Origin of the sequence: Spongisporangium articulatum (assembly GCF_044465595.1) — a bacterium.
Taxonomy (GTDB): domain Bacteria; phylum Actinomycetota; class Actinomycetes; order Actinomycetales; family Kineosporiaceae; genus Spongisporangium; species Spongisporangium articulatum.
The window spans coordinates 57672-113011 of record NZ_JBITLV010000002.1; the positions used below are offsets into that span (position 1 = coordinate 57672).

60 protein-coding genes, 1 other RNA gene and 1 pseudogene (2 of these 62 cut by a window edge) are annotated in these 55340 nt (G+C 72.5%); 44 read left to right on the forward strand and 18 right to left on the reverse strand.

All coding sequences use genetic code 11. The features are described from left to right. The 5 genes and pseudogenes from ACIB24_RS06415 to ACIB24_RS06435 form a co-directional block, all read left to right on the forward strand. Positions 1-503 carry the 3' portion of a type II secretion system F family protein gene (locus tag ACIB24_RS06415; RefSeq protein WP_398276941.1) on the forward strand. 448 nt of this gene lie to the left of the window's left edge, so the window shows 503 of its 951 coding nt (coding positions 449-951); its start codon lies beyond the left edge, outside the window; it ends in the stop codon at positions 501-503. 33 nt (positions 504-536) lie between these two features. Then, a complete protein-coding gene (locus ACIB24_RS06420; protein ID WP_398276944.1) occupies positions 537-725 on the forward strand; it encodes a hypothetical protein in 189 nt (62 codons plus the stop codon). 31 nt (positions 726-756) lie between these two features. Further along, a pseudogene (locus ACIB24_RS06425) lies at positions 757-1110 on the forward strand (TadE/TadG family type IV pilus assembly protein); the annotation flags it as partial. Then, a complete protein-coding gene (locus ACIB24_RS06430; protein ID WP_398276946.1) occupies positions 1107-1535 on the forward strand; it encodes a pilus assembly protein in 429 nt (142 codons plus the stop codon). The pseudogene ACIB24_RS06425 and the gene ACIB24_RS06430, both read left to right, overlap by 4 nt. Continuing rightward, positions 1532-1984: a pilus assembly protein TadG-related protein gene (locus ACIB24_RS06435; RefSeq protein WP_398276949.1), complete on the forward strand. Its 453-nt coding sequence runs from the start codon at positions 1532-1534 to the stop codon at positions 1982-1984. The genes ACIB24_RS06430 and ACIB24_RS06435 overlap by 4 nt, the downstream gene beginning before the upstream one ends. A 23-nt stretch (positions 1985-2007) precedes the next feature. Here the strand turns inward: ACIB24_RS06435 and cdd are convergent, their stop codons facing one another. Both cdd and ACIB24_RS06445 read right to left on the reverse strand, forming a co-directional pair. Next, positions 2008-2424, reverse strand: a complete 417-nt coding sequence (cdd, locus tag ACIB24_RS06440) for a cytidine deaminase (protein ID WP_398276952.1) — start codon at positions 2422-2424, stop codon at positions 2008-2010. Between the two features lie 59 nt (positions 2425-2483). Then, the gene (locus ACIB24_RS06445; RefSeq protein WP_398276955.1) at positions 2484-2756 is read right to left on the reverse strand and encodes a hypothetical protein; all 273 of its coding nucleotides are present in this window, start codon (positions 2754-2756) and stop codon (positions 2484-2486) included. A gap of 464 nt (positions 2757-3220) precedes the next feature. Here ACIB24_RS06445 and prfB point away from each other — a divergent pair, with 464 nt between their 5' ends. The 3 genes from prfB to ACIB24_RS06460 are packed head-to-tail and all read left to right on the forward strand — an operon-like array spanning position 3221 to position 6178. Beyond that, on the forward strand, positions 3221-4339 hold the full coding sequence (prfB, locus tag ACIB24_RS06450; protein ID WP_398276958.1) for a peptide chain release factor 2: 1119 nt from the start codon (positions 3221-3223) through the stop codon (positions 4337-4339). 40 nt (positions 4340-4379) lie between these two features. Next, positions 4380-5432 (forward strand): alpha/beta hydrolase, encoded by a 1053-nt coding sequence (locus ACIB24_RS06455; protein ID WP_398276961.1) that lies wholly within the window; start codon positions 4380-4382, stop codon positions 5430-5432. A gap of 44 nt (positions 5433-5476) precedes the next feature. Next, positions 5477-6178, forward strand: a complete 702-nt coding sequence (locus ACIB24_RS06460) for an AIM24 family protein (protein ID WP_398276964.1) — start codon at positions 5477-5479, stop codon at positions 6176-6178. Between the two features lie 17 nt (positions 6179-6195). Here ACIB24_RS06460 and ACIB24_RS06465 read toward each other — a convergent pair whose 3' ends face one another. Further along, entirely contained in the window at positions 6196-7479 is a 1284-nt protein-coding gene (locus ACIB24_RS06465) for a hypothetical protein (RefSeq protein WP_398276967.1), read from the reverse strand. Between the two features lie 188 nt (positions 7480-7667). Between ACIB24_RS06465 and ftsE the strand changes: the two genes are divergently transcribed. The 6 genes from ftsE (at position 7668) to ssrA (ending at position 13862) form a co-directional block, all read left to right on the forward strand. Then, a complete protein-coding gene (gene ftsE / locus ACIB24_RS06470; RefSeq protein ID WP_398276970.1) occupies positions 7668-8438 on the forward strand; it encodes a cell division ATP-binding protein FtsE in 771 nt (256 codons plus the stop codon). Between the two features lie 4 nt (positions 8439-8442). Then, complete coding sequence (gene ftsX / locus ACIB24_RS06475; RefSeq protein WP_398276973.1) at positions 8443-9357, forward strand: permease-like cell division protein FtsX; 915 nt, start codon at positions 8443-8445, stop codon at positions 9355-9357. 52 nt (positions 9358-9409) lie between these two features. After that, positions 9410-10663 (forward strand): peptidoglycan DD-metalloendopeptidase family protein, encoded by a 1254-nt coding sequence (locus ACIB24_RS06480; protein WP_398276976.1) that lies wholly within the window; start codon positions 9410-9412, stop codon positions 10661-10663. Between the two features lie 156 nt (positions 10664-10819). Then, positions 10820-11290 carry an SsrA-binding protein SmpB gene (gene smpB, locus ACIB24_RS06485; protein WP_398276978.1) on the forward strand — a complete coding sequence of 157 codons (471 nt, stop codon included), beginning with the start codon at positions 10820-10822 and terminating at the stop codon, positions 11288-11290. Positions 11291-11323: 33 nt separating this feature from the next. Further along, the gene (locus ACIB24_RS06490) at positions 11324-13258 is read left to right on the forward strand and encodes a DUF2207 domain-containing protein (RefSeq protein WP_398276981.1); all 1935 of its coding nucleotides are present in this window, start codon (positions 11324-11326) and stop codon (positions 13256-13258) included. 230 nt (positions 13259-13488) lie between these two features. Then, positions 13489-13862: a transfer-messenger RNA gene (gene ssrA / locus ACIB24_RS06495) on the forward strand. A 156-nt stretch (positions 13863-14018) separates the two neighbouring features. Here ssrA and ACIB24_RS06500 read toward each other — a convergent pair. Both ACIB24_RS06500 and ACIB24_RS06505 read right to left on the reverse strand, forming a co-directional pair. Beyond that, positions 14019-14270, reverse strand: coding sequence for a Txe/YoeB family addiction module toxin (locus ACIB24_RS06500; protein WP_398276984.1), 252 nt, complete (start codon positions 14268-14270; stop codon positions 14019-14021). Continuing rightward, complete coding sequence (locus ACIB24_RS06505) at positions 14267-14419, reverse strand: type II toxin-antitoxin system Phd/YefM family antitoxin (RefSeq protein WP_398276987.1); 153 nt, start codon at positions 14417-14419, stop codon at positions 14267-14269. The genes ACIB24_RS06500 and ACIB24_RS06505 overlap by 4 nt, the downstream gene beginning before the upstream one ends. A gap of 30 nt (positions 14420-14449) precedes the next feature. On the opposite strand from ACIB24_RS06505, the gene ACIB24_RS06510 reads away from it, so the two are divergent. From ACIB24_RS06510 to ACIB24_RS06550, 9 genes are all read left to right on the forward strand, one after another. Next, positions 14450-16093, forward strand: coding sequence for an FAD-dependent oxidoreductase (locus ACIB24_RS06510; RefSeq protein ID WP_398276990.1), 1644 nt, complete (start codon positions 14450-14452; stop codon positions 16091-16093). Positions 16094-16225: 132 nt separating this feature from the next. Further along, a complete protein-coding gene (locus ACIB24_RS06515; protein WP_398276993.1) occupies positions 16226-16711 on the forward strand; it encodes a hypothetical protein in 486 nt (161 codons plus the stop codon). A 55-nt stretch (positions 16712-16766) separates the two neighbouring features. Beyond that, positions 16767-17204 (forward strand): methyltransferase family protein, encoded by a 438-nt coding sequence (locus ACIB24_RS06520; protein ID WP_398276996.1) that lies wholly within the window; start codon positions 16767-16769, stop codon positions 17202-17204. 74 nt (positions 17205-17278) lie between these two features. Next, a complete protein-coding gene (locus tag ACIB24_RS06525; protein ID WP_398276999.1) occupies positions 17279-17722 on the forward strand; it encodes a VOC family protein in 444 nt (147 codons plus the stop codon). 198 nt (positions 17723-17920) lie between these two features. Continuing rightward, on the forward strand, positions 17921-18457 hold the full coding sequence (locus ACIB24_RS06530; protein WP_398277002.1) for a pyridoxamine 5'-phosphate oxidase family protein: 537 nt from the start codon (positions 17921-17923) through the stop codon (positions 18455-18457). Positions 18458-18629: 172 nt separating this feature from the next. After that, complete coding sequence (locus ACIB24_RS06535; RefSeq protein ID WP_398277005.1) at positions 18630-20576, forward strand: glycosyltransferase family 2 protein; 1947 nt, start codon at positions 18630-18632, stop codon at positions 20574-20576. Further along, on the forward strand, positions 20573-21010 hold the full coding sequence (locus tag ACIB24_RS06540) for an STAS domain-containing protein (protein WP_398277008.1): 438 nt from the start codon (positions 20573-20575) through the stop codon (positions 21008-21010). The genes ACIB24_RS06535 and ACIB24_RS06540 overlap by 4 nt, the downstream gene beginning before the upstream one ends. A gap of 8 nt (positions 21011-21018) precedes the next feature. After that, positions 21019-22263 carry a glycoside hydrolase family 26 protein gene (locus ACIB24_RS06545; RefSeq protein ID WP_398277011.1) on the forward strand — a complete coding sequence of 415 codons (1245 nt, stop codon included), beginning with the start codon at positions 21019-21021 and terminating at the stop codon, positions 22261-22263. Positions 22264-22354: 91 nt separating this feature from the next. Next, positions 22355-22639, forward strand: coding sequence for a hypothetical protein (locus ACIB24_RS06550; protein WP_398277014.1), 285 nt, complete (start codon positions 22355-22357; stop codon positions 22637-22639). Here ACIB24_RS06550 and ACIB24_RS06555 read toward each other — a convergent pair. Both ACIB24_RS06555 and ACIB24_RS06560 read right to left on the reverse strand, forming a co-directional pair. Further along, the gene (locus ACIB24_RS06555; RefSeq protein WP_398277017.1) at positions 22600-23061 is read right to left on the reverse strand and encodes a GNAT family N-acetyltransferase; all 462 of its coding nucleotides are present in this window, start codon (positions 23059-23061) and stop codon (positions 22600-22602) included. The genes ACIB24_RS06550 and ACIB24_RS06555 overlap by 40 nt on opposite strands. A gap of 14 nt (positions 23062-23075) precedes the next feature. Next, complete coding sequence (locus tag ACIB24_RS06560; protein WP_398277020.1) at positions 23076-23696, reverse strand: CG0192-related protein; 621 nt, start codon at positions 23694-23696, stop codon at positions 23076-23078. Between the two features lie 179 nt (positions 23697-23875). On the opposite strand from ACIB24_RS06560, the gene ACIB24_RS06565 reads away from it, so the two are divergent. After that, on the forward strand, positions 23876-24028 hold the full coding sequence (locus tag ACIB24_RS06565; RefSeq protein WP_398277023.1) for a hypothetical protein: 153 nt from the start codon (positions 23876-23878) through the stop codon (positions 24026-24028). A 370-nt stretch (positions 24029-24398) separates the two neighbouring features. Here the strand turns inward: ACIB24_RS06565 and ACIB24_RS06570 are convergent, their stop codons facing one another. The 7 genes from ACIB24_RS06570 to ACIB24_RS06600 form a co-directional block, all read right to left on the reverse strand. Next, positions 24399-25052 (reverse strand): RNA polymerase sigma factor, encoded by a 654-nt coding sequence (locus ACIB24_RS06570; protein WP_398277026.1) that lies wholly within the window; start codon positions 25050-25052, stop codon positions 24399-24401. Between the two features lie 120 nt (positions 25053-25172). Further along, positions 25173-25883, reverse strand: coding sequence for a hypothetical protein (locus ACIB24_RS06575; RefSeq protein ID WP_398277029.1), 711 nt, complete (start codon positions 25881-25883; stop codon positions 25173-25175). Between the two features lie 163 nt (positions 25884-26046). Then, complete coding sequence (locus ACIB24_RS06580) at positions 26047-26649, reverse strand: hypothetical protein (RefSeq protein WP_398277032.1); 603 nt, start codon at positions 26647-26649, stop codon at positions 26047-26049. A gap of 3 nt (positions 26650-26652) precedes the next feature. After that, on the reverse strand, positions 26653-27294 hold the full coding sequence (locus tag ACIB24_RS06585) for an RNA polymerase sigma factor (protein ID WP_398277035.1): 642 nt from the start codon (positions 27292-27294) through the stop codon (positions 26653-26655). Positions 27295-27391: 97 nt separating this feature from the next. Beyond that, complete coding sequence (locus ACIB24_RS06590) at positions 27392-27862, reverse strand: hypothetical protein (RefSeq protein ID WP_398277038.1); 471 nt, start codon at positions 27860-27862, stop codon at positions 27392-27394. 122 nt (positions 27863-27984) lie between these two features. Then, on the reverse strand, positions 27985-29019 hold the full coding sequence (locus tag ACIB24_RS06595; protein ID WP_398277040.1) for an NADPH:quinone reductase: 1035 nt from the start codon (positions 29017-29019) through the stop codon (positions 27985-27987). 142 nt (positions 29020-29161) lie between these two features. Further along, the gene (locus tag ACIB24_RS06600; RefSeq protein ID WP_398277043.1) at positions 29162-30034 is read right to left on the reverse strand and encodes an NmrA family NAD(P)-binding protein; all 873 of its coding nucleotides are present in this window, start codon (positions 30032-30034) and stop codon (positions 29162-29164) included. A 102-nt stretch (positions 30035-30136) separates the two neighbouring features. Between ACIB24_RS06600 and ACIB24_RS06605 the strand changes: the two genes are divergently transcribed. Further along, the gene (locus ACIB24_RS06605) at positions 30137-30517 is read left to right on the forward strand and encodes a winged helix-turn-helix transcriptional regulator (protein WP_398277046.1); all 381 of its coding nucleotides are present in this window, start codon (positions 30137-30139) and stop codon (positions 30515-30517) included. 9 nt (positions 30518-30526) lie between these two features. Here the strand turns inward: ACIB24_RS06605 and ACIB24_RS06610 are convergent, their stop codons facing one another. Further along, on the reverse strand, positions 30527-31492 hold the full coding sequence (locus ACIB24_RS06610) for an asparaginase (protein ID WP_398277049.1): 966 nt from the start codon (positions 31490-31492) through the stop codon (positions 30527-30529). Between the two features lie 84 nt (positions 31493-31576). On the opposite strand from ACIB24_RS06610, the gene ACIB24_RS06615 reads away from it, so the two are divergent. Both ACIB24_RS06615 and ACIB24_RS06620 read left to right on the forward strand, forming a co-directional pair. Then, the gene (locus ACIB24_RS06615) at positions 31577-33295 is read left to right on the forward strand and encodes a TIGR03767 family metallophosphoesterase (RefSeq protein WP_398277052.1); all 1719 of its coding nucleotides are present in this window, start codon (positions 31577-31579) and stop codon (positions 33293-33295) included. Between the two features lie 208 nt (positions 33296-33503). Beyond that, positions 33504-35150 carry a DEAD/DEAH box helicase gene (locus ACIB24_RS06620; RefSeq protein WP_398277055.1) on the forward strand — a complete coding sequence of 549 codons (1647 nt, stop codon included), beginning with the start codon at positions 33504-33506 and terminating at the stop codon, positions 35148-35150. A gap of 72 nt (positions 35151-35222) precedes the next feature. On the opposite strand, the gene ACIB24_RS06625 is transcribed toward ACIB24_RS06620, so the two are convergent. After that, complete coding sequence (locus ACIB24_RS06625; RefSeq protein WP_398277058.1) at positions 35223-36617, reverse strand: dihydrolipoyl dehydrogenase family protein; 1395 nt, start codon at positions 36615-36617, stop codon at positions 35223-35225. Between the two features lie 237 nt (positions 36618-36854). On the opposite strand from ACIB24_RS06625, the gene ACIB24_RS06630 reads away from it, so the two are divergent. From ACIB24_RS06630 to ACIB24_RS06685, 12 genes are all read left to right on the forward strand, one after another. Beyond that, positions 36855-38336 carry an NAD-dependent malic enzyme gene (locus tag ACIB24_RS06630; RefSeq protein WP_398277061.1) on the forward strand — a complete coding sequence of 494 codons (1482 nt, stop codon included), beginning with the start codon at positions 36855-36857 and terminating at the stop codon, positions 38334-38336. A gap of 49 nt (positions 38337-38385) precedes the next feature. Continuing rightward, positions 38386-38739, forward strand: coding sequence for a VanZ family protein (locus ACIB24_RS06635; protein ID WP_398277064.1), 354 nt, complete (start codon positions 38386-38388; stop codon positions 38737-38739). Positions 38740-38771: 32 nt separating this feature from the next. Then, on the forward strand, positions 38772-39338 hold the full coding sequence (locus ACIB24_RS06640) for a YqgE/AlgH family protein (protein WP_398277066.1): 567 nt from the start codon (positions 38772-38774) through the stop codon (positions 39336-39338). Positions 39339-39362: 24 nt separating this feature from the next. Beyond that, positions 39363-39692: a DUF3039 domain-containing protein gene (locus tag ACIB24_RS06645; RefSeq protein ID WP_398277069.1), complete on the forward strand. Its 330-nt coding sequence runs from the start codon at positions 39363-39365 to the stop codon at positions 39690-39692. Between the two features lie 89 nt (positions 39693-39781). Next, complete coding sequence (locus ACIB24_RS06650; RefSeq protein WP_398278736.1) at positions 39782-41068, forward strand: MFS transporter; 1287 nt, start codon at positions 39782-39784, stop codon at positions 41066-41068. A 292-nt stretch (positions 41069-41360) separates the two neighbouring features. Then, positions 41361-42044: a slipin family protein gene (locus ACIB24_RS06655; RefSeq protein ID WP_398277072.1), complete on the forward strand. Its 684-nt coding sequence runs from the start codon at positions 41361-41363 to the stop codon at positions 42042-42044. A gap of 152 nt (positions 42045-42196) precedes the next feature. Next, complete coding sequence (locus tag ACIB24_RS06660) at positions 42197-42769, forward strand: Uma2 family endonuclease (protein ID WP_398277075.1); 573 nt, start codon at positions 42197-42199, stop codon at positions 42767-42769. A gap of 144 nt (positions 42770-42913) precedes the next feature. Further along, the gene (locus ACIB24_RS06665) at positions 42914-44704 is read left to right on the forward strand and encodes a DEAD/DEAH box helicase (protein WP_398277078.1); all 1791 of its coding nucleotides are present in this window, start codon (positions 42914-42916) and stop codon (positions 44702-44704) included. Between the two features lie 42 nt (positions 44705-44746). Beyond that, positions 44747-45541, forward strand: a complete 795-nt coding sequence (locus ACIB24_RS06670) for an ABC transporter ATP-binding protein (protein WP_398277081.1) — start codon at positions 44747-44749, stop codon at positions 45539-45541. Then, entirely contained in the window at positions 45538-47157 is a 1620-nt protein-coding gene (locus ACIB24_RS06675; protein WP_398277084.1) for a hypothetical protein, read from the forward strand. Before ACIB24_RS06670 ends, ACIB24_RS06675 begins: the two co-directional genes overlap by 4 nt. Positions 47158-47240: 83 nt before the next feature. Next, positions 47241-47798 (forward strand): hypothetical protein, encoded by a 558-nt coding sequence (locus ACIB24_RS06680; protein WP_398277087.1) that lies wholly within the window; start codon positions 47241-47243, stop codon positions 47796-47798. 73 nt (positions 47799-47871) lie between these two features. Beyond that, positions 47872-48348: a VOC family protein gene (locus ACIB24_RS06685; RefSeq protein ID WP_398277090.1), complete on the forward strand. Its 477-nt coding sequence runs from the start codon at positions 47872-47874 to the stop codon at positions 48346-48348. A gap of 4 nt (positions 48349-48352) precedes the next feature. Here the strand turns inward: ACIB24_RS06685 and ACIB24_RS06690 are convergent, their stop codons facing one another. After that, positions 48353-48919: a TetR/AcrR family transcriptional regulator gene (locus ACIB24_RS06690; protein WP_398277093.1), complete on the reverse strand. Its 567-nt coding sequence runs from the start codon at positions 48917-48919 to the stop codon at positions 48353-48355. A 73-nt stretch (positions 48920-48992) separates the two neighbouring features. Here ACIB24_RS06690 and ACIB24_RS06695 point away from each other — a divergent pair, with 73 nt between their 5' ends. Beyond that, positions 48993-49412, forward strand: a complete 420-nt coding sequence (locus tag ACIB24_RS06695; RefSeq protein ID WP_398277096.1) for a 4-oxalocrotonate tautomerase family protein — start codon at positions 48993-48995, stop codon at positions 49410-49412. A 172-nt stretch (positions 49413-49584) separates the two neighbouring features. Next, positions 49585-50559 carry a hypothetical protein gene (locus tag ACIB24_RS06700; RefSeq protein WP_398277099.1) on the forward strand — a complete coding sequence of 325 codons (975 nt, stop codon included), beginning with the start codon at positions 49585-49587 and terminating at the stop codon, positions 50557-50559. Positions 50560-50642: 83 nt separating this feature from the next. Here the strand turns inward: ACIB24_RS06700 and ACIB24_RS06705 are convergent, their stop codons facing one another. Beyond that, the gene (locus ACIB24_RS06705) at positions 50643-51617 is read right to left on the reverse strand and encodes a threonine dehydratase (protein WP_398278739.1); all 975 of its coding nucleotides are present in this window, start codon (positions 51615-51617) and stop codon (positions 50643-50645) included. Positions 51618-51711: 94 nt separating this feature from the next. On the opposite strand from ACIB24_RS06705, the gene ACIB24_RS06710 reads away from it, so the two are divergent. The 3 genes from ACIB24_RS06710 to ACIB24_RS06720 form a co-directional block, all read left to right on the forward strand. Continuing rightward, positions 51712-52656: an endonuclease/exonuclease/phosphatase family protein gene (locus ACIB24_RS06710; protein WP_398277102.1), complete on the forward strand. Its 945-nt coding sequence runs from the start codon at positions 51712-51714 to the stop codon at positions 52654-52656. 140 nt (positions 52657-52796) lie between these two features. Then, positions 52797-54380 (forward strand): FMN-binding glutamate synthase family protein, encoded by a 1584-nt coding sequence (locus ACIB24_RS06715; protein ID WP_398277105.1) that lies wholly within the window; start codon positions 52797-52799, stop codon positions 54378-54380. A 110-nt stretch (positions 54381-54490) separates the two neighbouring features. After that, on the forward strand, positions 54491-55340 hold the 5' portion of the coding sequence (locus tag ACIB24_RS06720) for an FAD-binding oxidoreductase (protein ID WP_398277108.1). Its footprint extends 518 nt past the window's final position; only the first 850 of its 1368 coding nucleotides appear in the window; it begins with the start codon at positions 54491-54493; its stop codon lies beyond the right edge, outside the window.

Sequence of the window (55340 nt, forward strand, 5' to 3'; positions counted from 1 at the left end):
TCCTGGTCGGGGTGGTCGCCCGGGACCAGGTGCTGAGCTGGCGGGCCCGGGCCCGGGTGAACCGGATCCTCGGCGAGTTCCCGGCCGTGGCCGAACTTCTCGCGCTTTCGGTGGCCGCCGGGGAGGGGCTGGCGGGCGCCCTGGAACGGGTCGCCCGGACGTCGTCGGGCGAGTTGGCGGACGAGTTGCGGCAGGCCCTCGGCGACACCCGCACGGGCGCCCCGCTGCCCGACGCGCTGGAGGCGATGGCCGACCGGGTGCAGACCACCGGGCTCGGCACGTTCGTCGACGGGCTGGTGGTGGCCCTGGAGCGCGGCACCCCGCTGGCCGACGTCCTGCGGGCTCAGGCGCAGGATGCCCGAGTGCTCGCCCGGCGCCGGTTGATGGAGGCCGGGGGGCGCCGGGAGATCGTGATGATGGTCCCGGTGGTGTTCCTCATCCTGCCCGTGACCGTCCTCTTCGCCGTCTACCCGGGCCTGGCCGTGCTCGACCTGGGGACGTGACGTGTTGGTGCCGGCGACGATTCGAGGAGACACATGCTGACCTGGCTGCGCGAACGCCTGGCGGGCCGCTGGGCCGACCGTGGTGACCGGGGCGACGTGCCCGGTTGGGTGCTGGTCACCCTGATGACCGCGGGCCTGGTCCTCACCCTGTGGGCCGTGGCCGGCCCCCGCCTGGAGGGGGTGTTCAACGACGCGATCGACAGCGTGTCGACGGGCCCCTGAGAACGGTTGTCCCGACCGGGGTTCCGCCGTCGTCGACTTCGCCCTGGTCGGTGCCCTGCTGACCGTGCTGTTCGTCGGGCTCGTGCAGCTGGGGGTGGCGCTGCACGTGCGCAACGTGCTGACCGACTGCGCGGCCCGGGGCGCGGGGTACGGGGCCCTGGTCGACCGCTCGCCGGCCGACGGGGCGGCCCGCACCCGGGACCTGATCGCCGCCGAGCTCGGCCCCGGGTACGCGCGTGACGTGACGGCGCGACTGACCACGGTCGACGGCCTGCAGACCGTCGAGATCACCGTGCGCGCACCTTTGCCGGTGGCTGGGCTGCTCGGCACCGGGCACGCCCTGACCGTACGCGGGCACGCCCTGACCCAACCCGCCGTCGGATGAGACGCGATGACGCGGGCAACGCGGCGCTCGAATTCCTGACCCTCGGCGTCCTGCTGCTCGTACCCCTGCTCTACCTCGTGGTGACGGTGGGCCGGGTGCAGGCGGCGAGCATGGCCGCCGACGGAGCCGCCTCCCTCGGGGCCCGCGCGTTGAGCAGTGCGGACGACGAGCGCACGGGGCGGCGAGCGGCCGCCGGGGCGCTGGAACTCGGCCTGCGTGACCACGGGCTGACCGACGTCCGGCACGAGCTCGACGTCACCTGCTCCGCCGCAGCCTGTCTCACGCCCGGTGCCCGCGTGCAGGTGACGGTCACGCTTGAGGTGCCGCTGCCCGTCGTCCCGCAGTTCCTCGGCCCGCCCGCAGTGACGGTGCGCGCACACCAGACCGCCGTCGTCGACCAGTACCGGGCGGCGGGGGCCCGATGAGGCGGGGCGACGACGGGCAGACGGTGCCGTTGCTGATCGGCTACGTCCTCGTCGTCCTGCTGCTCGTGGTCGTCGTGGTCGACGTGACCGCCGTCCACCTGGCGCGGGGCCGGCTCTACGCCCTGGCCGACGCCGCGGCGCTCGATGCGTCGGATGCTCTGGACAGCCAGGGTTTCTACCGGCAGGGCTCGGTCGGAGAGGTGCTGCCGGTGACCGACGAGGGCGTCCGGGCCAGCGTGCGCACCTACCTGGAGCAGGCGGGCGTCGAGGACCTGACGTCGCTGCGGGACGTCGACGTCGGTGAACCGACGACGGGCGGCGCGGCCGGCGTGCAGGTGACGCTCACCGCGACGGCCCGGTTGCCGCTGGTCGACGCGATCGTGCGGCGTTGGGCCGACGGCGTCCCGCTGACCGCGACGTCGCACGCCCGGGCCGTCACCGGCGGCTGAACGCCCTCACGGACGGGTGCCGCTCAGTCCAGCCGGAAGCCGTTCGGCAGGAGCTCGGCGGCCGTGAACCGGGCCGGTTCGGCGGCGGGGCGGGCGATCAGCACCGGCAGGTCGGGGGCGAACTCCAGGAACCACTGCCGGCACGCGCCGCACGGGGTCAGACCCGCCAGCCCGGTGCCCGGCTGCGCGTCGATGCAGGCCACCGCCAACGCGACGAACTCGCGGTGCCCGCCGGCCACCGCGTGCGCGATGGCCACCCGCTCCGCACAGATGCCCAGGCCGTAGCTGGCGTTCTCCACGTTGGCGCCGGTCAGCGTGCCCTCGGGGGTGAGCAGGGCCGCGCCGACGCGGAAGTTCGAGTAGGGGGCGTAGGCGCCGAGGGCGGCCTCGCGGGCCTGCTCGACCAGGGCGGTCAGGGCGATCTCGTCGGGCGCGGTCACGGGACGACGGTACTCGGCGTCGTGCGCATCAACGATCGTTGATCCGCGCCTCGGGTGGCTCAGGGGTACCGGGCGGCGGCGATCGCCTCGACGGTCTGGGCCTCGTCGAAGTCCTCGGAGCCCTCGATGTGCGGGACGAACCCGACGAGGACGCCGTTGGCCATGATCTGGGCCTCCAGGCCGGCGGCGCCGTCCACGTCCCAGAGCGCCTCGCGGCCGTCGCCGAGCGGGATGCGGACGCCGAACCGGAAGGCGGCCGGGCGGGCGACCCGGGCCATCACGCCCCGGGTGCGCAGGGCCTCGACGACGCGCTCTGCCTCTTTCTCCTGCATGGGGAAGAGGGCACCAGCCGAACCTGGGAATTGGCTGCGAGGCTGGTGGAAGTTGGTGACCCAGCCGCGCGCCCCGGGTCGAGTCGGAATTCTGCAGAGCCCGGGAGTCTGTGCCCGAGGTGATTGGTGACCCAGCCGCGCGCCCCGGGTCGAGTCGGAATTCTGCAGAGCCCGGGAGTCTGTGCCCGAGGTGATTGGTGACCCAGCCGCGCGCCCCGGGTCGAGTCGGAACGCGCGGCCGGGAGTCTGTGGACTCCGCGGGCCTGGTGTCGCTGGGCCCTGCGTGCTGCCTGAATCCATAGTTACTCAGAGGTAACGTGATGGAAGGGCTATCTCGTGTGACCCACGTCACATTTGACCCAGCAAATCCAGTCTTGCAACTGTTGGTCACCATCGCGTTACGCACTGATGACTGCTGGGAGACACCTGACGGTCCGGACGGGTGCGCAAACCGCGTAACCTCCATGAACGTGGCGACCGACTTCCCGCACGAACTCCGTGAGCTCCGCACGACCCTCGAATCGATCCTCGAGGTGAGCGACCTGCCGACCCTGCGCAAGCAGATCGACGAGCTCTCCGAGAAGGCCGCCGCCCCCGACCTCTGGGACGACGTGGAGGCGGCCCAGGCCGTCACCAGCAAGCTGAGTCACCTGCAGAGCGAGCTCGACCGGCTGGAGAAGATGTCGGGTCGCGTCGACGACCTCGAGACGCTCGTCGAGCTGGCCCAGGAGGAGGACGACGCCGACACTCTCGCCGAGGCCGAGCAGGAGCTGACGTCGGTTCGCAAGGCACTCGGCGAGCTCGAGGTCCGCACGCTGCTGTCCGGCGACTACGACTCCCGCGAGGCCCTGATCACCATCCGCGCCGAGGCGGGCGGCGTCGACGCCGCCGACTTCGCCGAGATGCTGCTGCGGATGTACCTGCGCTGGGCCGAGCGTCACCAGTACAAGACCGAGGTCTACGACACCTCGTACGCGGAGGAGGCGGGCCTGAAGTCGGCGACCTTCCGCGTCGACGCGCCCTACGCCTACGGCACCCTCAGCGTCGAGCAGGGCACGCACCGCCTGGTCCGGATCAGCCCGTTCGACAACCAGGGCCGCCGGCAGACGAGCTTCGCCGGGGTCGAGGTGCTGCCGGTCGTGGCCGAGACCGACCACATCGAGATCCCGGAGAACGACATCCGGGTCGACGTCTACCGCTCCAGCGGCCCGGGCGGGCAGTCCGTCAACACCACCGACTCGGCGGTGCGGCTCACGCACATCCCGACCGGCATCGTCGTCACCTGCCAGAACGAGAAGTCGCAGCTGCAGAACAAGGCCAGCGCGCTGCGCGTCCTGCAGGCCAAGCTGCTGGAGCGGGCCCGGCAGGAGCGCCAGGCCGAGCTCGACGCGCTGAAGGGGGACGGCGGCAGCAGCTGGGGCAACCAGATGCGCTCCTACGTGCTGCACCCGTACCAGATGGTCAAGGACCTGCGGACCGAGTACGAGACCGGCAACACCACGGCGGTGTTTGACGGCGAGATCGACGACTTCCTGGAGTCGGGCATCCGCTGGCGCCGGACCACCGAGAAGGCCGCCGGCTGACGCCTGCGTGAAGCTCCGCTGAGCGAACGCTTACCCAGGCGTGTCCGCGCTGGGTAAGGTCGCAGCCGTGAAGCTGTCCCTGCCCGAGTGGCTCGTCGCGACCTTCCTCCGGCTGTGCCTGAAGCCGGTGCTCGGCCCGCCCTTCCCGATCGCCTTCCAGCGGTTCTGGATGGAGTTCTGCGCGCTGCTGAACCCGCCGCCGCTGGGCAACACCGTGCGTCGGGTGACGCTCGGCGGCGTGCCCGACGTGCTGGTCACCCCGGCCGGTGTCGAACCGGACGGCGAGGTCTCGGGCCCGCCCCCCGGCTCGACGAAGGGGCCCACCGGGCCGCGTCCCGTCGTCCTGTACCTGCACGGCGGCGCCTTCATCACCGGCTCGTACCGCAGCCATGCGGGGCTGGTCGGCTACCTCGCGCGCGGCCTGCGCGCGCCGGTGCACGCGATCGAGTACCGGCTCGGGCCCGAGCACACGTGGCCGGCCGGGCACGACGACGCCCTGGCCGCCTACCGGGCGCTGCTGGCCCGCGTTCCCGCCCACCGGCTGGTCGTCGCGGGCGACTCCGCGGGCGGCGTCATGGTCGCGGATCTGCTTCTGGCCCTGAGGGACTCGGGCGAACCGCAGCCGGCGGCCGCGGTCATGCTCTCGCCCGCCGTGGGCCTGGACGCCGAGCGCCGGCCGGGCGCCGGGGAGCGCGACACCGTCGTGCGCCGGGGCTGGATCGCCCAGGTGACCGCCGCGATGCAGCGCCCCACCGACGACCCGCACGAGGTGCTGCTCGGCCGCGATCTGACCGGGCTGGCGCCGATCCACCTGCAGTACTCGACCGAGGAACTGTTCGCCGACGAGTGCGCCGAGTTCGCCGCCCAGCTGCGGGCCGCCGCGCAGTCGGTGGGCTCGCCCGACCGCAACGAGGTGCGGGTCTTCGCGGGCCCGTTCCACGTGCTCGCGGTGCTGCCGGGCGTGCTGAAGCGTTCCCGGGCGGCGCTCGCGGAGGTCGTGCAGTTCGCCGCCGGCCGGGTGCATGCGGCCACGGCCGCGGCCGACGCCGCCCAGGAGTCGGCGCAGGCCGGGGGAACCGCGCAGGCCGGCTGATCGTCTGCTCGGGTGCGGCGCACGGTGCGCCCGGGGAGGAAAGCATGCGCAGCGCACTGTTCGACGCCGCCACCGCCGAGGTCAGCACCACCCAGCGGTGGGTGAAGCAGAACGACCGGATGGTCAAGGTGACGCTGGGCGGCGACGTCCTGGCGGTCAAGGGTGCGATGGTCGCCTACCAGGGCCAGGTCACGTTCAACCACGAGGGCTCGGGGTCGGTCGGGAAGTTCATCCGGCGGGCGCTGACCAGCGAGGACACCCCGCTGATGCGGGTCGCCGGTCAGGGTGAGGTGTTCTTCGCGCGGCTCGCGCAGGACGTCTTCTTCGTGCAGCTCGAGGGCGACGGGATGAGCATCGGGGGGCAGAACCTGCTCGCCTTCGACGCCGAGCTGGGCTGGGACGTGCACCGCGTGCAGGGGGCCGGGATCGTCGGCGGCGGGCTGTTCAACACCCTGGTTCAGGGGCACGGCACCGTGGCCATCACCTCCGACGGGCCGCCCGTGCTGCTCGACTGCTCACAGCAGCCGACGTTCGTCGACATCCAGGCCGCGGTGGCCTGGTCGGCGAGCCTGCAGCCGCAGATCGTCTCGAGCATGAACATGCGATCACTGCTGCGCGGCGGGTCGGGAGAATCGGTCCAGTACGCCTTCCACGGGCCGGGTTTCGTCGTCGTCCAGCCCAGCGAGGGGTTGCCGCCGGGCGCCGCGGCCGCGCCGGGCGGCGGGGGCGGCGGCCTGTTCGGCTGACCGTCGCGAACAGGGAATCAGGGCAGTGCGAAGCGGACCAGGCCCTGCTGCGGCTTGCCGCCGACGGACGGGAACTCGCCGCCGACCACGAGGTACTTCCCGTTGCCGGTGACCGTCCACGGCCCCTGGTTCTGGCCCGTGTAGCTGCCGGCGGCGAAGTCGGGCAGCCACTTCGGGAGCATCCGCGGGGCGGGCCGGCCGAAGAACGTGTTGTCCAGCGAGCTGAACCCGTTCGTGCCCGCGGTCGAGGCCGTGAACGCGACGCCGCGGTGGTAGTACCGCGGGGTGGTGGTCGGCTGGCTGAAACCGCCCGGGACGGAGGTGCAGTCGTGCGCGTGGCCGACCGTGTAGACGACGCCGCCGCTGGAGTAGGCGCCGTAGGTGTCACCGCGGCAGCCCGACACCCACAGCAGCTTCCCGTCGAGGTCCATCCGGGCGACGGACTCGAAGTTGCCGCCGCTGTCGTACGTCCAGCCGGTGGCGTACACGCTCTTGCTCGTCGCCACCAGGCTGCCGATCGCGGCCTGCCGGCCCGAATTGCGGACCACCCGGTTGGTGGGCCAGGCGCGCGACGTCCCGCTCCCGTCGTCCCGCACCGCCCCCAGGCCCGGCTGGGTCGTGCCGTTCAGCGTCGCGAACTTGCCCCCGATCACCACGGTGCCCTTCGACGGGATCAGCGCGAGCGCGTAGACCTGGGCGTCCGCGCGCGGTTTCCAGGCCCGGACGGCGCCGCTCGCCGTGGAGAACGCGGCCAGCCGCGCGCGGGCCTCGCCGCGCGCAGTGCTGAACAGCCCGCCGACGTAGACGGTGCTCTTCCCGACCGCGAGGGCGTTCACGCCGCCGTTCAGCGACCCCTTGAACGACGTGACGACGCCTCCGGTCTTCGCGCTCAGGGCGACGATCCGGTTGTGCGTGGCGCCGTTCGCCTCGGTGAAGTCGCCGCCGACGTAGATGCGCTTCCCGTCGGTGGACGCGGCGATGGCCCGGCCCTGCGCGTTCAGCCTCGGCTTCCACGCGGTGACGAGCTTGCCGGTGCTGATGCTGTAGGCGAGGAGGTTGGAGCGCGTCGTCTCGGAAGTCCCGGGGGCGGCGCCGGCCGGGCGGGCCCGGGTGAACGAGCCGGTGGCGTACACCGTGCCGCCGACCACCACCTGCGACCAGACGACGCCGTTGACCTGCACCGTGGCCAGCGGTTTGACGCTCGCGGTCTCGGGCCGGGTCGCCGCGCGGGACGACGGGGGCGCGGCGAGCAGGCTCGCCGCCAGGAGAGTGGTGGTCGCCACCGCCCGGATGCCACGCATGGAGATTGCTCCGATCCACGTCGATCGTCCCGTGCTCGAAAGCCTAGGGTCCCGCCACTCCACGGGCCGGCCATTCCGGGGCATCCCCAGGTTTCGTGCTTACACTCGGTCCGGCCGCAACCAGCCCGTAGTCAGCCCGCACGCAACACAAGTCCCTCCGTTCCCGAGGCGGCCGAGGTGTTTCCCCCGTGATCCGATTCGACGACGTCACCAAGGTCTACCCGGGCAGCAAGCGGCCCGCGCTGAGCAAGATCTCCCTGGAGATCGCCAAGGGTGAGTTCGTCTTCCTGGTGGGCGCCTCCGGGTCGGGGAAGTCGACCTTCCTGCGGCTCGTGCTCAAGGAGGAGAAGGCCACCCGCGGGGTGGTGCGCGTCGCGGGCAAGGACGTCGCCAAGCTCTCCAGCTGGAAGGTGCCGCACCTGCGCCGCACGATCGGCGTGGTGTTCCAGGACTTCCGGCTGCTGCCCAACAAGACCGTGTTCGAGAACGTGGCCTTCGCGCTGCAGGTGATCGGCAAGCCGCGGCACACCATCTCGCACACGGTGCCCGAGGTGCTGGACCTGGTCGGGCTGTCCGGCAAGGAGAAGCGGTTCCCGCACGAGCTGTCCGGTGGTGAGCAGCAGCGGGTGGCCATCGCCCGCGCGTTCGTCAACCGGCCGGCCATCCTGCTCGCCGACGAGCCGACCGGGAACCTCGACCCGACGACGAGTCTCGGCATCATGCGGCTGCTCGACCGGATCAACAAGACCGGCACCACGGTGGTCATGGCCACGCACGACGACGACATCGTCGACCAGATGCGCAAGCGCGTGGTCGAACTCACCGACGGCAGGAAGATCCGCGACGAGGACCGCGGCGGGTACGCGACCGGCGTCATCCCGCCGGTGCCCGGCCCCGGCACGGGTTCGCACCCGGTCCAGCCGACGGTGCCGACGGTGCCGCGCGGGCAGAGGGGCTGAAACCATGCGTCTGCAGTTCATTCTCGACGAGATCTCGGTCGCGCTGCGGCGCAACCTGGCGATGGCCATCTCGGTCGTCCTGGTCACCCTCGTGTCGCTGTTCCTGCTCGGTATGGGCTTCCTGGCCCAGCGCCAGGTGCAGGTGATGAAGACCTACTGGTACGACCGGGTCCAGGTCTCGATCTTCCTGTGCGGCACCGACTCCACGGCCGCCAGCTGTGCCGGGGGAGCGGCGTCCGAGGCCCAGAAGGACGAGATCCGCACCGACCTGGCGTCCCCGCAGCTGGCCCCCTACGTCGAGCGGGTCTACTTCGAGGACAAGCAGGAGGCGTACAAGCACTTCAAGGAGCAGCTGGGCGACAGCGTGCTGTCCGACAACGTGACGGCCGACCAGATGCCCGAGTCGTTCCGGGTGAAGCTGAAGAACCCGGAGCAGTACGAGATCGTCGCCCAGGTGTTCGCCGACCGGCCCGGTGTCGAGTCGGTGGAGGACCAGAACCAGATCCTGGACCGGCTTTTCGCGCTCCTGAACCGGTTGAAGCTGTACTCGTGGTGCCTGGCCGCGGTGACCCTGCTGTGCTCGGTGCTGCTGGTCTCGACGACCATCCGCCTGACGGCCTACACCCGCCGGCGCGAGACCGGCATCATGCGTCTGGTCGGGGCGTCGAACTTCTTCATCCAGCTGCCGTTCATCCTGGAGAGCATGATCGCGGCGGCGGTCGGGGCGTTGCTGGCCTCGGGGGCGCTCGTGGCGATCACGCACTTCGAGATCCAGGGCCGGTTGTCGCGCTCGTTGCGGTTCGTGAACTACGTGGGCACCGGCGATGCGGTGATGATCGTGCCCTGGCTGTTCCTCATCGGTTTGGGCATCGCCGGTGTGTCGTCCTTCCTCGCGCTGTCCCGATACCTGAAGGTGTAACCCTGCGGTTCATCTTGAGGGTGCTGCGGTGTCAGCTCGAGGGTGGTGTGTCATGTCCGGTGGTCGACGACTGGCGCGCGCCCGGGTCGCCGGAGTGTTGGTCGCCGGGCTGAGCCTCTCGCTCGTCGGCGGCCTGCTGGTCGCCCCCACGGCGCAGGCGGCCAGCACGTCCGACCTGAAGGCCAAGAAGAAGGCCCTCGACAAGAAGCTGGCCGGCATCCAGGAGGACCTGGAGGGCGCCAACAAGGACCTGGTCGCGGCCGCGCTCACGCTCGAGAAGGCCAAGTCGCAGCTCGCCGATGCCGAGGCGGAACTCAGCGCCGCGCAGGCCGCGCTGGCCACCGCCAAGAAGCGTGACGCGGAGATCGCGCAGCGCCTCGCCGTCGCCCAGGCCGCCGTGGCCAAGGCGCAACGCGACCTCGACGCCCGGGAGGCCGAGGAGTCCGACTCCCGGGCGGTGATCGGCACCATCGCCCGCGAGGCATACGTGAACTCGGGCATGAGCAGCCTGTCGATCGTGCTGAACGCGACCAGCCCGCAGCAGTTCGCCGACCAGATGAGTGCCGCCGGCACCGCCCTGCGCTCGCAGAACAGCACCGTCGACCGGCTCGAGGTCCAGCAGGCCGAGACCCGCGCCAAGCGGGCCAAGCTCGACGCGGCGGCCGACGTCGTCCAGGAGCTGAAGGTCCAGTCCGAGGCCGTGGTGGCCGTGCGGGAGGCCGCCGAGACGAAGGCCTCCGCCGCGCAGGCCGCCGTCGCGAAGATCGTCGCCACCCGGCAGTCGGCCGTGAACACGATCGCCCAGCGCAAGAAGGCCGAACAGAAGCGCCTCGCCGAGGTGACCAAGCAGCAGCACAAGATCACGAACCTGCTGCGGGCCAAGGCCGGCAAGGGCCCGGCCTACCTCGACGGCAACGGCAAGCTCTCCCACCCCGTGACCGCGCCCATCACGTCGGGCTACGGCCTGCGTTACCACCCGATCCTGCACTACTACCGGTTGCACGCCGGGACGGACTTCGGGGCCCCGTGCGGCACGCCGGTGCACGCCCCGGCCGCCGGGAGGATCGTCCGGGCCGGGTGGGTCGGCGGGTTCGGCAACCAGATCCTGATCGACCACGGCCGGGTCAACGGCAAGTCGCTGGCCAGCTCGGTCAACCACCTGAGCCGGATCACCAAGCACTCGGGGCACGTCAGCCGCGGTCAGCTGATCGGCTACTCCGGGACGACGGGCCTGTCCACCGGGTGCCACCTGCACTTCGAGGTCTACGTCAACGGGTCGACCGTCAACCCGATGAAGTGGCTCTGACCCGCCCTACCCCGGCGTGCCCACCCAAAGCACAGAGATTTACGTCTGACGGCTCGGATTTCTGTGCTTTGGCCCGGCACGCCGACCTAGGAAAAGGGGTGGCGCGCTCTCGCTAGACTGGTTCGTCTGTCCCGAACCAGGTGAAGGAGGTGCCGCATGCCCCGCGAACAGGGCCGCAAGGTCGTCGCGACCAACCGCAAGGCGCGGCACGACTACCTGATCGAGGACACGTTCGAGGCCGGCATCGTGCTCACCGGGACCGAGGTGAAGTCGCTGCGGGCCGGGCGGGCCAGCCTGGTCGACGGGTTCGCCAGCATCACCGACGAGGAGATGTGGCTGGAGAACGTCCACATCCCCGAGTACAGCCAGGGCACCTGGACGAACCACGCCGTCCGGCGCAAGCGGAAGCTGCTGCTGCACCGGGCCGAGATCCTCAAGATCTCCAACGCGGTGCTCGGCCAGGGCCTGACCATCGTCCCGCTGCAGCTGTACTTCAAGGACGGCCGGGCCAAGGTCGAGATCGCCGTCGCCCGCGGCAAGAAGCAGTACGACAAGCGCCACGCCCTGCGCGAACGGCAGGACCGGCGCGAGGCGGAACGCGCGATGTCCCACCGCACCAACCGCTGACCTCTGGAACTCGCCCCCTCTAGGCTGGCCGCCGTGTCGGTCACTGTCTCCCACCCGCCCCACAGTCCCCGGCGACGTCGCCGCCTGGCCGGGCTGGTCGTCGTCCCGCTGCTCGTGCTGGCGCCCGCCCTGTGGGCGCCGTCGGCGTCCGCGTCGAGCACCGAACCCACGGACAGCAGCACCGGTGGGTACATCGGCCCGGGCGACGAGGCGATCTCGAAGTACACGATGACGTTCGCGGCGAAGGCCGACGGCAGCATGCACGTCGTCGAGACCATCGACTACAACTTCGGTTCGCTCGAACGGCACGGCATCGAGCGGACGTTCGCGATCGAGTTCGAGGGCCCGGAGGGCGCCGAGGGGCAGCCGACCGTCCGCAGCTACCCGGTCTCGAACCTGGAGGTCACCAGCCCCACCGGCGCTCCGGTCGACCAGGAGCAGACGGTCAGCGGCGCCGAGGACACCTACCGGATCGGAGACGCGGACAAGACCGTCACCGGTCACCAGACCTACGTGCTCACCTACGACGTCGGCGGCGTCGTCAACACGTTCTCCGACCACGACGAGATCTACTGGAACGCGATCGGTTCCGAGTGGCGCGTGCCGATCGCGGCGGCGAAGGTGACGCTCACGGCGCCGGCGGCCGCCAACCGGGTCGACTGCTACCAGGGCTACTCGGGCAGTCACGAGAAGTGCTCGGGGCGGATCTCCGGCGACAAGGCCGTCTTCACGCTGGGCGAGAGCCTCGCGCCGTCCCAGGGCATGAGCATCATCGCCGGCTACCCGGCCGGGACGTTCCCGAACGCGAAGCCGATCCTGCGGGACAAGCAGACGCTCAAGCGCGCCTTCACCCTCAACGGATTCACGGGCGCCGGTTCGCTGGCCCTGTTCGGGCTGGTCGGCGGGGGAGCGCTGGCCATGGCCTCGCGGCGCGGGCGGGACGAGAAGTACCTCGCGGTGACCCCCGGCCTGGAGCCGGGGCTCGGGCAGGACACCTCGACGAAGCGGGTCGGGCTGTTCGGCCGCGACCCGGTCGCGGTCCAGTTCACCCCGCCGGACGACGTCCGCCCGGGTCAGGTGGGCACGCTCATCGACGAGGAGGCGAACGTCATCGACGTCACCGCCACGATCGTCGACCTGGCCGTGCGCGGGTTCCTGAAGATCGAGGAGATCGAGAAGAAGGGCTGGTTCGGCAAGCCCGACTGGAACCTGGTCATGGTGTGGCCGGCCCCGGCGGACGAGCTGCACACCTACGAGATGACCCTGCTGAAGGCCATCTTCGAGGGACGTAACGAGGTCAAGCTGTCGGAGCTGAAGCAGACCTTCCGCGCCGACCTGCAGAAGGTCCAGTCGCAGCTGTACGACGACGTGACCCTGCGCGGCTGGTTCCGCGGCAACCCGTCGTCCGTGCGCACCATGTGGGGCGTCTTCGGCGTGCTGGTGGTGCTGGCCGGCGGGGGGTTGACGTGGCTGTTGGCCACGACGACGAAGTTCGGGCTCCTCGGCCTCGCCGTCGCGCTCGGCGGGCTGGTGCTGCTGGCCATGGCCGGGCGGATGCCGGCCCGCACGGCCAAGGGGACGGCGGTCCTCGCCCAGGTGAAGGGGTTCCGGCAGTACCTGGAGACGGCCGAGGCGAACCAGATCCGGTTCGAGGAGGGGCAGGACATCTTCAGCCGGTACCTGCCCTACGCGATCGTCTTCGGCGTCGCCGACCGGTGGGCCGGGGTGTTCGACCAGCTGGCCCGCAGCGGCGCCCCGGTGGCCGAGCCGACCTGGTACTCCGGCGGGTCGTTCTCCCACGGGGCCTTCAACTACCTGGTGTTCTCGCAGGCCATGGACGGGTTCTCGACCACCACGTCGGGTTCGATCGCCGCGGCCACGCCCTCGTCGTCCGGCGGGTCCGGGTTCAGCGGCGGGGGCGGGTTCTCCGGCGGCGGAGGCGGCGGGGGTGGTGGCGGCTCCTGGTGAGGCCCCTGACCCACCAAGATCACCGGCTGTGGTCACGGATTCCGAGCGGGACTCGCAATCGGTGCACCGCAGCGGTGATCTTGTGCTCACCCGGACGACCGGGCGGGGGTCGGGACTCTCGCTGGTAGCCTGGAACAGCTGCCGGCGCTTCGGCGTTGTGCAGGACCTGGTGGTTGACAACTGAACATCGCATCAACTGGATGGACTCATTTGTCGCAATCCACCCTCCCGGGGGTGATTGGTCTCGACGCTGGTCGTCTTTCCAGGGGAAGCGGGCCGAGACAGACGACGTGATCTCGTAAATCCTCGTCGTAAACCAATAGTTGCCGATTCTTCGCGCAACGAGTTCGCCCTCGCCGCCTGAGGCAAGGCTCGAACTCCGTCAGCCCGGGCATGCCTTCGGCCCGGTCGCTGGCGTCGACTAGAAGGCCACTGCTCAACGACCCGGTCGCGGGGTCTGCGAGAACACTAAACAGCGACTGAGCCCGGCTCGGCGACCTGCCTGAGGGATCGCCGGGGCTGAGAAATGCCGTTTCAGGCTGCGCCCGGAGAAGCCCTGGTTCTACCCCGGCGGACGCGGGTTCGATTCCCGCCACCTCCACCAGAGACGCCCGAGGGGTGCCGACATGCTTTTCGTCGGCACCCCTCGGGCGTCTCTATTGCAGTGCCGTGGGAATCGGGAGGAGTTCGGGACGCCGTGAGGGACGGGCGGCGACCCGAAGGACGGCTCCCGCCACCTCCTCCCGGGATCCATCACCAGTCAGTAGTGATACCGCGCCTGGACGACGACGATCGTCTCGCCGTCCAGCTTGTAGACGAGTCGATGTTCGTCGCTGACTCGGCGTGACCAGTAGCCGGAGAAGTTGTGCGCCAGGCGTTCCGGCTTGCCGATGCCGACACCGGGGTCGCGGGAGGCTTCCCCGATCATCCGGTTGACGCGCTTCAGGATCGCGCGTTCGCCGGCCCAGGACGTGTAGTCCTCCCAACCGTCCGCCGTGAAGGCGACCTTCACGCGCCGTCGGGCCGCGGTTCGATCAGGGTTTCCGTACGGGTGTTCCCGGCCTCGGCCTCGGCGACGCTCCGGGCCAGACGCTCGGCGTTGGCGGGAGAGCGGAGCAAATAGGCCGTCTCCTGGATGGAGCGCCACTGCTCCGCGGACACCGCGGCCCGGGATGCGATAGTCCTCTGCCCATGAGCGACATCCCGGTGACCGACGAGCGGACGATCTACTCGTCCCGCCGCCGCGACGGTGAGGACGCCGCGGCCTGGCCGGTGCTGAGTGACCAGGCCATGGCTCTCCTGCGGGCCGCGGGGGAGGTGCTGGAGCCCGCCGCGGGTGAGGTGCTGTGGGAGGCGGGTGAGGAGTACGACCTGAACCTGGTCCTGACCGGTGGCGTCCTCCTCGTGGACCGGCGCGACGACCGGGTGGTGTTCGTCGTCGAGGCGGGCGACTTCGTCGGCGAACTGGGCATGCTGATGGGGCAGCGGGCGTTCCTGCCCGGGATCGCGGCAGAGGGAACGACGCTGCTGCGGGTCCGGGTCGCACAGCTGCAGCGCCTGGTGGAGGTCTCAGGAGAGCTGAGCGACGTCCTGCTGACGGCCCTGGACGCCCGTCGCGGCATGCTGAAGCGGATGGGTGAGGGCGGCCTCGTGCTCGCCGGTGACGACGACCGTGACCTGCACCGGCTCCAGGACTTCGCCGAACGCAACCAGCTGCCCTACCGCACGGTGCTGCGCACCGACGGGCCGGCCTGGGCGGAGCTGGGGCAGACGACGGCCCTGCCGGCAACGGGCACGGCCGTCGTCACCGGGGAGCGCCGGGTGCTGACGTCGCCCACGACGCGTGACCTCGCCTCCGCCCTCGGGATCGACCAGTGGGGTGTCGCCGACGGCGTCCGGTGCGACCTGCTCGTGGTCGGTGCCGGGCCGGCGGGTCTGGCGGCCGCCGTCTACGGCGCGTCCGAGGGGCTGGACGTGCTGGTGGTCGAGGACGTCGCCGTCGGGGGCCAGGCCGGCCGTTCCTCCCGGATCGAGAATTACCTCGGCTTCTACCGCGGGCTGTCGGGGGCGGAACTCGGCCGCGCGGCGATGCTGCAGGCCGTCAAGTTCGGGGCCCGGCTGGTGACGCCCCGGTCGGTCTCCGCGCTGGTCCCCGAGGCCGGCGGGTTCCGGGCCCGGCTCGACGACCAGGACGACGTCCTCGCCTCGGCAGTGATCGTCGCCAGCGGAGTCCGGTACCGGAGGCTGGACCTGCCCGGTCTCGCCGAGCTGGAGGGGCGCGGCGTGTACTACGCGGCCAGCCAGCTGGAGGCCCCCGTCGTCGCGGGCCGGGCCGCGGTCGTGGTCGGCGGGGCCAACTCCGCCGGTCAGGCGGCCCTGTTCCTGGCCCGCTACGCCGGCCACGTGCACGTCCTGATCCGGCGGGCGGACCTGGCCGAGACGATGTCCAACTACCTGACCCAGCGGCTGCTGCACCACGAGCGGATCACCGTGCACCCGCGGTCCGAGCTGAGCCGGGTCGAGGGTGCCGACCGCCTCGAAGCCGTGACCTGGCACGACCGCGCCCGCGGGCAGGACGTGACGATCGACGCGGCCGCCCTGTTCCTGATGATCGGGGCCGAGCCCGGGACGACCTGGCTCCAGGGGTCGGGCGTCGACCTCGACGGGAAGGGCTTCGTGGTCACGCACGACGGGTTCGCGACGTCCGTGCCCGGGATGTTCGCCGTCGGCGACGTGCGGGCGGGGTCGGTGAAACGGGTGGCCTCGGCGGTGGGCGAGGGTTCCGTCGCGATCTCGGCCGTACACACGTATCTGGCCGAAGCCGGCCATCACTGAAGGCGATTCGTAAGTCGACCGCTCCGGTCGGCAGTACCCCTCTGACGTGCCCGCCGGTCACGCTGGGCGGCCCGCGGGACCGGCTGCTGGCATGTGCCCCTGCTTGATCACCCGACATCATCAGGAGCACCGATGAAGCTTCCCCTGCCCCGCCGGGCCGCCGTGGCGATCACCGCCACGGCCACGGCCCTCATCACCGCCGTCGCAGTGGCCGCCCCGGCGTCCGCCTCGCCCTACCAGGAGTTGCTCTCACCCCTGCAGGGCTCGATCAAGCTCGACGGCGCGTGGTCCAACGCCATGCGGTACTACACGGAACCGGCTCTGACGTACGGGGACTCGCAGTCGGACATCACGCTCACCATCGACGACCGCGGCGGCTGGCAGTTCTCGGGCATGACGGTCAACAACAACTGGACCAAGCGACACCAGCAGACGAGCTGCACCATCATGGACCGCAACGGCAACACGGTGCTGTTCGCGCAGACGAGCGACTACGTCATCGGCGCGCGTTCGTCCAAGCGGTGGAACTGGGACCGTCAGTGGAGCCAGCGGGTCCGGGACAAGTTCTACGAGATCCGCTACACCAGCCGGGCCTTCTGCCTGCTCGACGTGAGCTGACCGGTCCGAGTGGTCCATGGTGCATGGTGGTGCCCTCGGCGAAGGGGGCACCACCATGCGTCGGACGACGGCCGCGATCGTCAGCGCCGTGTTCTTCGTGCTCGCGCCCGGGACCACGGCCGGGCTGGTGCCCTGGCTGATCACGCACTGGCGGCTGCCCGAGGTCGGCGCAGCCGGCCGCGCGCTCGAGGTGCTCGGCGCCGTCCTGGTGGTCGTCGGTCTGGTCCCGCTCGTGCACGCCTTCACCCGGTTCGTCGCTGCGGGCGGCACCCCGATGCCCGCCGCGCCCACGCACCACCTGGTCGTGACCGGCTTCCACCGCTACCTGCGCAACCCGATGTACGCCGGGGTGACGCTGGCGATCCTCGGGCAGGCCCTGATCTTCGGCAGCGTCGCGCTGGTGCTCTGGGCATCCGTGTTCTGGGCCACCACAGCGACCTTCGTGCTGCTGTACGAGGAGCCCACCCTGGCCGACCAGTTCGGCGACGAGTAAGAGACGTACCAGCGGCACGTGCCGCCGTGGTGGCCGCGGTTGCGCCCCTGGACGCCGTCGGACTAGATGGGGCCATGCCGCAGATCAAACGCTTCGACCACATCGGCGTCACCGTCCGCGATCTCGACGCCGTGACCGCCTTCTTCGTCTCGCTCGGGATGGAGGTCGAGGGGCGACAGTTCGTCGAGGGCGAGTTCCTCGACACGGTCTGCGGTCTCGAAGGGGCGCGCACCGAGATCGTCATGCTGAAGCCACCGGACGACGGCACGCGGCTCGAGCTCTCGAGTTTCGTCCGGCCCGACCCGCGGCCCGGGAACCCGCAGGCGCCCGCCAACGAACTCGGCCTGCGCAGCCTGGCCTTCGAGGTCGAGGATCTGCGGGCCACGGTCGAACACGCCGCCGCGCAGGGCTTTTCGCTGGTCGGTGGGATCGGCGAGTACGAGGACGTCTGGGCCATGGCCTACGTGCGCGGGCCGGAAGGCATCATCGTGGCCCTGGCGCAGCGGCTCGACGGCTGACGACCTGGAGGCCGTGCAGCAACTCGAGTTCCCGGCGAATCGGCGGCGGGCGCTGGGTAGGTCCAGGCCGCGGACTACCGCTGAGCGCCCACCATTCATCGACGAGTGAATCTCGGCTGCCATAACCATCCGAGATTCACTCGTCGACGAGTATCGGGCGGTGCATCAGTGTCGGTGGTCGGGTCTAGCGTCGGGCGCATGACCGAGAGCCCGGACGACGCCCCGCACCCACCCGGCCCCGCTCCCCGGGCCGACCGGCCCGTGTTCCCCGAGGGGTACGGCCTGCCCGAGACCACCGAGGGCCTGCTCACGTGGGGGGAGGTCGAGACCCGTCTGGTGGCCGCGCAGAGCTACTGGCTGGCGACCGTGCGCCCCGACGGCCGCCCCCACGTGGTGCCCCGCTGGGGCGTGTGGGTCGACGGGCGGTTCTGGTACGACGGGGCGCCCACCACGGTGCACGCGCGCAACCTGGCCGAGAACCCGGCCGTCACACTCCACCTGGAGGACGGCACCCAGGCGGTCATCGTCGAGGGCGAGTCGCACCCGGCCCGGGCCGACGCCGAGGGGCTGGGCGCCACGCTGTCGGCCGCCTTCGCGAAGTACCACGCCGCCGGGTACAGCCCGGCCGCCGACGCGTGGTCGGGGGAGGGCGGTGGCGGCCTGCGGGTGATCACGCCGCACCGGGCACTGGCCTGGTTCAGCTTCCCGACCGACGCGACGCGCTTCACCTTCTGAGTGATCAGGCCCTCACGGCCCGCGAATCACCGGTCGGGACCGGAAACCCCTGCGTAACAGGCCAGTACCTCGCCGCATGAGTTGCGCGACAATTCCCCTGATCACGACACGAGAGGCCACCTGCTTGCTTCAATGAGGGCCCAAGATCGTTTCAGGCGTAGGGAGACCAGTCGTGAGGGGCCCTCACCTCGTCGCTGTGCGCCTGCTCGGCGCCATCGTCGTGGCGTTCGGCCTGAGCTACCTCGGCTGGCGCTGGGTGAGCACCACGGACGGCTGGGTGAACTGGGCGATCGCCGTCCCGCTCGTCCTCGCCGAGACGTTCTCGTTCCTGGAGCTGATGCTCAGCGTGGTCGCGCTGTGGCACGCCCGGTTACGCCCGCCCCCACCGCCCGCGCGTCCCGGCCGGACGGTCGACGTGTTCATCACCACCGTCGACGAGCCGCTGGCCCTGGTCCTCAAGACGGCGATCGCCGCCCGGGACATGACGTACCCCCACACCACCTGGATCCTGGACGACGGCCGCCGGGCGGAACTGGCGGCCGCGGCCCGCCTGCTCGGCGTCGGCTACCTGTCCCGCGGTCCGGAATGGGACGGGCGCCCCCGCTTCGCCAAGGCGGGCAACGTCAACGACGCCCTGTCCCGCACCTCGGGTGAGCTGATCGCCATCCTGGACGCCGACCAGGTGCCCGAACCGTGGTTCCTCGACCGGGTGCTGGGCTATTTCGACGACGACGACATCGCCTTCGTCCAGACTCCGCAGAGCTTCTGGAACGTCCTGCCCTCCGACCCGCTCGGCAGCCAGGCCCAGATGTTCTACGGCCCCATCCAGCAGGGCAAGGACGGCTGGAACGCGTCGTTCTTCTGCGGCTCCAACGCCGTGCTGCGGCGCGAGGCGCTGATGGCCGTCGGCCTGTCCCGCTACGCCGGCGCGGCCCTGGGGCGTTCGCACGCCGCCCTGCGGGCGGGCCGGTCCCGGCTCGTCGCGCTGCGGCGAGCCACGGCCGACGCCCGCGTCTCGACGGCGCTGCAGCAGGCGACGGACGCACTGTCTCGGGCGCAACGCCGGTTGCGCGCGGGGGACGTGCTCGCGGAGGTCACGTACGAGCTGCGCACCGTGCTCGACGTCATCGCCTTCGAGAACTCTTCCCTGTCAGCGGAACTCGCACAGGAGTTGCGGGCCGTCGCGGCCGCGGCGGACATGGCGTGCACCGACATGGCGCTGGCCGTGCACCCGATGGACATCTCGTGCGTCACCGAGGACATGGCCACCGCGATGCACCTGCACGCGATGGGCTGGAGCAGCGCCTACCACCACGAGGTGATCGTGCACGGCCTGGCCCCGGAGGACGTGAAGACGGCGCTCGCACAGCGGAGGCGCTGGGCGGCGGGCACACTGCAGATCTTCTTCGCCGACAACCCCCTGTTCGTGCGGGGTCTCAGCTTCGCGCAGCGCCTGATGTACCTGTGCACGACCCTCGGCTACCTCTCCGGGTTCGCCACCCTGGTCTATCTCGCGGCCCCCGTGCTCCTCCTCGGCTTCGGAATCTTCCCGGTGCGCAACGACCCGCTGATGTTCGTCGCGCTGTTCGTCCCGTTCTTCCTCGCCGCGCAGGTCTTCGGCGCCGTGGTCGGGTGGGGCGTGCCGGGCAAGTGGCGCACCCGTCAGCTGTGCTTCGCCCTGTTCCCGACCTGGATCGCCGCCACCTTCTCCGCGGCCAACGCCACCTACCTCGGGCGCCGGTTGAGCTTCACCGTGACCGCGAAGGTCCGGCAGTCCGACGGGTCGGGCTTCCGCCTGCTGCTGCCGCAGCTGGTGGCCATGGCGGTGCTGGTCGTCGCCTCGGCCGTCGGCATCGTGCGCGCGGCCCAGGACCACAGCTATCTGCCGGCTACCGCCCTGTCGCTGATCTGGGTCGTGTTCGACCTGTGCCTGTTGGGCGTCGTACTCCGCATGGGCCGCTACCGCGGCTCCGGCCCGTCGGTCGTCGACCCCCTGCCGGCACCTCCGGAACTGGCCTGGGTCCTCGACCGGGTCACCGCCACGTTGCCGACCCGGCCGCTGCCCCTGCGCGAGATCGTCGTCCCGGAGCCGGCCCTGCCCGCCGCGGGGCTGCCGTGAGTGGGTCGCCCGGCCCCTCGGCCCGCCGACCGCCGCTGTGCGACCTCGTGGTCGAGGGCCGCCTCGACCAGGAGGTGGCCCTGCAGATGCGTGAGTACGTCCTGGAGGTGCTGCAGAAGCGGCCCGTGATCGTCCTGATCGACGTCTCGGCGGTGCACCAGGTGACCGCCTCGGGGGTGGCCGGGCTCCTGGAACTGCTGCGCCTGACCCGCGACCGGGGCGGGGACGTACGGCTGCACGGTCACTCGCAGGCCGTCGTCGCCGCGCACGCCGCCACCCGCCTGGCGCTGGTGAGTCCGGTCTACGCGAGCCGGGAGCTCGCCGCACTGGCCGGGCAGCGGACCACCACCACCGTCGTGAGCTGGCCCGGCCGCGCCGCGGCCGGCTCGGGCCGGGTGCGCTGGTCGCCGCGTCTCGGCCCCGGAACGCGATGAGGGGCCCCGTGCGCGAGGTGTCGCACGGCCCGGTCCGACCAGACGACGTCCCGCTGTTCGTCGGGCACCCACGGCGTTCCCGGCGCCGGCCCCGGCTGCTCGTCCCGCTGCTGTCGATGGCGCTGCTCGCGGGCGCCGTGGCGGTCGCGAACGTGAAGCTGCTGCCCGCCTACCTCGCCGGCCGGCAGTGCCGGGTGGACGACCTGCGCGGGGTCGTGCCGGCCGACGGCGCCCTGGTGGGGGTCGACCTCGACTGGAAGCACAGCACCCTGGCCCGGCACCGGCAGGCGCTCGGGCACGCACCGGCCGTCGCCGTGGAGTTCGCGAGCGTCCCGATACCGGACGGCGACCGGGCGAGGATCGACAGCGCGGCGGCGCAGGTGCGGCGCAACGGTGGGGTGCTTCTGCTGACCCTGGAACCCGGGGGCGGGCTCGACACCATGACCGATCCCGTGATCGCGCAGCTCGTCCGCGAACTGGCGCAGCTCAACCGTCGCGGCGTCCCCGTGGTGCTGCGGTTCGCCCACGAGATGAACGGTTCCTGGTACGCCTGGGGCCAGCAGCCCCGCCGCTACGTCCAGGTCTTCCGGCGGGTGGCCCAGGCCGTCCACGCGCAGGCCCCGGGGACCGCGATGATGTGGGCGCCCAGTTACGGCGGGGGCTATCCCTTCCGCAGCACCTACACGCCGAAGCGCGGCACCCGGGACTACCGGGACCTGGACACGAACGGCGACGGCCGGCTCACCATGGCCGACGACATGTACGCCCCCTTCTACCCCGGCGACGACGTCGTGGACTGGGTCGGTCTGTCGGCCTACCACTGGGGCAACCGCTACCCGTGGGGCGAGAACGAGGTTCCCGAACCCGGCCGGTTCGCCGCGATGCTCAGCGGCACGTACCAGGGGTCGATCGGCGACGAGCGGAAGGTCCCCGACTTCTACCGCGTCTACGGCGTCGTTCACGGCAAGCCGGTGGGCATCCCCGAGACCGCCGCCTTCTACGCCCCGGGCCGCTCCGGCGCCTCGGAGTCGGCGATCAAGCGGGCGTGGTGGCGGCAGGTGTTCTCCGGGCAGGTCCACCAGCGGTACCCGCAGGTGAAGATGATCAACTGGTTCGAGATCCGCAAGTACGAGACCGAGGTCGACGAGGTCGTCGACTGGCGGTTCGACGCCTCACCCGCCCTGGCGGCGTCCTTCCGGGCCGACCTTCCCGGCTGGGCCCGCTACGCCGATGCCGTGAAGGCCTGCGACTGAGGTAACGATCGGGTCGCACATGCTCAGGCTCGTGCCGTCGCCGCCCGAGGAGTCGTGCATACCCTTTCGGCGCGATCGCAGGCGGTGCTCGATGCGAATGGTCCACGAGCGGATCACCCGGCCCATCATCCGACGCAGCAGCAAGGGAGAGCTGACCTTCGAGGTCCTCGCCCTGGCCGCGCTGGCCTGCCTCGGCGTCGGTGCGGCGCTCAGACCCGGCCCGGTCGTCTCGATCGGAGCCGTCGCGGTGCTGGCCCTCGCGGTCGCCGGAGCGGTCATGGTCGCCACCGCGCGCTCGGCCCGCTCGTGGAACCTCGACCAGCACGAGGACGTCGTTCAGGCGGACAGCCTCTTCACGAACCAGCGCTCCGCGTAGGGCTCGTCGTCGAACGGTTCGACCTCGACGTACCCGGAGTTCAGGTACATCGAGATCGCCTCCGGCAGAGCGCTGTTGGTCTCCAGGCCGACCCGGTCGTAGCCCGCGGCGGCGGCCTCGGCCTCCAGCGCGTTCAGCAGGGTCCGCCCTACTCCGCGCCCCCGCACGGTCGGGTCGACCCACATCCGCTTCACCTTGGCCAGCCCGGCCTTGAACAGCAGCGCCCCGCAGGCCACGGCGGGCCCGTCCAGCCGGGCGAGCAGCAACAGGCCCAGCGGCGGGCGCATGGCGTCGTCGTCCACGCCCTGCCGGGTTGGGTCGAACCCGGCGTCGAACCGCACGGCGAGCTCCGCGTAGTACGTGCTCAGGCAGCGGCGGGCGTCGTCGTCGGCGGGGTCGACCCGCGCGACCTCGACGCCCACGTCAGACGGCCACGTCAGCCGAGCGAGGCGCCGGCCAGGACGACCGCGCCGACCTCGGGCGCGTTGACCACCAGGGTGTACGGGCTGTCGACCTCGGCCGTGACCACGCGCGCGACCTGCAGTTCCAGGGCGCCGGAGCGGACGACGGTCACCCCGCCGCGCTGCTCGACGCCCACCGCACCGACGGCCGGGACCTCCGTGCCGGCCGACCCGCTGCCCTTCGCGGTCGCGGTCGAGCCGAAGGCCTGCAACTGCCCGTCGACCTCGGCGTACTGCTCGGCCTCCTCACCGCCGGTGAGGATCGCCGTGGCCGCCGCCGCCACGTAGACGGGGTCACCCACGCCGTCGTACACCCAGCGCCGGCCGAGCTCCGAGTGCTCCATGAGCCCGACCAGGAACGCCTCGGCCCCCTCGAGCGGTGCGCCGCGGTAGGTCAGCGGGACGTGCAGCACGTGGTCGGACGTCTGCAGCAGGAACGTCTCGACGCCGACCTCACCGGCCGGGTCGTCGAACCGGTACGTCGCCAGTTTCCGCAGACCGGCCCCGTTCCCCGCCCAGGCCTGCTGCGGGAGCCATCCGGCCAGCAGTTCGAGCTTGCTCGGGGTCAGCGTCGCGTGCTGATGGATCAGCGCCATGCCCCGACCCTAGCCCGCGCCGCCCCGGCTGGGACCTCTCCGCCGACCGCGGATCCGCGGGCCGGTCCTGCGCCGCACGTGCGTGACGCTCCGCCCGCCCCGACGCGCGGTCCGCTGCGGGATCGCGGACCCCGGTCGGACCGGGACCCACCCCCGCGGCCGGCCGGTCGGTCGGCCGCGTGCCGGGCGGCGTGCTGGGCTGCGCGCTCGGTCGGATGTTGGGCCGGGTGCCGGTCGTCGCCCGGACGCCGGTCGTCGCACGGACGCCGGACGCCGGGACGCCGGTGGTCGCCTTCGACGGGTGCGTGGCCTCGGGCGTGACCGATGGTTGAGACGCCGGGGAGTCCAGCACCGGGATCATCTGCGGCACCGGCACCACTCCGGTGGCCCCGGCGGCGGCGACGCCGGTCGCGGTCACGGCGGCGGCCAGGGCCACCTTCGCGCCGAATCCGGCCTGGGCCAGCGCGGCCACCGTCGCGACGGCACCGGCGCGGGCCCGGACCTTCGTGCGGTTCACGCGGGCCCGCCACCCCGACGGCCGGAGGGTGCGGGCACCGGCCGGGCGGACGTCGTCCACCGGCCCCGGCTCGAGCTCTGCCGGCGCGGCGGGGTGCACGGCCCGCTCGGTGAGGAACAGGGCGAGTTCGTCGTTGGCGGCGGGGGCGGTGCGCAGCGACGCCACGACGGTCAGGGCGTCGGTCCTCATTCGAGACCTCCCGCGCTCACGGGGCGGGCGCCGATGATGCGAGGCCTCGGCGCGCGCCGGCTGGTGGGGTGGGCCGCGGCGAGGGCGGCCAGCGACCGGACCCGGGCGACGGCGCGGCGGTGCAGCTGGCGGACGGCGTCGGTGGAGCGGTCCAGCACCTCGGCCACCTCCTCGACGGACAGTTCGGAGACGATGCGCAGCAGCAGGACGTCGCGCTGGTCGTCGGGCAGTTCCTGGACGAGTCGCAGGGCTTCGGCGTGGTCGAGGCGGTGAAGCGCGTCCGACTCGGCGCTGCCGACCGTGCGCGGGTCGGCGTCGGCGTCGTAGGGCTCCTCGACGCCGGTGCGGATCTGCTGGCGGACGGCGTCGACGGCCCGGCGGTGCGCGATCGTGAAGAGCCAGCGGCGGAAGGCGACGGCGTCGCCCGTGAACCCGTCGAGACTGCGGAAGGCGGCCAGGAAGACCTCGCTGGTCACGTCGTCGACGTCGTGCACGCCCCGGCCGCGCACGTAGCCCGCGACGGTGGGGGACAGCAGCTCCCAGATCCGGGTGAACGCCATGCCGGAACCGAGCTGCGCGTCCTGCACGAGCGTGTCCAGGACGGCGTCGGGCACCGCAGCAGGGCCGGCGTCACGGGGGCGTCGGTTCACGGTGTCCTTCCGTCGTGTGGTCAGGTCCCCGTCGTCCGAAGATCAGCGGTGTTGAGACGGCCGGGCCCGGGGCCACCCGTCTGGGCGGTCCCGGGCCGGGGCGGACGGCGGTCGCTCGGCTCAGCCGACGACCACCACCTCCCGCAGGTCGCCCGTGCGCGGGTCGAGCCCCAGCCGCTGGATCGAGGCGCCGGCGGTAAGGGCGGCCAGAGCCGCCGCCCGCCGCTGCTGCGGCGTCCGGCACGTCGCGCCGGAGTCGGTACCGGTCGCGTCGCCGTCCTCGGCGCCGTCGTCGGTGCCGTCCTCGGTGCTCGCGGCCTGGAGCCGGGCCGCCTTCAGCGCCGCCTGCGCGGCCTTCAGCTTCCGGGTCGTGACCTTGGCCTTCTTGGTCTGACCGGCCTTGATCTGCTTGGCGCGCAGCAGCTTCAGGCTCGCCACCCGGGCCGCCGCGGCGGTGGCGGCGTCGGTGGGCGGGGTGCAGGTCTGGCCGTCGCCGTCGGTGGGGTCGTCGGTGCCGGACGCCGAGGGGCCGGTCTCGTCGTCGTCGGCCGGGGCGGTGGCCGGGCCCCGGCCGTGACGCTCGCCGTCCGGGCCGCGGCCCCGTCCTTCCCCTCGCGGCGGGACGTCGCTGCTCAGCCGGACCTTCGTCTCGTCGGTCACGATCGCGTCGACGGTCCCCCCGGCGGTGGTCGCGACGAGAAGATGACCGGTAGTGGTGTCGAACGACGTGACGGTGCCGAAGGTCGTGGTGGTGCCGGCGGTGGCCAGCGGGGCGGTGGCCGTCAGGATCGCGACGGCGAGGGCCGGCAGGGTGAGGTGGCGCAGGCGCATGGTGTCTCCGGGTCTCGGGCTCGGGGAGGGCGGAACACTCCGGAGATCGACGCGCAGGCGGCCGCGTGACGGGTGGGCCCGTCAGCTCACCCGCCCGGCCGATCCTGCGTTTGCGCATGATCAACGCGAAAGGGGGGGCGGTGATCATGCGCAAACGCAGGATTCAGCGGCGGCGGCCGTGTCCGGGGCGACCGCCCCACCCGTCCTGACCGGGGCGGTCGTGGTCGTGGCCGTGCCGGAACCGCTGACCCGGCCATCTCTTCGGCCGCTCGTCGTCACCGGAGCGGTGGAGCCACGACGAGGACCGGCCGTCCGCGGCCGAACCCTTGCCCCGGTGCTGGTGACGGACCTGCACCGCCGGGCGGTCGTCGTCCGACTGCGCCCTCGGCGGCTTGCTCGGGCGGACGACGACCACCGGGGCCGGTGACGGCTTCACCGGCGGGGCCGACCTGTCGACGGCGGGGCGCACGCTCCTCGGTGGGGCGGGGGCGTGCCGTTCGAGGACGGGCAGCCGGGGCACGGGGCCGACGCCGGTCACGGCGCCCGCCGCCGCCACCCCGGTCGCGGTCAGGCATGCGGCGGCCAGCGCGACCTTGGCGGCGAACAGGCCGCGCCGGGCCCGCCGGGCGCCGAGTCCTGCACTGCTGACTACGATTTCGGTCCTTACCGGGTCGTCGGTCAGGAACGCGGCCAGGGCGGGGGAGGGCGTCGGGGGAGGCTGATCGGGGAGCCGGCGTACGGCGTCCAGCACCTGCTCGAGATTCATCGCTCACACCTCCGCCAGGGACTGGACCGTGAGTTCACGCAACCGGACGATCGCCCGGTGCTGGAGTTGGCGCACCGCCTCCGGGGATCGGCCCAGGACCTCGCCGACCTCGTCGGCCGGCAGGTCCGCGGCCACCCGCAGGAGGAGTACGTCGCGCTGGTCGTCGGGCAGCTCCTGCACCAGGCGCAGCGCCTCCTCGGCATCGATCCGGTCCATCGCCCGGTCCTCGGCGCTCGCGGCGGGGCACCCGGACACCTGGTCGGTGAACCGGGCCTCCTCGAGCTCCTCCTGCGGGTGCCGGACCTGCTGCCGGATCGCGTCCACCGCCCGGTGGTGGGCGATGGTGAACAGCCAGCGACGGAACCCGTCACCGTCGCCGGAGAACTGGCCGATCGAGCGGAACGCGGCGAGGAACACCTCGCTGGTCACGTCGTCGACGTCGTGCACGCCACGGCCGGCGAGATAGCCGGCCACGACGGGGGAGAGCAGCCCCCACAGCGTGCTGAAGGCGGGGCCGGCGCCGGGATCGGACCCGGCCCGGGCGGCCTGCACCAGGGCGTCCAGCTCCGCGTCCTGGGCGCGGTCCCGGTCTGCATCCGGGGCCGGCGCGACCAGGACGTCCTCAGGGGCCTGGACGGCGGTCATCTGTCTGTCACTCCGCTTTCCCGCTGCTGCATCGGTCGCCCGGGCCGCCCCCTGTACCCGGGGGCTCACCGGATCGGCCCAACCTCGGGGTGCCGCACTACGCCTGGATCTTCACCGCGGCCAGGGCGCCCGACCGCGTGAACATGACCTTGACGTCCACGCCCGGCTTCAGGGCGGCCAGCGCCTCGGCGCGGGTCGCGTCGTCGTCACCGTCGTCGTCGTGCAGCGCCTTCACCGAACTCGCCGTCATCGAGCTGCTCGAGTCGTGCTCGTCCAGCCACACCTTGGTCTTGCTCGTGATCGTGCCGGAAATGGTTGTCCCGGAGGTGGTGTCGACGGTCAACCGGCCGGTGTCACCGTCGTACGAGGCGACCTGGCCGGCGATTCCGTAGAACCCGTGCCAGTGCCGCCAGTGGGTGTGGTGGCCCCTCCCGTGCGACGCCTGGAACGACGAGGCCGTCGCCGTGCCCCGGTCGCCGCACGCGAGGGCGGCACTGGCGGGAGCGACGGCGGTGATGACGGCGACGGCGAAACCGGTGGGGATCGCCAGCTTGCGGGTGGTACGCATCGTGACCTCCTGGGGGTCGGTCTCTTTCGCGGTCACCTCGCAATCGCCCCGGGCGGGGCGTCGTGACGAGGGCCGGGACCGGCTCACCCGAAGGTCGTAGTCGAGTGGCGGAGAACGACTTCTCAGGCTTGCGGGTCGTCGTCCACCGTGATCAGCACCTTGCCGACGGCGCTCGCCTCGACCGCGGCGTGCGCGTCGGCGGTCGCGGCCAGCGGGAACCGGTGCAGCGGCAGGCCGTGGTCGGGGCCGACCCCGATCGCGCCGTCCACCACGGCGGCCGCGACGTCCTCCACCGCGAAAGCCTTGGCCCGCAGGGGCATCGTGTACACGAGCACGAACTGCCAGCGGGCGTTGATCGTCATCATCTCGCGGAGCGGGACCGTGACCGAGTCGCCGGCCGAACCCGCATAGAGGGCGACGGAGCCGTGCATCCCGAGCACCGCCGTGTCGGTGGCCGCGTTGGCCACCGACACCTCGACGATCGCGTCGACCCCGCGCGGGACGATCCGTCGGACCTCCGCGGCGACGTCGGTCGTGCGGTAGTCGATCACGTGGTCGGCGCCGGCCGCAGCGGCCAGCTGCGCCTTCTCGGGGCTGCTGACCGTGGCGATCACCGTCGCGTCGGCCCAGCGGGCCAGCTGCACCGCGGCGTTGCCGACCGCCCCGGCGCCGCCCTGGACCAGCACCGTGCGTCCGGCCAGGGCGCCGGGCCCGAGCCGGTCCGGCATCGACTCGCCGAGGGTCAGGCACCGGTGCGCGGTCAGGAACGGGACGCCGAGCGCCGCGCCCAGCTCGTAGGTGCCCTCCGGCCCGAGCAGGACCGTCTGCTTCGCCGGGACGACGGTCAGTTGCGCCGCCGTGCCCCAGGGGCGCTGGAAGGCCGACTCGAACAGCCAGACCCGTTCGTGCAGCAGCACGGGATCGACGCCCTGGCCGACGCCGACGATCAGCCCGGAACCGTCCTGGTTCGGGATCTGCCAGCCCGCGGCCGGCGGCGCACCGGACCCGTCACCCGCGCGGGCCTTCCAGTCGGTCGGGTTCACCCCCGAGACCGCGACCTTCACCAGCACCTCGCCGGGCCCGGGCTGCGGGTCGTCGAACTCCTCGGCCCGGATCACGCCCGGGTCGCCGGTCTGTCGGTACACCATCGCCTGCACGGGCCCAGCCAACTCCGTGCGCGCTTTTCACGCCACCCCGTGCATGCTGCGTTTGCGCATGATCGACGCGACGAGCATGCGTTTGCGCATGATCACCGCCGGGGGGGGGGCGGTGATCATGCGCAAACGCAGCATCGGTGTCTCAGGCGTCGAGCTCGGCGAGGGCGGCGCGCACGGCGTCCTCCAGGCTGCCGGTCGGGCGGCCGATCAGCTTCGCCAGGTCCCCGCTGTCGACGAACAGGGCGCCCTGGGCGATGGCCCGGTCGACGTCGGCGAACATCCCGGCCACCGGCTCGGGCATCCCGGCCGCCTGCTGGAGCATGGCCTTGAACCCCTCGACGCCGAGGTCGGTGTACCCGACCTCCCGGCCGGACACCTTGCTGATGGTCTCGGCCAGCTCGGTCAGGGTGAAAGCGGTGTCGCCGCCCAACTCGTAGACGTGGTCACCGGTCGCCTCGCCGTCCAGCAGCACGGTCGCCGCGGCGGCCGCGTAGTCGGCGCGCGGGGCGCCGCTGATCCGCCCGTCCTGCGCCGCACCGGCCACGCCGTGCTCCAGGTACGTGCCCAGCTGGGCGGTGTAGTTCTCGTGGTACCAGGAGTTGCGCAGGAACGTGTGCGGGATGTCGAGGGCCTCGATGCCCCGCTCGGTGTTCGCGTGGTCCTGCATGAGCAGCATCGACGACGTCTGCGCGTACGGCCCGCTCGTGTAGGCCACCCGCGAGGCGCCGGCCTTCTGCGCCGCCTCGGCGACGCCGACGTGCTGGGCGACCCGGGGGCCGAAGTCCGTTCCCGAGATGATCAGCACCCGCTCGGCGCCCTCGAGCGCCTCGGTCACCGACGTGGGGTCGGTGTAGTCCAGGTGCCGGACGTCGACGCCCTGCGCCGCGAACTCGGCCAGGCCCAGCGGGTTGCGGGCCCCGGCCACGATCCGCCCGGGGTCGGTGCCGCGGGCGAGCAGATCGGTGAGCACGAGGCGGCCGAGGTGGCCGGAGGCGGCGGTGACGACGAGGGACATCGGAACTCCTTGATCGAGGTTCGAAGCGTTCGAAGGCCCCAACGGGGTGACCCGGTCGACACTTCCTGATCCGCAGTACCCACTTTGAAGTAAGGTACTGGCGTGAGCGTTAGTGAGCAGGTCACAGCCCCGAGCTTCTACCCTGTGAACCAGTACTTCCCGGCCGACTGCCCGTCGCGCATCGTGCTCGACCACGTGACGAGCAAGTGGGGCGTCCTGGTGCTGGTCGCGCTGTCCCACGGGACGCTGCGCTGGGGTCAGCTGCGCCGGGCCGTGCAGGGCGTCAGCGAGAAGATGCTCGCCCAGACGCTGCAGACCCTGGAACGGGACGGCCTGGTGCACCGCGAGGCCCTGCCCGTCATCCCGCCCCACGTCGAGTACAGCCTCACGCCCCTCGGTCAGGACCTCGGCACGAAGCTTCTCCCGCTCATGGAGTGGCTGCTGGAGCACTCACCGGCCATCGTCGAGAACGCCGGCCGGTAGCCCTCGGCGCTAGAGGAGCGACTCCACCGCGCCGACCGGTTCGCCGTGACCGAGGATCGGCTCGTCCCCGAACGAGTCGACGAACGGTGACTCCTCGCCGAGCGCCCGCAACAGGGCGGCCGACACGGGCCCGACGGCCCGCGCCCCGCCGTCCGCGACCTTCAGGGCGAAGGCCCGGCCGTCAGGAAACGCGGCGGCCCAGACGGACTCGGCGCCGTCCTTGGCGACCAGCCCCGGGACGCCCCGGATCAACCGGGTGATCGGGCGCCGGGTGCCGCCCAGCCACTCGGGATGCGCCCGGACGGCGTCCGCCACCGCCCGCTCCGGCGAACCGTCCGGGGCGGTCGCCACCCGCGCGAAGGCGGCCGCCAGACCGTCCAGGGGCACCGCGAGAACCGGTGCGCCGCAACCGTCCACGCCGACGGCGGTGACGGCGGCGCCGGTCAGTTCCTCGACGCCCGCCCGGATCGCCACCTGCAGCGGATGGTCCGGCGCCAGGTACCCCTCGAGTGGCCAGCCGTTCACCGCACACGTGGCCAGCATGGCCGCGTGCTTGCCCGAACAGTTCTGCGCCGGCGACGTCGGCCCGCGCCCCGTCGCCCGCCAGCGATGAGCCTCGTCAGGGTCGAGGGGCAGGTCCGGGGTGTTCCGCAACGCGTTCTCGGGCAGCGAGAACCGCGCGAGCAGCGTGCGGACGCCGTCCAGGTGGAAGTCCTCACCCGAGTGACTGGCGGCCGACAGCGCCAGGAGGCGGGCGTCGTCCCGGCCCGCCAGTGGGAGCCCGGCGCGAAGCATGGCCACGGCCTGCAGCGGTTTGACCGCCGAGCGGGGGAAGAGCGGCTCGGACGGCGTCCCGACCGACAGCTTCGGCGAACCGTCGGCGCCGAGGGCGACGGCGACACCGTGGTGCACCCCCTCCACGAAGCCCGACCGCACGACGCGGGCCAGCGGGGCGAACGTCGGTAGTCCGGTCACGGGACGACTCTACGAGGCCCGTGTTCACCATTTCGATCGCCCGGAAAGCCCCCTTTTGGCGCCGAACCGGGATACCTTCCGGCCGTGACCGAGATCTCACGTCGTGGATTCCTGGCCGGGCTGGGTGCGCTCGGGGTCGGCAGCGGGGTGCTGGGCACGGGCGTCGGCCCGTTCGGGGTGCCGAGCGCCTACGCGGCGCCCCCGGTGGGTACGGGGACGACGCTGGAGGCCGCCGCCGTCCCGCTCGGCACGTCGGGCTACCGCCGGCTGGGCGCCGGGCCGGGCTGGCCGACGGTCGTGCGCACCGAGCTGGCCACTGCGCACGCCGGCCGGGAGGCCCGGCGCACGGCGCTGACCTCGTTCGTGCAGCTGACCGACGTGCACGTCGTCGACGCCCAGTCGCCGGCCCGGTTCGAGTACGTGCACCCCTTGGTGGGCGCGGCCTTCCGGCCGCACGAGACGCTGACCACGCAGGGCCTGGTCTCGCTGATCCGGCGGGTGAACGGGCTGGCCGCCGGCCCGCACACCGGCCGCGACTTCGACGCCGTGGTCACCACCGGCGACAACACCGACAACAAGGAGCATGCCGAGCTCGAGTGGTTCCTGACCGCCATGAACGGCGGCACGCTGACCCCGAACACGGGGGCCCGCGGCCGGTTCGAGGGCGTGCAGAACTCCGGCAACACGCTGTACTGGAACCCGGAGTCGCCGGTTCAGGACCGCTACAAGGCCAAGGGTTTCCCGCAGATCCCCGGGCTGCTCGGCGCCGCGATCCGACCGGTCACGAGCCCCGGCCTGCAGACGCCCTGGTACTGCGTGTTCGGCAACCACGACGACTCGGTGTCCGGCACGCTGCCCAGCGGCATCCCGCCGGTCGAGGCCCTCTACACGGGGGCGGTCAAGCTCGAGGCGCCCAACTCGGAGGCTTACGTCCGGGCCGTGGCCCGGGCCCTGACCACCGACCCCCGGTCGATAGCCGCTGTGCTGGCGTCCTTCTCGGGCCCGGTCCGGCTGGTCACGCCCGACCCGAAACGCAAGCCGTTCACGCCCAAGCAGTTCATGCAGGCCCACCTCGAACCGGGCCACACCGGGCCGGGGCCGGTCGGGCACGGATTCACGAAGGACGCCGCGGACGACGGGATCGCCTACTACACCTTCGAACTCGCGCCCGGCGTGGTCGGCATCAGCATGGACTCGACCAACCGGGCCGGGTTCACCGACGGCTCACTCGGCGCGGCCCAGTTCCGCTGGATCGAGAAGACCCTGACCGCGGGCAGCAGCCGCTACTACGACAGCAGCGGCCACCTCGTCACCAGCACCCGCGAGGACACCTGGTTCGTGCTGTTCAGCCACCACACGTCCGACACCATGGGCAACGTGCTGCCCGACCCGGCCCGTGCCCTCGAGAAGCGGTACACCGGCAAGCAGCTGGTGGCCCTGCTGAACCGGTTCCCGAACGTGCTGGCCTGGGTGAACGGCCACACCCACGTCAACGCCGTGACGCCGCACCCGGGCCCGACGCCGGAGCAGGGGTTCTGGGAGGTCAACACGGCCTCGCACGTCGACTTCCCGCAGCTGGGCCGGGTGATCGAGGTGGCCGACAACCGCGACGGCACGGTCTCGCTGCTGGCCACCCTGTTCGAGGCCGACTCGCCCTACGCGGCCGACCATGCGGACTTCTCGCCGGCCGGGCTGGCCGCGCTGTACCGGGAGCTGTCGTTCAACGACCTGCACTACGAGGCCGACCGGGTGGGGACGCCGGCCGACCGCAACGTCGAACTCCTGGTGCCCGGCCGGCCGTGAGGTCCGCGCCGCGAGCCTGATAACATCGGATCTATCGCCCGTGCACCGGCACGGGCTCTCTGCGGGCGAGCCGCCCGCGAGGTCGCCAGAGCGCGTCCCAGGCGCAGGGCCCTTCCCGCCCCGCCGCACGACGCTCCAGCCGACACCCGACGCCGGGTTCGTGCCTGCTCAGCTGCGGCCTGCCGCAGCACTTGGAGCACAGACCCGCATGTCGTACACCCCTGCCCGACGTCCCGCGCGCCCGAACAGCCAGGACGGTGGCCCCCGCCGCTCCGGCCGTCCCGCGCGTCCTCAGCGCAACCAGCGCCGGGACAACCCGCGCCCGTCCCGGGCCGCCCGCCTGGCCGCCGAGCGCGCCGCCGCCTCCGCGCCCCTGGCCGCCGCCCTGGACGCCGCCGCCGAGGCCCCCGCGGCCGAGGACCGTGAGTTCGGCCAGTTCGGGATGCCCCAGGCCCTGGTCACCGCCCTGGCCCGCCGGGGCATGCAGGCCCCCTTCGCCATCCAGACCCGGGTGCTGCCCGACGCGCTGGCCGGCCGCGACGTCCTCGGCCGCGCGAAGACCGGCTCCGGCAAGACGCTGGCCTTCGGTCTCCCGGTGCTGGCCCGGTTGCACGCGAGCACCGCGGCCGGAACCCGGCGCGAGCCGCTCAAGCCGCGGGCCGTCGTCCTCGTGCCGACCCGCGAGCTGGCCCGCCAGGTCGCCGACGCCGTCGCGCCCCTGGCCCACGCCCTCGACCAGCGCGTGACGATGGTCGTCGGGGGGCTCTCGATGGTGAAGCAGATCGACGCGCTGCGCCGCGGGGTCGACGTCCTGGTGGCCACCCCGGGCCGCCTGATCGACCTGATGGAGCGCCGCTCCGCCGACCTGTCGGCCGTCGAGATCACGGTGCTCGACGAGGCCGACCACATGGCCGACCTGGGCTTCCTGCCCGCGGTCCGGCAGATCCTCGACGCCACCCCGAAGGGCGCGCAGCGGCTGCTGCTGTCGGCCACCCTCGACGGCGGCGTAGCCGAACTGGTCAACGACTACCTGACCGAGCCGACCTTCCACGCGATCAAGGAGGCCGCCGACGCGGTCGCCGCGATGCAGCACACGATCTTCACGGTCGAGCACGCCGACAAGGTGGCCGTCGCCACCGAGATCGCCGAGCGCCCGGCCCGGACGCTGTTCTTCGTGCGCACCAAGCACGGTGCCGACCGGCTGGCCAAGCAGCTGTCGAAGTCGGGGGCCGGGGCCGTCGCCATCCACGGCAACCTGAACCAGAACCAGCGGCTGCGGGCTCTGGACGCCTTCGCGTCCGGGCGGTCCCGCGTGCTGGTGGCCACCGACGTCGCGGCCCGCGGCATCCACGTCGACGACGTCGACCTGGTCGTGCACTTCGACCTGCCGGCCGACCACAAGGACTACCTGCACCGCTCCGGACGCACCGCCCGCGCCGGTGCCTCGGGGACCGTCGTGGCGTTCGCGAACCCGAACGAGCGCCGCACGGTGGCCCGGCTGCACGAGGACGCCGCCGTCACCGGCGCCCTGACCCACCGCGTGCACCCCGGCCACGAGGCGGTCCGGGAGCTGGCCACGTCCGGTGAGCCGATCGTCGTCCGCGAGGAGGCGCCCCGGCCGGAGCGGTCCCGGGAGGACCGTCCGGGCCGTCCGCGTCGTCAGGGCGGCCGGGGCCAAGGCGGCCCGCGCCGCGAAGGCGGTCCGCGCGGCGAGGGTGGTTTCCGTCGTGAGGGTGGCCCGCGTCGTGAGGGTGGCCCGCGTCGTGAGGGTGGCCCGCGTCGTGAGGGTGGCCCGCGTCGTGAGGGTGGCCCGCGTCGTGAGGGTGGCCCCCGCCTCGAGGGCCAGCACCGCTGATCAAGCGTCGACGAGTGAATCTCGGCTGGACATACCAGCCGAGATTCACTCGTCGACGATCGTGCGCGCGAACTACAACCCGTAGGCCTCGAGCAGGCGCAGCCAGACCTCGCTGACGGTGGGGAACGACGGGACGGCGTGCCACAGGGTCTCCAGCGGGACCTCGCCGACGATGGCGATCGTCGCGCTGTGCAGCAGCTCGGCCGTATGGGCGCCGACGAACGTGGCCCCGACGATCACGTGCCGGGCCTCGTCGACGACGATCTGGCAGGTGCCGCCGAGCCCGTCGCCGAGCAGGTATGTCCCGGACACCCCGCCGGTCGGCGTCGTCACCACCCGGACGTCGAGACCGCGGTCGCGGGCCTGCTCCTCGGTCAGCCCGACCGCGGCCACCTGCGGGTCGGAGAACGTCACCCTGGGGACCACGTCGCGAGATGCCTTGTCCCGCGCGTCCTTCCCGAGGATCACGTCACCCACCAGGCGCGCCTGGTACTTGCCCATGTGGGTCAGCAGCGCGACCCCGTTCACGTCGCCGACCGCGTAGAGCCAGTCGTTGCCCTCGACGCCGGTGGCCAGCAGCCGGTCGTCGACCGCGACGGGCCTACCCGGCTCCAGGCCCACGGTCTCCAAGCCGAGGTCGGACGTCGCGGACCGGCGGCCGACCGCGACGAGCACCTCGTCACCGACCACGCTCTCGCCGTCCCCGAAACCGACCCGGACCGGGCCGTCGTCAGCGCGGTGCGCCGACGTGACCTTCACCCCGGTGCGCACCGTGATGCCCTCGGCCTCGAACGCCTCCTGGACGGCGTCCCCCGCGAACGGCTCCTCCCGGGCCAACAGGCGCGGGCCACCCTCCAGCACCGTGACCGACTCCGCGCCGAGCCGTTTCACGGCCTGAGCCATCTCGACCCCGATGGTGCCGCCGCCGATCACCACCAGCCGGCGCGGCACCTCCTTGAGCCCGGTGACGTCCCGGTTGTCCCACGGCCGCGCGTCGCGCAGGCCGTCGATCGGGGGGACGGCCGCGCTCGTCCCGGTGGCCAGCACGACGGCCCGGGACGCGGTCAGCGTCCGCACGCTCCCGTCGTCCGCCACGACCTCGACCGTGCGCGGGCCGGCCAGCCGGCCGCGCCCCCGGACCAGCGTGATGCCCGCCGAGTCGACCCAGTCGACCTGTCCGGCGTCCGAGTAGGAGGAGACCATGTAGTCGCGCCAGCCGAGGGCCGCGGCCACGTCCACGGTGCCGGTCACCGCGGGAGCCGCCCCGGGCACCCGCCGTGCGTCGGCCAGCACGTCGCCCGGGCGGATCAGCGCCTTGCTCGGCACGCAGCCCCAGTACGAGCACTCGCCGCCGACCAGCTGCTTCTCCACCATCGCGGTGCGCAGCCCGCCCGCCGCCGTCCGGCCCGCGGCGTTCTCGCCCGCCGGCCCCGCCCCGATCACGATCACGTCGAACTGCTCGCTCATGCCGTGACTCTATGCCTCCGGAGCGGGCGGCCACGGGGACCGGGGAGGACGCGCGGACCCCGCCTCCACACGTCGTTCCCCGGCCCCGTCCCGCCCTGGCGGGCCGGCTGCGGAAGGCCGACAAACAACGATCCTGCTTCGTGCGCAGCCCGTTACGCAACGTTTACACCACTTGATGGCAGTCCCGGGCCGGTCCGCGATTACGACTACCCCCGGGTAATGCTCAGAATGCGAGCCATGGCAGCGGTTCCCAGCGTCTCGTCGTCCATCACCGTCCGGTTGGAGTTGCCGGCCCGTCCCACCGCGGTCAGCGAGCTCACCCACGCGATCGAGCAGGCGGGTGCGGTTGTCACCGCGCTCGACGTGACGGCGTCCGGGATGGACCGCGTCCGGATCGACCTCACGTGTGCCACCCGCGGCGACGAACACGCCGAGGAGGTCGTCTCCGTCCTGTCGCGACTGGACGGCGTCGAGCTCGGCAAGGTCTCCGACCGCACCTTCCTGATGCACCTCGGCGGCAAGCTGTCGATCGACTCGAAGGTGCCGATCCGCAACCGCGACGACCTCTCCCTGATCTACACGCCGGGCGTCGCGCGCATCTGCCAGGCCATCGCCGCCAACCCGGACGACGCGCGCCGGCTCACGATCAAACGCAACACCGTCGCCGTGGTCACCGACGGGTCCGCGGTGCTCGGGCTGGGCAACCTGGGACCGCTCGCGGCGTTGCCCGTGATGGAGGGAAAGGCCGCGCTGTTCAAGCGGTTCGCCGACATCGACGCCTTCCCGATCTGCCTCGACACCCAGGACACCGACGAGATCGTCGCCATCGTGAAGGCCGTCGCGCCGGGGTTCGCGGGCATCAACCTCGAGGACATCTCCGCGCCGCGCTGCTTCGAGGTCGAGGCCCGGCTGCGGGAGGCGCTGGACATCCCCGTCTTCCACGACGACCAGCACGGGACGGCGATCGTCACCCTGGCCGCGCTGACCAACGCGCTGAAGGTGGTGGGGAAGTCGCTGTCCGGCGTGCGGCTGGTGATGTCGGGGGCCGGGGCGGCCGGGACGGCGGTGCTCAAGCTGTTGCTCGCGGCCGGGGCCCGCGACGTGGTCGTCGCCGACGTGGACGGCGTCGTGCACTCCGGCCGACCGGACCTCTCCGAAAGCCTGCGCTGGACGGCGGAACACACCAACCCGCGCGGCGTCACCGGCTCGCTGCGGTCGGCGCTGGCCGGGGCCGACGTCTTCGTGGGTCTGTCGGCGCCGGGCATCCTCACGGGCGACGACATCGCGACGATGGCGCCGGGCGCCGTCGTCTTCGCCCTCGCCAACCCGGTACCCGAGGTGGAGCCGACCGAGGCCGCGCGGTACGCCGCGGTGGTGGCCACCGGCCGCAGCGACTTCGCGAACCAGATCAACAACGTGCTCGCGTTCCCCGGGGTGTTCCGGGGGCTGCTCGACGCGCAGTCGCGCGCCATCACCACCGAGACGCTGCTGGCCGCGGCCGCGGCCCTGGCCGACGTGGTCGGCGACGACGAGCGCAACCCGGCCTACATCGTGCCGAGCGTCTTCCACCCCGACGTGACGCCCGTCGTGGCCGCCGCGGTCGAGGGAGCCGCGCGCCGGGCCGGGCTGGCCGGGAACGAGGCGCCGGTCGGTGCCGCCGTGGCGGGGCACGGGCAGGTGGGCGTGGGGTCGCCGCGTGGCCGGCACGCGTTCTCCTGACGGCCCGCGGCGGACGGCCCACAGCAGAACGGCGCGCGATGATGGCCGGGTGCGTCGCCTGTTCTTCGCCGCCGTGGTGGTGGCCCAGCTCGTCGTCCTGTACTGGCCCCGCGAGGTCTCGACGGGCGGGGTGCCCTACCTGGACAAGGCGATCCACCTGTCCGTCTTCGGCACCGCCGTCTGGGCCGGTGCCCGCGCCGGCCTGCCGCTGCGTCTCGTCGTCCCCGCGTTCCTGCTGCACGCCCCGGTCAGCGAGCTGGTGCAGCACTACCTGCTGCCCGGGCGGGACGGGGACGTGTTCGACGCCCTGGCCGACTGCGTGGGCGTGGCCTGCGGGGCGGGTGTGGCGATATTCACAGGCCTGGGAGCGGGGCGTTTCCGTGCGGTTACCGATCCCGGCTGACGAGACCCGGGGGAGCCAGGGATGATGGAGCCATGTCACCCGACAGCAGGCGATTGATCGGCCGCCTGCTCGTCGCCAGCCCCACCCTGACGGACGAGAACTTCCGGCGCAGTGTCATTCTCATGCTCGAACACAGCCGCGAAGGCGCCCTCGGGCTGATCGTGAACCGTCCCACCGAGCTCGACGTGGCCACCGTGCTCCCCGCCTGGCAGCCGTTCACCACCGCTCCGGGGCGCCTGTTCCGGGGCGGGCCCGTCGAACTGGACTCCGCGCTCGGGCTGGTCGCCGTGCCCGGGCACCGCCCGCAACCCGACGGCATCCGCCTACTGATGGGCTCGGTCGGCCTGGTCGACCTCGACGCCGCCCCGGAGGCGATCGCCGCCAACCTGGCCGGCCTGCGCATCTTCGCCGGGTACGCCGGCTGGTCGGCCGGGCAGCTGGAGGAGGAGATCGACGAGGGGGCGTGGTTCGTCGTCGACTCCGAACCGCGCGACGCGTTCAGCGACGCTCCCGACCGGCTCTGGCGGGACGTGCTGCGCCGCCAGCGCGGCCGCCTGGCCATGGTCTCCAGCTACCCCGACGACCCCAGTCTCAACTGACGGTCCGCGCGTAGAATCGCGCCCATGAGCACCCCGTACCCCGAGCCGGCGCCGCTGTCGTCGCCCGACCAGTCCACGACCGCCGTCCTGGAACGCGAGCTGCTGGAGCAGCCGGTCGAGCCGGGCGACCACGAGCGGTTCGCGCACTACGTCCGCAAGGAGAAGGTGCTGGAGTCGGCCCTGACCGGCGAACCCGTGGTGGCGCTGTGCGGCAAGGTCTGGGTGCCCGGCCGCGACCCGAACAAGTTCCCGGTCTGCCCCATGTGCAAGGAGATCTACGAGGGCCTGCGCCCCGAGGGCGGTGACGGCTCCGACAAGTCCGGCTCCGGCGGCTCGGGCGGGGCTGAGGGCTGAGCGAGGCAGCGTCGGCACCGCCTCCGCACGAATCGCTGCTGCGACCGCCCCACCTGCTGGCCACGCTCGGCCTGCTGAGTCTCGTCACCCTGATCGCCTTCGAGGCGATGTCGATCTCGACGGCGATGCCCGTGGTGGCGCGCGACCTGGGGGCGATCCGTGAGTACGGGTTCGTCTTCTCCGCCTTCCTCACCCCGTTCCTGCTGGGCGGGGTGCTGGCCGGCAGCTGGGGCGACGCCGCCGGCCCCCGTCCGGCGCTGACCGCGGGGCTGGCCCTGTTCGGCGGCGGTCTTCTCGTGTGCGGGCTCGCCGAGTCGCTCGAGGTGCTGCTGGTCGGGCGGGCCGTGGCCGGGGCGGGCGCCGGGCTGCTGGCCGTCAGCATGTACGTGGCGATCGCCGCGATCATCCCGGGAGAGCTGCAGCCCCGGCTGTTCTCGCTGATCTCGGCCGGCTGGGTGCTGCCCGGCATCCTCGGACCGGCGCTGGCCGGATTCCTCGCCGAGCACGTCTCCTGGCGGGCGGTGTTCCTGCTCGTCCCGCCGCTCACGGTGCCGCCCGCGCTGGCGCTGCTGCCGCGCGTCCGGCACCTGGGGAACGACGACCCGGGCCGGACGTCGCCCCTCGCCCGGGTCGTCGCCGGTGCGGCGCTCGCCGTGGGCGTCGGCGGGCTTCAGTGGGGGCTCGGTTCGCTCGACACGGTCGGCGGTGCCCTGCCCGTCGTCGCGACCGTCGCGGGGGCCGTGCTCACCGGCCTGGCGTTCCCGAGGCTCACCCCGCCCGGCACGGCGCGGCTGGGGCGCGGTCTGCCCACCGTGATCGCGCTGCGTGGGCTGTACTGCATGGCCTTCTTCGGGGTGGAGTCGTTCGTGCCGCTGATGCTCGTGACCCAACGCGGGCTGAGCCCCACGCTGGCCGGGATCACGCTCAGCCTCGGGGCGATCGGCTGGACCGTCGGGTCGTACATCCAGGGCCGCCCGAACCTCGCGGTGCCTCGGCACGTCCTGCTCAGCGCCGCCGGGATCGTCGTCGGTCTGTCGACGTGGGCGATGACCGCGACGATCCGGCCCGAGGTCCCCGTGTGGCTCGCCTCCGTCGCCTGGGCCGTCGCCGCCTTGGGCATGGGGCTGGGGATGGCCAGCGTGAGCGTGTTGACCCTGCGGCTGTCGTTGCCGCACGAGAAGGGCGTCAACTCCGCGGCGCTTCAGCTGTCCGACGCGCTGGGCTCTGCTCTCGGGATCGGCCTGGCCGGAGCGGCTTTCGCGACCTGGCACGACCCGGTGGCCGGCGACGCTGCCCTGTTCACGGGTATCTGGCTGGCCGGTGGGGCCGTGGCGGTGTTCGCCGGTCTCGTCGCCCCGCGCGCCCGCACTGCCTGAAAACCATTGGCCGCGAACGTGGTCCGACTGCCATAGTCGTCGACGTGCTCGGGGAGCGGCGCCCAGGGAGGTTCCGGACGGCGTCCCGCGAACGATCCGAGGACACCGCCCTTTCAGGAGGCGGCAGCCTGCAAAGCTGCTCGGGTTCAACTCCCGTTCTTGGGCGGCACCCGGTGAATCCGGTGGTTCGTGGCTCTGCGGAACGGGTTTCATCATCGTTCTCCGCCGCTTCCGCCGCACCGGGTACCGCGGGCAGGTTCGCGGCGGGCGGTATCGAATCGGATGAGAGGTGGTGATCACGGTGAAGGTGACGGTGCGCGCGGGAACGCGCGCGGTGGTGCGGATCGACGGCGTCGCGGTGCAGGTGCTCGAGCCCGGTCGCCACCGGCTGCCCCGGGTCGGGCGGACCGGGTTCCAGGTCGGGCGGCGGGAGGTGCAGCGGGTCGACGTCCGCCGGCAGGTCCTCGTGCTGGCCGGGCAGGAGCTGGCGACCGCCGACGTGCCCGGGGTCCGGGTCTCGGTGGCCGTGCTGTTCCACGTGGTCGACCCGCTCGCGTTCCTCGACGTCGCGGCCGACCCGCTCGACGTGGTCCGGCTGGCGGCGCAGCTGGCCCTGCGGGACGCGGTGGCGACCCGGGAGCTGGCGGCGGTCACGGCCGATCGGGGCGGGATCGCGGCCGAACTGCAGGCGGCGCTCACCGAGCCGGCGGCCGAGGTCGGCGTCGAGGTGCGGCGGGTCGAGCTGCGGGATGTGACGCTCCCGCACGAGGTGCGCCACGCCGTCCTGGCGCTGCACACCGCGCGGCAGGAGGGGCTCGCGGCGCTCGAGCGGGCCCGGGGCGAGACAGCGGCGCTCCGGGCGCTGGCCAACGGTGCGCGGGTGCTGGCGGACAACCCCGGGCTGCTGCAGCTGCGGACGGCCCAGGAGGTCGCGAAGGCCGGCGGCGTGGTCACGCTGACCCTCACCCCCACCTAACCCCGTCGATCATGCGCAAACGCAGGTTCGCGTTTCGCGGAGTCTGCGTTTGTGCATGATCAACGCAGGGAGTCTGCGTTTGTGCATGATCAACGGGAGAGTGGTGGGGGGTGCGGATGACAGTGGGGCCGACAGGCGAGACCATGTCCGTCATGCCGGTGATACCGCGCGTGACGGACGAATGGACGGTCGCCGACCTCGACGAGTTCGTCGAGGGCCGCGGTGACGACGGCCTCTCCTACGAACTGCTCGACGGCCTGCTGCTCGTCTGCCCGGCGCCGGTGCCCCGCCACCAGCGGGTCGTCGGCGAGCTGTACCGGGTGCTGGTCGACGCCTGCCCGCCCGGTGTCGAGGTGCTCTTCGCGCCCCTCGACTGGCGCCCCGACGAGCGCACCTCCCTGCAGCCCGACCTGCTCGCCTTCCGGCACGAGGACGCCCGCGAACGGCACATCACCGGGGCCCTGCTGCTGGCGGTCGAGGTGCTGTCGCCCTCGACCCGGCGCAAGGACCTGGTGCTGAAGTACGCGAAGTACGCCGACGCGGGCGTGCTCAACTACTGGGTCGTCGACCCCGTCACGCCGTCCCTGGTCGCGTACCGGCTGCAGGACGGGGCCTACGTCGAGGTCGCGGCCGGTGAGGGCGAGACCGAGGTGAGGGTCCCCGGCGACCTGGCGGTCGTCGTCCGGCCGAGCGCCCTGGTGGCCTCACCTGCACAGACGCGCTGAGCGTCACCGGCGACACCACCTAACACGGCAAAACCGGGTCGCGAAGCATCCCCGAGCGGTGGGCATGTCGTTTGCCCGAAGCGATTAACCTCGCCTGCGGCCGGGCAGCAAGGGTCGAGAGCGAGAGCGGAGCCAGGTTTCTACGTGAGCGTGTCGAGCACCGAGCACAACCCCCTCCACGTCAGCACCGCCGCTGCCTCCCACCTCTCCCCGGCCTACCCCGACCGGGCCGCCTGGGGTACCGCCTCCAAGCTGCGGGCCTGGCAGCAGGAGGCGCTCGACGCGTACCTGCAGAACGACCCGCAGGACTTCCTCGCGGTGGCGACCCCCGGCGCCGGCAAGACCACGTTCGCGCTGCGGATCGCCACCGAGCTGCTGGCCCGTCGCGTCGTGCAGCGCATCACGGTGGTCTGCCCGACCGAGCACCTGAAGGTCCAGTGGGCCGAGGCGGCGGCCAAGGTCGGCATCCAGCTCGACCCGAACTTCACGAACGCGCAGGGCCAGCACGGCGCCTCGTACGTCGGCGTCGCCGTCACGTACGCGCAGGTGGCCAGCAAGCCCGCGCTGCACCGGGCCCGCACCGAGGCCGGCCGCACGCTGGTCATCCTCGACGAGATCCACCACGGCGGAGACGCTCTCAGCTGGGGCGACGCGGTGCGCGAGGCGTTCGACCCGGCCACCCGGCGGCTCGCGCTGACCGGTACCCCGTTCCGGTCCGACACCAGCCCGATCCCGTTCGTGGAGTACGAGGAGGGGCCCGACGGCGTCCGCCGGTCCAAGGCCGACTACAGCTACGGCTACGGCAGCGCGCTGCGGGACGGCGTGGTGCGGCCGGTCATGTTCCTCGCCTACTCGGGCGCGATGCGGTGGCGCACCAGCGCGGGCGACGAGGTCGCGGCGCGCCTCGGTGAACCGCTCACCAAGGACATGATCGGTCAGGCCTGGCGCACGGCGCTGAACCCGACGGGGGAGTGGATCCCGTCGGTGCTGGCCGCCGCCGACAAACGGCTCACCGAGGTGCGCCGGGGCGTGCCGGACGCCGGGGGCCTGGTGATCGCGACCGACCAGGAGGTCGCGCGGGCCTACGCGAAGACCCTGCGCGAGATCACCGGCGAGGCGGCCGTGGTCGTGCTGTCGGACGACGCCGGCGCCTCCGCACGGATCGAGGAGTTCGCCGAGGGCCAGCAGCGGTGGATGGTCGCCGTCCGGATGGTCTCCGAAGGTGTGGACGTGCCCCGGCTGGCCGTGGGCGTGTACGCGACGTCGACGTCGACGCCCCTGTTCTTCGCGCAGGCCGTCGGCCGGTACGTCCGGGCCCGCAAGCGCGGCGAGACCGCCTCGATCTTCCTGCCGTCCGTGCCCGTGCTGCTCGACCTGGCGGCCCAGCTCGAGGTCGAACGCGACCACGCGCTGGAGAAGCCGAAGCGGGACGACGACGAGGGCTGGTCGCCCGAGGACGCCCTGATGGCGGAGGCGAACCGCGAGGAGAAGGCCTCCGGGGAGCTGGAGAAGACGCCCTGGGAGGCACTCGGCTCGGAGGCGACGTTCGACCGGGTGCTGTTCGACAAGCAGGAGTTCGGCACCGAGGCCGCGGTCGGCTCCGACGAGGAGCAGGACTTCCTCGGCATCCCCGGTCTGCTCGAACCCGACCAGGTGACGACGCTGCTGCGCCAGCGGCAGGCCAAGCAGCAGGCCAAGTCGGGGCCCGCGCGCCCGACGGTCGTCGAGGTGTCCGGGCACCGGCAGCTGGCCGCACTCCGCAAGGAGCTGCACTCGCTGGTCGGGGCCTGGGCCCGGCGGACCGGCCAGCCGCACGGCGTCGTCCACGCCAGCCTGCGCTCGGTGTGCGGTGGTCCGGAGGTGCCTCAGGCGTCGGCCGAACAGCTGCAGAAGCGCATCGACACCCTGCGCAAGTGGTTCGTCGGCCAGAAGTAGGACTCACCGGGCGAAAGGTCGGGTGACCGTTACCCTCCCCGCATGGGGGCTGACGCAGCAGCGGGTCACGGTCCGGGTCACGGTCCGGCGGTGCGGTTGCGCGGGCTGGTCAAGCGGTTCGGGCCGGTCCAGGCGGTGGCCGGGATCGACCTGGACGTCGGCCGGGGCCGGTTCCTGGGGCTGGTCGGCCCGAACGGCGCGGGCAAGACCACGACCCTGAGCATGGCCACCGGGCTGCTGCGGCCCGACGGCGGCACGGCCGAGGTGGACGGGGTCGACGTGTGGCGTGACCCGCTGGAGGCCAAGCGGCGGACCGGCGTCCTGCCCGAGGGTCTGCGTCTGCTCGAAAGGCTTTCCGGCGGAGAGCTTCTCACGTTCACCGGGCGTCTGCGGGGAATGCCGGAGCCCGCGCTCGGGCAGCGGGTGGCCGATCTGCTGGGCACGCTCGGGCTGGCCGACGCGGGCCCGCAGCTGGTCGTCGACTACAGCACCGGGATGCGCAAGAAGGTCGCGCTGGCCTGCGCGCTGCTGCACAACCCGCCGGTGCTGTTCCTGGACGAGCCGTTCGAGGCGGTCGACCCGGTGTCGGCCCGGACGATCCGCGAGGTGCTGCGCGCCTACACCGGACGCGGGGGCACGGTCGTCCTGTCCAGCCACGTGATGGAGCTGGTGGAACGGCTCTGCGACGACGTCGCCGTGATCGCGGGCGGGCGGGTGCTCGCCGCCGGGACGGTCGAGCAGGTGCGGGGCGGACGGCCTCTGGAGGAGGTGTTCGTCGACCTGGTCGGCGGTGGGCGCCGCGAGGCGAGCGAACTCGGCTGGCTGGGGACGACGTGAGCCTGCGGGAGCTGGTCGGCATCGCCCTGCGGCTGCGGATCGCCCTGCTGCGCGGGTCCTTCCGCACCCGCGGCGGGACGGCCCGGTTGATCGCGCTCGTCGTCGGCTCGATCGCTGCCCTGTTCTGGGGAGGGCTCATCCTGCTCGGCATGGTCGCGGCCCGGGCCTCGGGGTCGGGTACCCAGGACGCCGCCCTGCTGCTGTTCAACGCGCTCCTGGTGGCCTGGGTCGTCCTGCCGGTGCTCACCTTCGTCAGCGACGACCTGCTCGACCCGGCCAAGCTGGCCCTGCTGCCGTTGACCGGTGCGCAGCGGGTGATCGTCTCCGGCGTCGGCTCCCTGATCGGCGTCGGTGCAGCGTTCACGCTGCTGGTCTCGCTGAGCCTGCTGACCGTCGTCGACGGACCGGGGGCACTCGTCGTCGCGGTCGTGGCCGTCGTCCTGCAGCTCGCGCTGTGCGTGACGCTCAGCCGGACGTGCGTCGCGCTCCTGTCCGGGGCCCTGCGCTCCCGGCGCGGCCGCGACCTCGGCGTCCTGCTCGTCGTCCTGCTCGGCCTCGGGTTCCAGCTGGTCAACGCCGGGGTCCAGGTGTTCCTCAACGATGCCCGGGCGGCCGGGGACGTCGACCTGCACTCGTTCGCCTCGCCGGTGCGCTGGACGCCGGCCGGTTGGCTCGCCGCGGCGCCCACCGCGTCGCCGGCGGTGGCCGTCGGGTCCCTGGTGGCGACGGCGGCCCTCGTGGCCGGGCTGGTCGTGGTGTGGGGGCGGACCGTGGCCCGGGCCGCCGAGCGGGTCGACCTGACCACCCAGGCGCGCCGATCCGCCCGCCGCGCCCGCGGGTTGATGCCGCGCCTGCTGCCGCTGCCGGCCGGCCGCACCGGGGCCGTCGCGGCCAAGGAACTGCGCTACGTCACGCGCGATCCGCGTCGGCTCGCCACCCTCGCCTACGCGGGGCTGCTGCCGGTGGTGGTGGCGCTGCCGTTCGTCGTCTCGAACGGCTCCGGCGTCTCGCCCCACCTGGTCTACCTGATCATCGGGATCGGTCTGCTCGGCGGCACCACGGCCGGTAACCGTTTCGGTATGGACGGTTCCGCCGTCTACCTGTTGATCACCACCTGGACCGACCGGCGCGACCCGCGCCGGGACCTGGCCGGCGGCGACCTCGCCGCGGCGCTGATCGCCGTCCCGCTGGTCGTCCTCGCCGGGCTGGTGCTCGCGGCCCTCGGCGACGGCTGGTGGTACCTGCCCTCGGCCCTGGGCATGGCGCTGGCGCTGTTGGCGATCGGTCTGGGTGGGGCCGCCGTCCAGGCCGTGATCGCCGCGTGGCCCATGCCGCAGAACGCGACCGCCTTCAGCGGTGGCGGAGGGTCGGGGGCCGGGTTTCAGGCCTTCGGGACGTCGATGCTGCTGCTGGCGGGTGAGCTGGCCGCCCTGGCGCCCCTGCTCGGCCTGCTGATCCCCGCGCTGGTCATGCACTCGACGGCCTGGAGCCTCGTCCTGCTCGTGGTCGGGCCCGCGTACGGGGCGGCGGTCGGTGAGGGACTGCGACGCGTCGCCGCCGCCCGGTGGCAGGCGTCGGCACCGGAGGTACTGCTGACGGTCTCCGCCGCCCGGTGACCCCCCTCGGGCCGGCACGGGAACGGCCGGCCGCTCCGACTCCTCGCCGGGCGGTATGTCCGGCGCCGACCTACGGTCGGATCATGGCGGACGGGGACCGGGTCACCATCGGTGCCGGCAACGTGTACCTGGGCGTGCTGTGGGCCCTGTTCTTCGTCGCCCTCGCCGGTGCGTTGCTGTGGTTCGGCGGCGTCGGTGTCCTCGTGGATGCCCTCTACGCCCTCGTGCCGGCCTACGCCTTCGCGCAGGCCGTCGTCGTCCATCGCTTCGACGTGGTCGTGATCGATGACCGGGGGATCACGGTGGAACGCACTCGGGATCCCGTGACCTACGCGTGGGCCGACATCCTGGAGGTGGGTTGGGCCGGGTCGGGCGCGGGCTGGCCGATGATCGCCGCGGGTCTGATGATCCGGCCCAAGGGTGGCCGCTTCGCGATCCCCGGACCGAACGCCCCCGCCCGGATCGGCCCGCTCGCCGTGTTCGGGCGGGCGGCCCACCGCAATGCGCGGGCCGTCCTGCGTGCGGAGTGCCGGGGGCGCGGCGTTCCCTTCGAGGACGGCCCGTTCATGGAGGCGCCGCCGCCCGGGAGTCCCCTGCGCCGGGACGCCCCGAAGGCCGAGCCGCCCGGCGGCGACCGATGAGAACCGGGCGCGGGCGTCGTCCTACTGCTTGAGCGGCGGGCGCAGCGCCCGCCCCGAGACTGCGGAGGCAGCCATGACCACCGTCCCGTTCCTCTGGTTCGACACGCAGGCCGAGGAGGCCGCCCAGCTGTACACGAGCGTGTTCCCGAACTCATCGATCACGTCCGTGGCCCGGTACGGGCCGGCCGGTCCCGGGCCCGAGGGCACCGTGATGACGGTCGAGTTCTCGCTCGACGGGCAGACTTTCGTGGCCCTGAACGGTGGCCCGGAGTTCGCGTTCACGGAGGCCGTGTCGTTCCAGATCCCGTGCGCCGACCAGGTCGAGGTCGACCACTACTGGTCCTCGCTGTCCGCGGGGGGCGAGGAGGGGCCGTGCGGCTGGCTGAAGGACCGGTTCGGCCTGTCCTGGCAGGTGGTGCCGGCGGTGCTGCCGGAGCTGCTGGGCGACCCTGACCCCGGCCGGGCGCAGCGGGCCATGCAGGCGATGCTGGGGATGGGCAAGCTGTCGATCGCCGAGCTGCAGGCCGCGGCCGACGCGGTGCCCGCCTGAGTCCCTAGCCGAGGGTGCGGGCCTGCTGTGTGAGCTGGGCCGCCACGGTCTCGAACGCCTCGATGCCGCGGTCGGCCCGGCTCAGCACCACCGCACCCTCGGTCGCGGCCAGCAGGATGGTCGAGAACGATTCGGCCGCAGGTCTTTCCGCGCCTCCGGCGACGAACAGCTCGGCCAGCGCGGCGCGCCATTCGCGGAAGACCGCGCGCGCGGCGTCCAGAAGAGGGCCCTGCTCGGCGGCGACCGTCACCGCCAGCACCCCGCATCCAGCCCGGAAGTCCGTGCCGAGCAAAAGGGTTCGCCACTTGTCGAGGAAGGCGGCGGTGACGGTCTCGGGGGTGGCGCCGCTGAGTGCGCGCAGGTCGGTCAGGGTGCGGTCGCCGACCACCTGCATCGCGGCGGCGACCAGTTCGTCCTTGCCGCCGGGGAAGTGGTGGTAGATCGAGCCGCGGGGCGCACCGGTGGCCTCCAGCACCTCGCCCAGGGAGGCCCCCTGCAGGCCTTTGGTGGCCAGGAGCCGGACGGCGCCCTCCACCATCCGCTCCCGCGTGTCCTTCGCCGTCGGGCTCACCCCCTTGACTATGTCAGACGTCATAGAACAGGATGTCGGCAGTTATGACGACCTACATAATCGAGGCTCAACCATGCCGATGATCGATATCTACGCGCCCGCCGGCCTGTTCACCGACCCGCACGCGCTGGCCACGCGGGCCGCCGCCGTGGTCAAGGGCGTCGAGCAGGTCCCGGACATTCCCCTGTTCCGCCAGAACACGGCCGGTTTCGTGCACGAGCTGCCCGCCGGGCACCTGTCCGACGTCGACGGCAGCGACCGGCACGTCCGGGTCCAGGTGCTGACCAACGCCGGCGCGCTCGACCGCGAGAAGCAGCTGACCGTCGTCCGGCAACTGACCGACCTGGTCGCCGAGGCCGCCGGTGACCCGACGCTGGCCGAGCGCACCTGGGTGCTGCTGACGGAGGCGGTCGAGGGCGGCTGGGGGATCGCCGGGCACGCCAACACCAACGCCGAGATCGTCGCCCTGGCTCGGGCCCAGCTGTCCGCCTGACCGCTCGACGTTTGCACATCGGCGTGCCCGGCCGGAGCACAGAAATCCGACGCCGGAGGAAAGAATTTCTGTGCTCTGGGCAGGCATGCCGCCTGATCGAGTAATCCACAGCAGTCAAGACCGGTGGTTTGTCCACACGTCCACAGGTCGTTTCGGCGCTACCGCCTCCCGGGTGTCGATCCTGGTCGGCGTGACCCGTCTTGCGGAAAGGCTGCACTCGACCGTCGAGTCGCTGGGTGGTGTCGCGCTGCACAGTGAGCTGGTCGAAGCGGGTTTCGGTCGGCGAAGCATCCAATGGGCGCGGGAGAAGGGCTATCTCGTTCCGCTCGGTCGCGGGATCTTCACGACGGCACGTCTGTGGGCTCATGCCGACGGCCGGTTGCGGCATGCACTGAAGGTTCGGGCGCGACAGCGACGCAATCCGATGCTCGTGGCGGTGGGCCCGTCGGCCGCGGCCCTGCGGGGTTGGCCACTTCCCTACGGCCCGCCAGATGTCCCGATCCTGTCCCTGCCTCGCGACCTCGATCATCGGGGCGCGCCCGGTCGGCAGGGGAACGTGCTGCTGCGTCGTTCGTTCCTCGGCTACGGCGAAGTGGTCAGCCGGGACGGTCTGCTGCTGACGAACCCCGTCCGGACCGTCATCGATTGCGCTCGACAGCTCGGCCCCACGTGGGGATTGGCGATCGGTGACGTGGCCCTGCAGCGGTGCGACATCGGACGGCTCGAGATCCTTGCGCATCTCGAAGGTTCCCCCGGTGCCTCGGGCAATCGCGCGGCGCGCTGGGTAGCCGAACACGTGCGGCGTGGTCCGGAGAGCGTGCTGGAGTCGCTGGCCAGAGCGGTGATCGTTCTGGGCGGGTTCCCGGAGCCCACCCCCCAGGTCTGGGTGGCCACGCGCCGAGGTGCGTTCCGGGTCGACCTGATGGACGAGGCGAACCGGGTCGTGACGGAGGCCGATGGCCGGCTGAAGTACCGGGTCGACGACGAGGACCCGGACGCGGCCGTATGGGAGGAGAAGCTGCGTCAGGACGCCATCCGAGATGAACGCTTCGAGGTGGAACGTTTCGTGATGGCCGACCACGGCCGGCGGCGCGCCTTCCTCGGCCGCTACGCCGAAGCCGTGGCCCGCGGTCGCAGACTCTCCTGATCGTGCGGCGTGCCCAGCCAAAGCACAGAAATCCGGTCCGGAAACGACGAACTTCTGTGCTTTGGTTGGGCACGCCGCCGGAGTCAGCGGGCGAGGATCTCCGCCAGGCGCGGCGCGCTGAGATTGCTTCCGCTGAGGACGATCCCGACGTCCGCCCCCTGATGCCGCCCCGGCGTCGCCTCGATCTCGGCCACCAGCCCGGCCAGGGCGATCGCGCCCGCACCCTCCGCGACCTGGTGCGTGCCGTCGTACAGGAGCCGGACCGCCCGGCGCACGGCGTCGTCGTCCACCTGCACGATCCGGGCGATGCCGGCCGCGATCACCGAGAAGGCCAGCGGGTCGGGGGAGCGGGTGGCCACGCCGTCCGCGATCGTCACCGCGGTGTTGGTCGAGACCACGTGCCCGGCGGCCAGCGACAGCGCGTAGGCCGGTGCGCCGGACGAGACCACCCCGACGACCTCCGTGTCGAGACCGAGCAGGTCGCGCACGCCGATCACGCCGCTGGCGCCCGAGCCCATCCCGATCGGCACGAACACCGTGCGCAGCCGCACCCCGGCGGCGGCTACGGCGTCGAACAGCTCGGCGGCGTAGGTGGCCACACCGCGCACCAGGGCCGGCTGGTAGGGCTGCACCAACAGGCCGCCGGTCTGCTCGGCGAGCGCCGCCGCGTGCTCCCGGGAGGCCTGGAAGTCGTGCCCGTGGACGACGACCCGGGCCCCGAACGCCCGCATCGCCGCGTTCTGGTCGGGGTCGTTGCCCTCGGGGACGACGATGGTCGCCTCGAGCCCGTAGGCGCGGGCCGCGTACGACAGGCTCTGCCCGTGGTTGCCGCGGGTCGCCGACACCAGCGATCCGCTGAACCCGCCGGCGACCAGCTCATCGGCCAGCACCAGCCCGCCGCGCACCTTGAAAGCCCCCGTCGGGGTGTGATTCTCGTGCTTCACCCAGACGTGGGCACCGGTCGCCTCGGCCAGTCGGGGCCAGGCGTAGGTGGGGGTGACGGGCACGTGCCGGCGGACCACCTCGGTGGCCCGGGCCAGCTCCTGGGCGTCGAACAGTGCGGCCATGCACCCAGCCTCTCACCACGCGGCCCGTCACCCGTTCGGCGGCCCCGCTCAGCGGACTCCCAGCCGGATGCCGGATCATCTACCGGTGCTCGTGAACTGGTTGCTGGTGCTGCTCGCCCTGCCGGCCGGGGCCCTGACCGCCGCCCGGTTGCTGGAGGGCACCCTGCGCCGCAGCCACACGCCCGTACCCCAGCTGGCCGCGTTCGCGCCCTGGGCCCTCCTGCCGTGGGCGGCCACGGCGGTCCTGGCCGCGGCGACGAGTCGCTGGTTGCCCGCCCTCGTCGCGTGGGCCGGGTTCGCCGTCCATGCCGCCTGGTTCGTGCCGGCGCGTGCCCCGCAGGGCCCCGGCGGGCTCCCCGTACGGCTGGCCAGCGTGAACGTCCTCTTCGGCCGGGCCGACCCGGCCGCGCTGGTGAAGCTGGCCGCCGATGTCGACGTCCTGGTGGTGCAGGAGCTCACGCCGCAGCTGAGCGCGGCGTTGCGCGGCGGTCTGGAGGAGGCGGGGTTCACGGAGACGGACCTGCATCCTGCGCCCTACGGGATGGGCACGGGTGTGTGGTCGCGCTGGCCGCTGCGCCCCGCCGGGCTGCTGCGCAGTGGACGCAACCGGATGCCGCAGGTGGTGGTCGACGCGCCCGGCGGCTCGTTCGAACTGACGGCGGTGCACACCACCGCGCCGCAGCCGGGGCACCTGCAGGCCTGGCGCCACGACCTCGACTCGGTGCGCGCCGCGGTCAGGACGGCGTCGGGGCCGGCGGTGTTCGCGGGGGACTTCAACGCCTCACGCGACCACCCGCACTTCCGCCGCATCCTGGCCGCGGGCACCGCCGACGCGCTCGACGTCGTCCCCGGCGGGCCCCTCGGCCTGGCGCCGGCCTTCACCTGGCCCGCCGACAAGCCCTGGCCGGCGCTGACCCGGCTCGACCACGTGCTGGTCACCCCGCAGGTACGGGTGGACGACGCCCGCGTCACCGGGGTGCCGGGCACCGACCACCGCGCGGTCGTCGTCCGGCTGGCCCTGACGACCTGAGCGGCTGGGGCGGCGGACCTGACAGCACCCTGAACGGTCGGGCGCGCCGGGCTCCGGACCGGCTCTCTCGGGATGCGTGATCGACCCGTCGGTATCTACCGTGTACCGCCCGCACCCGGGAAACCTGTGAAAGGCCTTCCGTGCTACCTGTCCTGACACTGCTGGGGGTCGTCGCCCTCACCGCCGCGAGTGTGGTCGCGGCGGTGCTCGTCTCGCCGTGGTGGTGGCTGCTGGGCGCCCCCGCGCTGGCCGCCGTCGCGCTCGGCGTGCACGACGTGCTCCAGTCGAAGCACTCGATCCTGCGCAACTACCCGCTCGCGGGCCACCTGCGGTTCCTGATGGAGGCGATCCGGCCGGAGATCCAGCAGTACTTCATCGAGCGCAACTACGACGGGCGGCCCTACGACCGCGACGTCCGCTCGGTGATCTACGAACGGGCCAAGGGCATCCACGGCGAGCAGGCGTTCGGCACCGAACGGGACGTCGGTGCCGTCGGCTACGAGTACCTCCTGCACAGCACGTTTCCGGCGCAGCAGCTGCAGACGCCGCCGCGCGTGCGGATCGGCGGCCCCGACTGCACCCAGCCTTATGAGATGGCGCTGCTCAACGTCTCGGCGATGAGCTTCGGGGCCCTGTCCGCCAACGCCTTGCGCGCGCTGAACACCGGCGCCCGGTTGGGCGGTTTCGCCCACGACACCGGTGAGGGCGGGCTGTCGAAGTATCACCTGGAGAACGGCGGCGACCTGGTCTGGGAGATCGGCTCCGGCTACTTCGGGACCCGCACGAAGGACGGCGACTTCGACCCGTCTCAGTTCGCCGACAAGGCGGCGCACCCGGCGGTGAAGATGGTGGAGCTGAAACTGAGCCAGGGCGCGAAACCCGGCATCGGGGGAGTTCTTCCAGGGCCGAAGGTGACGTCGGAGATCGCCGAGGCGCGCGGGGTGCCGGCCGGTGAGAAGTGCGTCAGTCCGGCGGCGCACCGGGTCTTCTCGACCCCGCGCGAGCTGGTCCTGTTCATCGCCTGGATGCGCGAACTCGCCGGTGGAAAGCCCACCGGCTTCAAGCTGTGCGTCGGTGACCGCCGCGAGGTGCTCGCCATCTGCAAGGCGATGCTGGCCGAGGGCGTCACCCCGGACTTCATCGTGGTCGACGGCTCGGAGGGTGGAACCGGCGCCGCGCCGCTGGAGTTCGAGGACCATGTCGGCACCCCGCTCACCGAGGGCCTCATCACGGTGCACAACGCCTTGGTCGGAGCCGGCCTGCGGGAGCGCATCGCGCTCGGCGCCAGCGGGAAGGTGGCCACCGGGTCGGACGTCCTGAAGCGCATGGCTCAGGGCGCCGACTACACCAACGCCGCGCGGGCCATGATGATGGCGGTGGGCTGCATCCAGGCCCAGAAGTGCCACACCAACACCTGCCCGGTCGGAGTCGCCACGCAGGACCCGAAGCGGGCTCGGGCCCTGGACGTCGGCGACAAGAGCCTGCGGGTCCAGCGGTACCAGGAGGCCACCCTGCAGCAGGTGCTGCAGCTGACCGCGGCGATCGGGTTGGAGTCGCCCCGCGACATCCGGCCCGGGCATCTGATGCGCCGCGTCGACCACACCACCACCGCCGGCTACGACCGGCTCTTCGAGTGGCTGGCCCCGGGCGAGCTCGTCACCGACCCGCGCGAGAGCTGGGCCGCGGACTGGAAACTGGCGGATCCGGACGCGTTCCGCTCCTGAACTGGTCGACTGAACCGTCCGACCGCGGCCCAGGCGGGGTCGGTCCCGGTCGCAGAACCGGAGGCGGTCGGGCCGTACCCGAAGGCGGTGCGGGCGCCTATCGTGGGTGGATGGACGTCGTCGACCGGCTGCGCGAGGTGCTGCCCGACGACGTCGTGGTCACCGCCCCCGACCGGACCGAGGGCTACCGCTACGACCGGGCCATGTTCTGCCCGGCCGGTGTCCCCGCCGCCGTCGTCCTGCCCCGCACCACCGACCAGGTCGCGACCACGCTGCGGATCGCCTCGCAGACCGGCACGCCCGTCGTCCCGCAGGGGGCCCGCTCGGGGCTGAGCGGGGCCGCCAACGCCGTCGACGGTGGCCTCGTGCTGGGCACCGAACGGATGAACCGGGTGCTGGAGATCGACCCCGCGAACCGGCTCGTCGTCGTCCAGCCCGGCATCTTCAACGCCGACCTGTCCCGGGCGGTCGCCGCGCGCGGGCTGTTCTACCCGCCCGACCCGTCGTCCTGGGAGTTCTGCTCGATCGGCGGCAACCTGTCCACCAACTCGGGCGGGTTGTGCTGCGTGAAGTACGGCGTGACCACGGACTACGTCCTCGGCCTGGAGGTCGTCCTGGCGAGCGGCGAGGTCCTGCGGACCGGGCGGCGCACGGTGAAGGGCGTGGCCGGCTACGACCTGACCAAGCTCATCGTGGGCAGTGAGGGCACGCTCGGGGTGATCACCGAGGCGACGCTGGCGCTGCGGCCCGAGTCGGCGCGACCGCACACCGTGGCGGCGCTGTTCGCCTCGACGGCGGCCGCCGCGCAGGCGGTCAGCGACGTGGTGGCCGCGGGACTGGTGCCGAGCCTGCTGGAGATCATGGACGCCGCCTCGATCGTCGCGTCGGCCGCCTACCTGCACCAGGACCTGCCGCTCGACTGCGAGGCCATGCTGCTGGCCCAGAGCGACCTGGGCGGCG

What these genes read in the sequence shown, in the direction of transcription:
- ACIB24_RS06420 (WP_398276944.1), top strand. Translation starts at nt 537, where the DNA reads ATGCTGACCTGGCTGCGCGAACGCCTGGCGGGCCGCTGGGCCGACCGT.
- ACIB24_RS06430 (WP_398276946.1), top strand. Translation starts at nt 1,107, where the DNA reads ATGAGACGCGATGACGCGGGCAACGCGGCGCTCGAATTCCTGACCCTC.
- ACIB24_RS06435 (WP_398276949.1), top strand. Translation starts at nt 1,532, where the DNA reads ATGAGGCGGGGCGACGACGGGCAGACGGTGCCGTTGCTGATCGGCTAC.
- ACIB24_RS06445 (WP_398276955.1), bottom strand. Translation starts at nt 2,756, where the DNA reads ATGCAGGAGAAAGAGGCAGAGCGCGTCGTCGAGGCCCTGCGCACCCGG.
- prfB (WP_398276958.1), top strand. Translation starts at nt 3,221, where the DNA reads ATGAACGTGGCGACCGACTTCCCGCACGAACTCCGTGAGCTCCGCACG.
- ACIB24_RS06460 (WP_398276964.1), top strand. Translation starts at nt 5,477, where the DNA reads ATGCGCAGCGCACTGTTCGACGCCGCCACCGCCGAGGTCAGCACCACC.
- ACIB24_RS06465 (WP_398276967.1), bottom strand. Translation starts at nt 7,479, where the DNA reads ATGCGTGGCATCCGGGCGGTGGCGACCACCACTCTCCTGGCGGCGAGC.
- ftsX (WP_398276973.1), top strand. Translation starts at nt 8,443, where the DNA reads ATGCGTCTGCAGTTCATTCTCGACGAGATCTCGGTCGCGCTGCGGCGC.
- ACIB24_RS06480 (WP_398276976.1), top strand. Translation starts at nt 9,410, where the DNA reads ATGTCCGGTGGTCGACGACTGGCGCGCGCCCGGGTCGCCGGAGTGTTG.
- smpB (WP_398276978.1), top strand. Translation starts at nt 10,820, where the DNA reads ATGCCCCGCGAACAGGGCCGCAAGGTCGTCGCGACCAACCGCAAGGCG.
- ACIB24_RS06510 (WP_398276990.1), top strand. Translation starts at nt 14,450, where the DNA reads ATGAGCGACATCCCGGTGACCGACGAGCGGACGATCTACTCGTCCCGC.
- ACIB24_RS06515 (WP_398276993.1), top strand. Translation starts at nt 16,226, where the DNA reads ATGAAGCTTCCCCTGCCCCGCCGGGCCGCCGTGGCGATCACCGCCACG.
- ACIB24_RS06520 (WP_398276996.1), top strand. Translation starts at nt 16,767, where the DNA reads ATGCGTCGGACGACGGCCGCGATCGTCAGCGCCGTGTTCTTCGTGCTC.
- ACIB24_RS06525 (WP_398276999.1), top strand. Translation starts at nt 17,279, where the DNA reads ATGCCGCAGATCAAACGCTTCGACCACATCGGCGTCACCGTCCGCGAT.
- ACIB24_RS06530 (WP_398277002.1), top strand. Translation starts at nt 17,921, where the DNA reads ATGACCGAGAGCCCGGACGACGCCCCGCACCCACCCGGCCCCGCTCCC.
- ACIB24_RS06550 (WP_398277014.1), top strand. Translation starts at nt 22,355, where the DNA reads ATGCGAATGGTCCACGAGCGGATCACCCGGCCCATCATCCGACGCAGC.
- ACIB24_RS06560 (WP_398277020.1), bottom strand. Translation starts at nt 23,696, where the DNA reads ATGGCGCTGATCCATCAGCACGCGACGCTGACCCCGAGCAAGCTCGAA.
- ACIB24_RS06575 (WP_398277029.1), bottom strand. Translation starts at nt 25,883, where the DNA reads ATGCGCCTGCGCCACCTCACCCTGCCGGCCCTCGCCGTCGCGATCCTG.
- ACIB24_RS06580 (WP_398277032.1), bottom strand. Translation starts at nt 26,649, where the DNA reads ATGAATCTCGAGCAGGTGCTGGACGCCGTACGCCGGCTCCCCGATCAG.
- ACIB24_RS06585 (WP_398277035.1), bottom strand. Translation starts at nt 27,294, where the DNA reads ATGACCGCCGTCCAGGCCCCTGAGGACGTCCTGGTCGCGCCGGCCCCG.
- ACIB24_RS06590 (WP_398277038.1), bottom strand. Translation starts at nt 27,862, where the DNA reads ATGCGTACCACCCGCAAGCTGGCGATCCCCACCGGTTTCGCCGTCGCC.
- ACIB24_RS06600 (WP_398277043.1), bottom strand. Translation starts at nt 30,034, where the DNA reads ATGTCCCTCGTCGTCACCGCCGCCTCCGGCCACCTCGGCCGCCTCGTG.
- ACIB24_RS06620 (WP_398277055.1), top strand. Translation starts at nt 33,504, where the DNA reads ATGTCGTACACCCCTGCCCGACGTCCCGCGCGCCCGAACAGCCAGGAC.
- ACIB24_RS06625 (WP_398277058.1), bottom strand. Translation starts at nt 36,617, where the DNA reads ATGAGCGAGCAGTTCGACGTGATCGTGATCGGGGCGGGGCCGGCGGGC.
- ACIB24_RS06630 (WP_398277061.1), top strand. Translation starts at nt 36,855, where the DNA reads ATGGCAGCGGTTCCCAGCGTCTCGTCGTCCATCACCGTCCGGTTGGAG.
- ACIB24_RS06640 (WP_398277066.1), top strand. Translation starts at nt 38,772, where the DNA reads ATGTCACCCGACAGCAGGCGATTGATCGGCCGCCTGCTCGTCGCCAGC.
- ACIB24_RS06645 (WP_398277069.1), top strand. Translation starts at nt 39,363, where the DNA reads ATGAGCACCCCGTACCCCGAGCCGGCGCCGCTGTCGTCGCCCGACCAG.
- ACIB24_RS06660 (WP_398277075.1), top strand. Translation starts at nt 42,197, where the DNA reads ATGCCGGTGATACCGCGCGTGACGGACGAATGGACGGTCGCCGACCTC.
- ACIB24_RS06670 (WP_398277081.1), top strand. Translation starts at nt 44,747, where the DNA reads ATGGGGGCTGACGCAGCAGCGGGTCACGGTCCGGGTCACGGTCCGGCG.
- ACIB24_RS06680 (WP_398277087.1), top strand. Translation starts at nt 47,241, where the DNA reads ATGGCGGACGGGGACCGGGTCACCATCGGTGCCGGCAACGTGTACCTG.
- ACIB24_RS06685 (WP_398277090.1), top strand. Translation starts at nt 47,872, where the DNA reads ATGACCACCGTCCCGTTCCTCTGGTTCGACACGCAGGCCGAGGAGGCC.
- ACIB24_RS06695 (WP_398277096.1), top strand. Translation starts at nt 48,993, where the DNA reads ATGCCGATGATCGATATCTACGCGCCCGCCGGCCTGTTCACCGACCCG.